Genomic DNA, 49,822 nt, shown 5'->3' on the forward strand with positions numbered 1-49,822 from the left:
GCCTTCTGAGCGAAATGGATGCAAAGGGGTTTAAAAGCTATGTTTTCAATTTTCGCTATCTGGCTAAAAAATGTCCCGGGATTGAAGAAGTTATTGGTTATTTGTTTTTGGGATCTCGTTCAGACAAAGAATTTATACCATAGTCAAAGGGATTGATGGTCTATGCCGAAAAAAATCTGTATGAGTCTCTTTACATCCTTGGATTCTTAGCGGTAAAAAATTCCATTATATCTTCTCCTCTTTTGGCAGTATTATTCATTTTCTACGGAAACCACTCAATCCTAAGGACCTATAGACTTCATCTTGACTCATTTCTCTTACTTCGCCCACTTGGAAGCCTTCGATACTTAACTTTTCCATAGACCATCTCACCAATCTCAAGGTAGGAAATCCAACTGTCGCAGTCATTTTTCTTACTTGTCTATTTTTACCTTCAATTAATGTTAAAGCAATCCAGGTATCCGGCACATTTTTGCGGTAACGAATCGGCGGATCTCTATCAGGCAAAGCTGGAATCTCATCGGGAATTTTAGCCAAAGCAGGCTTGGTATGATACATCTTCCCATCCACATTGATTTCTACTCCCTTTTCCAGTTGACGCAAGGATTCTGCATCGGGTATTCCTTCCACCTGAGCCAGATAGGTTCGTTGATGTGCAAATCGGGGGTTTAGCAATTGATGGTTAAGCTGCTTATCATCGGTAATTAGCAATAAACCCTCGCTATCCTTATCCAATCGACCTACAGGATAGACCGTTTTGGGAAAATGAAAAAGAGAGGCAAGTGTCTGCCCCTCTCCGCTAAATTGGCTCAAAACCCCAAAGGGCTTATAAATAATAAAGTATCGACTCAAAACTGATTAACTTCCGCAACCTACACAATCAATGTATTGACCACCCGGCTTGGTACCATTCAATACCATTTCCAGATTATGAATTTTGTCTCGAATCTCCATGTCTGCAAACATGTCACCAGTAAGCTTAGCTCTAAGAGCAGTGATTTGCTCTTCGATTTGTTTTTTTTCTATTTCGCTCATAAAAGTGTTTGGTTAAAGGTTGAAGTGATTGGATGAAAATAACAAGAAAGGAAGGTAAGTTCCCAACCGTTACTGAAAAAATTGAGACAAAAATGATTCCAATTGAAAATCAGGGGGATAAAAACTTTAATCATTAGAAAAGAAAGTCATTCTCAGTTGTGTCTTGAGCTTGAGGGAATGGTTATTTGTTATTAGTCAATAGGTATTGGGATCAAGCTCCAGAAAAATTGCTCGCAGCTTCAAGGAGATGTTGTCTCCCGCAAAGGATTAAGAAGTAAAGAGTAATTGTGTAATTGATTAATCGTGTAATGGAATAAGATCGCTGTTTGGTGTTCACTACCCTTCGTTATTCATCATTCGATGTTCGATGTTCGATATTTTTTGAGCTCCCGCAAAGAACAAAAGAGGCAAAGGGAGAGTGAAACTATGTTTTCTATCCTCTCTATGTGGTTTTTAAAAAGCTCGCTGCGGTACAGCGGCGCGGCGATAATGTCTCCCGCAAAGAATAGAAGAGGCAAAGAGATTTTAGAATGATTGATCAAATAGCACCCCTAGTGCTGTAAAAGGTTTTTTCATTGAAAGCCTCGGAGAGGCATTTTGATTGTAGATAGTTGAAGTGAAAGTTAACAAGAGCTTCGGAGAAGCGATTTGATAGTTAATTCATTTTGTCTCCCGCCAAGGATAGAAGAAGTGAAGAGAAATCGTGTAATGGAATAAGATCGCTGTTTGGTGTTGATGACACTTCAATATTCATCATTCGATGTTCGATGTTCGATATTTTTTGATCTCCCGCAAAGGATTCAAGAGGCAAAGAGATAATGTAATTGATTAATCGAGTAATTGAAGAATATCGCTGTTTGGTGTTCACTACCCTTCATTATTCGATGTTCGATATTTTTTGATCTCCCGCAAAGAATAGAAGAGGCAAAGTACGTATGAAGCTATGTTTTCTATCCTCCCTATGTGGTTTTAAAAAATGCTCGCGGCGACGCAGCGGCGCAATGATTTTATTCTCCCGCAAAGAATAGAAGAGGCAAAGAGATTTTAGGATGATTGATCAAATAGCACCCCTAGTGCTGTAAAAGGTTTTTTCATTGAAAGTGAAAGTTAACAAGAGCTTCGGAGAAGCGATTTGATAGTTAATTCAATTTGTCTCCCGCCAAGGATAGAAGAAGTGAAGAGAAATCGTGTAATTGATTAAGATCGCTGTTTGGCGTTGATGACACTTCATTATTCATCATTCGATGTTCGATGTTCGATATTTTTTGAGCTCCCGCAAAGAACAAAAGAGGCAAAGATTAATAGGTTGAAGCGAAAAAATCTAAGGCAAATAAAAAGGAGTCTATAGCTCAAAATAGTCTCAAAAGTCTCCCTCCCCTTAGTAAATTGTAATTCTTTAATCTAAAATAGCTTTTCTCAATATTCAAAGAATATTCGATAGATAAAATACCGCTTGCATATAAAGCAAAGACACCCAACTTTGTTCCCATGAATTCACTAATCCAACTTCGGCATACACTTCACCAACACCCAGAAATAGCAGGGGAAGAAAGCCAAACTGCCCAGAGAATTCTGGACTTTTTTAAGCCTTTGAATCCAGATGAGACAATTGAAGGCTTGGGAGGGACGGGCTTAGCTTTCATTTTCAAGGGTAAAAACCCAGGAAAACGCCTGCTCTTTCGTTGTGAATTGGACGCCTTACCTATCGAGGAAAAAGGAAATCCAAGCTACCAAAGCACTGTCTCCGGAAAGGCCCACCTTTGTGGGCATGACGGACACATGGCAATTATCTGTGGATTGGGAGAAAAGTTGGCTCAAGAGAGACCTGAAAGTGGAGAAGTGGTGCTTCTCTTTCAGCCTGCTGAGGAAACCGGAGAAGGAGCTCAGGCAATTCTAAACGACTCCCGCTTTGAGGAAATCAGACCCGATTACGCCTTTGCACTCCATAATTTACCCGGCTTTCCGCTTCATCAGGTGGTGCTGCGAAAAGGAACATTTGCCGCGGGAAGTACTGGAATGCGACTGCATTTCACCGGGAAAACCTCTCACTCTGCCCATCCCGATGCCGGAATCAACCCCGCTCAGGCCCTTGCTCAACTGATGCAGCAGCTACCCCAATTACCCAAGGAAATTCCCGGCTTTTCCTTGCTCACGCTCATCCATGCTGAACTCGGAAGTTTGGCCTTTGGAACGAGTGCAGGCAAGGGCAGCTTAGGTATGACCCTGAGAGCCTTTGATCAGGAAGATTTGGATTTGCTAATTGAAAAGGCACAAGCTTTGGCTAAAAAAATTGCAACTGAAGAGCGCTTAAAATTGGAGGTAGAATTTGTCGAGAAATTTGCCGTTTCGCACAATGATCAAGAATTGTATGAGGTCGTAAAAGTTGCTGCTGGGCAATTAGGGCTTAACGTTGTAGAAAAAGCCGAACCCTTCAATTGGTCGGAAGATTTTGGACTGTTTAGTCAGCATTGCCCTTCCTTTTTGTTTGGCCTAGGCTCAGGTGAGAATTGTCCTCAGCTCCATGAGCCGACCTATGATTTCCCAGATGAATTGATTGAGACGGGGGTGGGGGTTTTTGAAAAAATCCTTGAAATCAGTTCACCAGAAAATCAAATACAAAGCAAATACTAGCAAAATGTATGCAGGCAATATTCAACACCTGATCTACATCTGTTCTATCCTCAGTTAAGCGTTAACTGGCCTAGTAACAGGTAAAGAAAAAATCCAGTCCTGAATTTTCAAGACTGGATATCTATTTATTTATAAAACTGTTTTCTCAAACCATTTGGACCATACCATTCTTCGTCTGAGATATCGAGGGGTTTGAACTCGACGACTTTGTCCATTTTTTGTTTTTGGAGTTCACCTTTTAATTCCTCAGAAACAATCAGGTCAAATATTCCAAAACTTCGTAAGAATAAAAGTGGTCGTTCACAAGTCCTATTTATTTTTAAGCTTCTTGCAATCACATAGCTTAAATGATTTAGATTCTTTTCAAATTCCTCAAGCTCCTCAAGGTTTCTGAAAGAAACCTCACTCAATTTTCGATCAAATTCTGAAGGCCTACCACCTTCTTCTTTGGTTACCCTGCTTTCATATAGCTGAAACCTTGAATTTTTAAAGTCAACATCAAGATCATCAAAATTTATTACATCTGTAATCCAATACGAATCAATTATATCGGATACTTTCTGAATGGGACACTTTAAATAAATAAATCTTTCTTTACTGAAATCCTCAAAGAAACTTTTTACCCTCGAGGAAACTATTTTTCTTGGACCTAGGTCCGCCGAGGCGGAGCAGAAATCTTTCAAAGAAGAATTACCTAGCACTTTTTGAATGGGGGCTTTTCCTTTACTTGGTTTTCCGTCTAGATAAATGTATCCTAAGATATTTTCTTCTCCGGATATATACACCCGTTTGGTCTCATTCAATATTTTGATTTGAAAGTATCTTAATTACATATTACACTGTTTATTTTTCCATCTGAAGGAAGGTTTTGAATAGCAGCTTTTGCCTTTGAGATTTCTTGATTTATAAAGTTAAATTCCTTCACTGAATCCGCATTTGGATTCCTTCTATTGAAATCTTGTCGCTTTGAAAAAAGGATACTCTTTTAGACTCGGAAATTGATTTTCTGAAAAAATTCTCTTAATAGAAAAAGAATCAGCCCAAAATTAATTCGGGCTGGTCTTTAACTTATTTGTAAAACTGCTTTCTTAGCCCGTTGGAGCCATACCATTTTTGTCTTGGAATTTCCAAAGGTTTAAACTCAACTCCTGTTGTTAATCCTTTTGAAATTAGTTCTTTCTTTAAAGGTTCAGAAACGATTAAATTATAAATTCCAATATTTTTGAAGTTAATTATATGCAGGTCACATTCCTCCTTAATAACCATTTTTGATGGTATCACTGAAGCCATTAAATGATCTGCCTGGTCTGTGAATTTCAATAATTCTTCAACTCCTTTGAACCTGAGCTCAATTTCGTCTTCATTCTTGGCTTGCAACTTGCTAATTGCCGGATGAGGACCTCCTCTATACCTATATGTAGATTGAGAGAAATCTAAACACTCATCATCAAACATCAGCTTGTTGGTGATCCAGTATCCCTCTAATGACGTCTTTCCTTTTAGGATAGGACATGGAATAAACTGAAAACTTTCTTTTCGATATTTTTCGATTATTTCTTTTGCACTAGTAGAAAGAACCACCCTACCAGTTAAATCTGCAGAGGGCCTAAAAATTCCAATAGAATTTTTTATGACCCTTGCTAACTGGGTAGGGACCTTACAATCTGAAACATCTGATCTTTCATAAGACTGAGGACCCATAATCTCATCTGTATCACTGAATCGGTCTTTGAAGGACCTCTTCAAAGGATTTTGAATATCAACTTCGAAATAATTCATTAGTCTATGATTAGATCATGCATTTTTACAGTATGATTTGCATTGATAATTCCTCTAATTCTAGTCATTTCACCTTTCAGGAAATTATACACTTCTTCCGGGGTTTTATCAGCATATCCTCTTCCATTAAGATATCGGTCCAATATGGCCAAAACTTGATCATTATAAGCCGGATGCGTTGTATTTCTATCTGCAGCGATTTCTATTCCATTAGCTAATTCATTGATATGAAACGGATCACCATCGGCTCTTGCCGCCTTTTGTACTACGGGGTGATCAACCAACTCTTTGGGGAGTATATGATGCGCATGTTTGTTAGGATCTGTTATCCCCATGGCTATTCTAAGCCTTGTTCCTCCAAATTTAATTAGATTTCCGTCCTTAACCCAGGTTTGGGTGATCCTTATACTAGTGCCGGAAATTACTCCCTTTAGTCGTAATGCTCCCTTTACTGTGGTGGAAAAAAAGCCAATCACCGGAGTGGCGGCCACAAGGCTCAAATTGCCATTCACCCGATCCCCTTCCAGATAATATAAGCCGGCATTGAGCAGATCAGCGGGTGTGCCCAATCCTTCGATAAGACCTATTGCGTCCAGAGCAAGATGTATTGCTTCTTTAGAAGTTTCGTAAAAAAGCTTCTCTTTAGACCAACTCGGATAGTTTTGTCTTAATATGGCATACTTTGCATCAAAGTATTGTTGAAAAATTCGAAGAATACCGGGATCTGAAAAATCAGCAGATGATTCTATCATTAAATCTTCAATGGCAAAACCAAATTGTGAACTAAAATCACCTGTCAGCGCACCATTCATCTCCGCAGCAAGGGTAAATAAGGCAGCATCCACATCCACAGTCGCATCAGCTAGCAGTGCAGATCTAAACTCGTTGGCAAACGTGGGATTATTGCTTAAGTATTGAAGATGAAAATCAGTTAAAATCCCTCCCAAGTCACGGTTTATTGCAGTAGAAGTTTTAGTTGGAGTAAAGGAGGGGGTACCAAAATCGAAATCTGAAATTTCGCAGTCCATACACTGCATCATCCCGATATCCTGACTTGAATTTTTTCGCATATAAGGATCATCTCCACATGAAATGGTAACAGTTACATCATAGACGAGTTTCACATCTCTACTTTCTCCAACTACCCCCCTAGGAGTATAAGTAATAGTCCATGTACATGAAGTTCCACTACCGCCTCCTGATGATCCTCCAGTTCCAGAGGAAGACCCATCACCACCGCTAGATCCTCCTCCTGGTGTAATCCATACACCTCCACTTCCAGAACCACCGCCTCCACCGCCGGAACTGAAATCCAGCGTCACTTGATCACAAACCACAGGATCTCCATTCTCATCAGTAATTCCCTGACAGCGCTCCAGAAATAGCGGATTGGAATCATTAAAAAAACTCGAAAAAGAATATCGCTTGATCGTGGTACCCGCTTCTAAAATATCCCCATGCTCCACAAAATCCCGATACTGGGCACTGTCAATTTCATAGGCCAAAATATACTGATCCAAAAGCTGATCCAGGCTGTCTGTGACTATGACGAGATTATAGGTATTGTATCGATCCTCCTTACTCAAAAAAGGTACGGTATATGTCTTTCTGGCTGTACTGTCTTGAGTCAGCAAAGAAGCCTCCAGATCAAAAATAAAATCAGAAATCTCCCGGGACTGTGCCGACTTGATGATATTTATTCCCAGCCGTTTGTTCATTTTCAGACCTAGTTGCTGTAGATCTGACTTCTTAGCTTGCTGGACTTGATAAGGACCTGAAGCTTGTGACTTGATCTTGGGTTCCGATGTTTCCGGCTCAAGTATCTCCAACTGACAGCCGGCCAATAAAAAAATACTGATTGAAACGAGTAGACTTAGCGAAAATAACCTAATCAAAAATCTACTGTTTGTCTGTTTGTCTGTTTGTCTGTTTGTCTGTTTTCATAAAATTTAAATTTCTAACTCCTCAAACCTAGGGCTAAAAAAAGCCTTAAAAAATACCCTCTGCAGGGTATTTTTTGGGGATTTTCTTTCGGCTTTAAAGAAATTCTCTATCAATCTGAATCGTCTGATAGTGAGAAAAGTCCTTTTCCAGTGTCTTGGAAAAAGGTCAACTTTTGAAAAATCAAAAACCCTCCAAGTGATCCCGATAGGTATCGGGACTCTTGGAGGGTTAAGGTTTACTATCTGATTTAATTTTTACTTTTTCTTGCTCTGAGCTTTTTTCATAGGATTGTCACCTACAGAAGCTCCTCTGGCTCCACCTCGGCTTTTGTACAATTCAAATCGGGTTGGCTGATATTGTCTTGGCCAGTAATTGCTGGACTCATCGATATCCGCAGTCTCACGCATAGGATCCAATATAAACTGTACCACTTCTTTCTTCTTCGGGAAAACTTTGGTCACCTGAGTTTCATTGAGCTTCCAGATTTCAGCAGGAATTCTCTCGATTTCGGAAGTACCATCGGCATACTGGAACTCAATAATCAAAGGCATTACCAAGCCGCCTACATTTTCAAAGGTGATTTCATAGAAGTTCATATTGGAATTCAATAGCTCTTTTTCCTTTGGAGAAAGACTGGCCATAAACTTCTTATACTCTTCCTCGTCTTCAGGAGTCACAGTAAATGGATTGTAAGAATTATAAAAATCTCTGGTGGCAGGATCCGCCTCCACTACTGTTTGAGGCACATCAGCCTTGTTATAATTCTTAGACACATAGCTTTCTTCCAGATCAAATGCAGCTTTTTGATCAGCTTTTTTCTGAGCAGGAGTTCTGTTGTCCAGTTTAAACCACTTCACATCCTGAATAGCAATATCTACAGGTTCTGTTCCATAAAACCATCCTCTCCAGAACCAGTCCAGATCAACTGCAGAAGCATCTTCCATTGTTCTGAATAAGTCTTCAGGAGTTGGATGCTTAAACATCCATCTTCTAGCATATTCTCTGAAAGCAAAATCAAACAGTTCTCTGCCCATCACTGTCTCTCTCAAAATATTCAAAGCAGTAGCTGGCTTAGCGTAAGCATTTGGGCCAAACTGAATGATATTTTCTGAGTTAGTCATAATCGGCTCAAGCAAACTCTTTTCACTTCTCATATAAGGTACAATTTTATGTGCAGGTCCTCTTCTGGATGGATAATTTCTATCCCATTCCTGCTCTGCCATAAACTGCATGAAGGTATTCAAGCCTTCATCCATCCAAGTCCACTGTCTCTCGTCTGAGTTGACGATCATCGGGAAGAAATTATGACCTACTTCGTGAATGATCACTGAAATCATTCCATATTTCACAGCCTCTGAATAGGTTCCATCCTTGTCGGGTCTTCCGTAATTGAAACAGATCATTGGGTATTCCATACCATTACTTGCTTCCACAGAGATAGCAGTTGGATAGGGGTAGTCAAATGTATGTGCTGAATAAGATTTAATGGTATGGGCTACAACTCGTGTTGAGTATTGCTCCCATAAAGGATTGGCTTCTTTGGCATAGTAAGACATCGCCATGACATCTTTTCCACCCTGCTTCACTGCCATAGCATCCCAGATAAATTTTCTGGAAGAAGTCCAAGCAAAATCGCGGACATTCTCAGCTTTGAAAATCCAAGTTTTCTTGTCTTTGGATTTTCCTTTTTCCAATTTTTCAGCCTCTGCCTGAGTTCTGATAATTACAGGATTATCAAAGGTCTGCTTGGCTTTATTCCATCGCTGCAATTCCGTAGCAGATAGTACTTCTTCAGGATTTTGTAAAACTCCGGTAGCACCTACCATGTGATCAGCAGGCACAGTGATTCTTACTTCATAATCCCCAAAGGTCAAGGCAAATTCACCTCTTCCCAAAAACTGCTTATTCTGCCATCCTTCGAAATCAGAATAAACAGCCATTCTTGGAAACCACTCTGCCATGGTATAGATATAGTTACCATCTTCCGGGAAGAATTCATAACCAGGTCTACCGGAAATGTAAGACATTCTGTCTGTGATATTGAAGGACCAGTCTACAGCAAAAGTGAAGCTCTCACCCGCCTTTAAAGGCTTTGGAAGATCAATTCGCATCATGGTCTTGTTGACAGCCACAGAAAGCGGATTGCCCTGTGCATCCTTAACATTCAGCACTTTATAGCCATACTCTTCATTTTCCCAAAGGATTCCCTCCAAAGTCCGAAGAGTCATTCGGGAATTGATGCTGCTTTCAGCTACCAAAGGTGCTTCAGACTGAGGCCCTCTTTGGTTTTCTTCCAACTGAACCCAAAGGTAAGTCAGCTGATCAGGAGAGTTATTGATATAAGTGATGGTTTCCTTTCCCTTGACGGATTGATTATCGTCATTGAGTTCCACGTCGATCACATAATTGGCTTTTTGCTGCCAATACATATGTCCCGGAGCACCAGAGGCAGTCCTATAGACATTGGGAGATCGTAGCATGGTACCCAGCTGCTCAAATCGTTCGCCGTGGTTTTGCTCTGAACGACGAGCCTGCCCGAAAACCTGAGCAGTCATTAGGGCCAAGAGCATCCAAACTAGTCCTGTTTTTTTCATAGTTATATTTTATTTACCAAAATTTCGTTTCTAACATCATCATCAGGGAAATTCCCAAGACCATAGCTGCCATAACCAAGGTCCACTCCTTTCTGTTTACTCCAGCAATCCCTACCAAGATGGAGGTAACCAATAGATAGGCACCAACAATGATCAATTGCCCGGCTTCTAAGCCTAGATTAAAAGCAAGGAGAGGTTTCCAGATAACAGCTTCTTTTCCCAACAGCTCCCGCAGATAATTGGAAAAACCCAAACCATGGATCAAACCAAAAAACAGCGCGAGAAAATAATTCATTTGAATACCTTTGCCCGTAGAAGGTCTTGGCTTCAAGATAGTAGTAAAGGCAGTGATGGCGATGGTGACGGGAATCAGGAATTCGATAACATCGGATCGTACCTGAATCACTTTAAAAGTGGCCAAAGCAAGGGTAAGGGAGTGGCCAATGGTGAAAGCTGTCACCAAAATCACGATCTTTCGCCAGTCTCTGGCTATAAAAACAGCACAAAGCGCCAAGACAAATAAGATATGATCATAGCCTTGGATATCCAAAATATGCTTCAGGCCAAGACGGAAATACAGTTCAAATGAATTCATAAACTCAGAAAATACCTCGATTGAAGTAAATTGGGGCAATAATACAGGTTTATTCCCATAAAAGACAAGCAATCCCTTTCAAATGCAACAGTTTTACATTTCCTTGATTTCTCTGGGATGGATGGTACTCAGTCATCCTTATTTTATCTCTTTGACAGAAATCCGGCAAAATCCTGAAAGCCAACGGTTGGAAATCGCCCAAAAGATTTTTTGGGACGATTTGGAAGAAGCTTTGGGGGATTTTCATGGAGAAAAAGTGGATTTTTTGAATCCTGAGAATCCAGAAAAATTAAATGCTCAAATTCAGGGATACCTACTCCATCACAATAAAATATGGCTGGATGGAAGCCCTGCCACATTGAAATTTTTGGGCTATGAAATCGAAGAAGATGCTGCTTGGTTTTACATGGAGTCCCTTCCTCTTCCCTGGAAAGCTGAGATTCGGGTTCAAAACAGCATCTTGATCAAGAATTTTGCTTCACAGCAAAACATCATTCATGTGTATAAAAACAGCAAAAGTCCCAAAAGCTTGTTGTTGGGGAAAGGTCAAGAATCTGGAAGCATTAAATTTTAAATGATTGATTGTGATCCAATCCAAAGCTAAACATTCTTGAGTTTTTAGTTAAATGTCTTGACTTTAATCCGCAGTCTGATTGAAGTTTTAGCTGAGTCTGATTGAAGAAATAAGAGATAGATTTATTTCAAGAGAAAAAGACAACATCAAATTTTTTCAGGTATTTTGGATTTTTTAGTTTACCCCTTATCTTAGTACAAACTGTTTTCCATGAGGTTTCTATTTTTCACCATTTCTTTCTGCTTGATTTTTTGGAAGCTTCAAGGCCAAGAACTGAAGTATAAAAATTTTGATCTTCAAATTTCAACGGGGGTCAGTATTCCAACAGGGGCATTTGCCAAAACCTCCTATGAAGACCTCTTATTACCGCAAGACGGGCTCGATTATTCATTTTATATAGGAATAGAAAAAGCTGGACATGCCTATGCAAAGCCCGGTCGGTTCATGGGTTTAGGTTTAGCTTATCAATTGCAATCGGGAATCAAATTTTCTCTCAATTATCAGGATTATCTGAACCCATTAGAGGTCAACAAATTAGATCAGGTTATTCGAGAGGGAATTGCCCAACCCATTGAAAGAACTCAATTTTTGGAGCATAATGAATATGAACTTGAAAATTTCCTTTTCGGAGTATCTTATGTATGGTCAAAAGAAAGATTGACATATGAAGCAGGGTTTCTAACAGGAAAAGGCAGAATGCAATATCCCAATTATCAGTATTTCTACGATCCATTCTATATAGGTAATGATCGGCAGCATATTCCCATCAATTCCTTGGTGAAGGGATTAAATAGCTCAATTTCTTACTCCATTTTATCTTGGCTAAATGCAGGATTGCGATTTCAGTTTATCCAAGGTGACTTTCCTTATGAATATGAGCGCAGATTGATCCCTGGAGGGTCCAATGTTTCATTTTTAAATGATGAAATAAATTTTCGCTCTTTAAGCATTGGACTTCAACTTCAGATGCTATGGTAAGATTGAGTTTTACTATGCTTCTGTTATGCTCAAGCTTAGCTCTTTTTGCTCAGGAATTTCCGTTAGAAGTTTCCTTTTCAGCAGGTATGGCCAAACCCCAAGGAGCCTACAAGGAAATAGGACCAAATTGGCAAGAACCAGCTTACAGACGTACCTGGTTTGCTTATGATAATTTGGGAAAACGAAACCATGGCGCTGCTGAAAGTGGAAGCTACTTCAGCTTGGATATTACTTATCAATTAAAAGCTCCACTCGGAATATGGACTGGATATTTTTACTCCCAAAATTCATTTGATGAGCAAGGGTTTGCATCGAATATCAATGATAGAGATCAAGGCTTACTTTTTTCAAGAAATATCCCCGAGTCACCTTTTATCTTAAGTTCAGAGTTACGAGGAAGGCAGGCCACTTACTCCCATCCAGACTATCAGGTTCATTCATTTCTCGTAGGATATACCTTAGCCTATCAGTTAGCCGGCTTTTTGGAGTTAAGCTGGAAGCAGGGCTTAGGAATTGGAAGTATCGGAGGGTTAGAGTATGAGTTAACAATTCCTACGAGTCCAGCTAAAGGTTTTAGTCATACGCTAAATGGTAGTAATCCCAGTAGTCTCATGTTGTTTTTTGGAGGAAAATTAGGATTCAAAATAAGCAAACAGGCCGAGTTGGGTTTGAATACCTCATTTCTGTACGGAAATTTTCAATACAATCAAAAAATCACTTTTTCAGACCAAATCAATAGCACGAGTATTACTGACAGTATCAATTTCAGAAACTTGAATTTAGGAGTGAGCCTTTTAATCCGTATGAAAAGTTTACAAAAAAAGTCCGACTCCTGAGAGCCGGACTTGGATGATTTAAACAAATTGCTTTTCTCTATTAAGATGGGTTCTGCACCATTTTGTCATTTGCATTCAACTCTGCAATAGGAATTTTAAACTGCCAGTTTGGAGTACCAGCCGGCTCTTCAAATTTAGAGTTGATTACTGTCGCTACATGGTTTGCACCATTTCTATCCAATGGAAGGTTCAAGCGCTTCAGGTCATAGAATCGGAATCCTTCGCCCCAAAGTTCAATTCTTCTTTGAGTCATGATCTCTTCAATCAAAGCTGCACCAGTATTGGTTGAAAGTACATACTCAGGATCTCTTTGAGAAGCCAATTCGAATAGAACTTGAGCTGCCTGAGCACCGTTTCCGCTTCTTGCCAAAGCCTCAGCTTCAATCAAAATCATTTCAGAAGCTCTCATATAAGGAACATCACCTACAGAAGAAGCATTAGCCTGAGCGACAAACTTTCTGTTCATGAAGTTTCTTTTTGCGAAAGAACTCAAAGTCACCTCATCGATAAATGGATCTCTCAAAGCCGCTGTTCCTGCATTTGGATCCCACAAACCTTTTCTGGCATCAGTAGGAGAAATCTTAGCAAACAAAGAGCTATTGATCGCCTTAGGATTACCTCTGATATTGGTAGAGCTGAAGTTAACAGACATGTATGCGAAGAAAGATGCAAAGAACGTCTGCTGATCGTCGATTTGCTTACTTCCCCACATCCACTCAGGATTATCTACATTGTTGAATCCTTCATATAATTGAGAAGCAGACATCAAGTCAAAACCTTGACGGGCCTGATTTGCCAAAGTGGCCGCCTGGGCAAAGTTCCCTTGAGTCAAAGCAACTCTAGCTTTGATTCCTCTTGCTACATTGACATTGATATGGGATTTAGCATTTCGGCCTTCATCCAATAAAGCGATCGCTGCATCTAAATCAGCATTCACTTGAGTATACACTTCTTCGACAGTGTTTCTAGCACCGCCTTCAGTGATTGGCTCCAATACCAAAGGAACACCTAATTGACCGTTGTTTCCACCTGCCTGATAGCGCTCAGCAAATAGCTGTACCAAGTTGAAGTGAGCCCAAGCTCTGTAGGCCAATGCCTGTCCTTTGATCTCATCTTTTTCAGATTGAGGGCCCGCGGCATTGTCAATATTGGCGATAATCATATTTGCGTTACCGATGATTTTGTAATAAAATCTCCATGCAAAGCGAACATCACCACTGTTTTCGTTGACATGGTTTAACCATCTTGACATGGATACAAACCAACCATTAGCGATACCGGTCATTACCACATCTTCGCCCAAAACTTCGCGCATAATCATCACCCCACCTTCACCCGGCTGACCTTGGGAGTCGTAACGGATAAACATGGATCTGTGAATCCCGTTGAGGGCTGTCATCGCATTTTGCGTAGTCGTAAAGACTGCATTTTCGGACACCGCATCCGTAGGTAGGGTATCCAAATAGTCCTCAGCACATCCAAAACTTAGAATGGCGCCGAGTAAGAATATTTTACTTAATAATTTCTTCATGGTCTTTGGTAAATTACAGATTCACATTAAGTCCCAGCGTGAATGTTCTCGCTGGAGTGAAAGTATTAGAAGTAGTACCACTAAAGGTTCCAGATACATACATACCGCTTCTTGAAGACAACCAGCCTAAGTTTTCACCGGCTAGGTATACGGTAGCTCCTCTCATTTTCCATCTTTCCAATAAAGTTCTAGGAAGGGTGTAAGAGAGATTGATTGCACGTAAGTTGAGATAAGAAGCATCGGTTAGCCACCTGTCTGAAGCGACATTGGTTTGAGCAGCACCGGTTACATCCATCTTAGGAACTTCTGTAATATCTCCAGGCTGTCTCCATCTGTTCAGGATATCCACGTGAGCAGCTCCTCCATCAGGATCAGCACCCATCAAACCTGCATAGATTCCATCATAAATGTCTCCACCTACTGCAAAGCTTACTAGGACATTCAAAGATAATCCTTTGTAAGAGAAGGTATTGGACAATCCACCAAAGAAGTCTGGGATTGCATTTCCTGCAAAGTGGAATCTTGCATTTTGGAATCTGGTAGTAACTGTATCCTGCCCGATAATTCTAGTGGTTGGATCATTTTCAGCATACTCTTCAGCTCTATAAAGACCTTCACCAGTTTCTGGATCCACACCGTACCAGTCTCTCAACCAGAAATCAAAGATTGATCTACCAACCACATACTTTTTGGTACCTACAATTTGCTCCTCGAATGGAAGCTCTTTGAATTCATTTTTGAAAGTAGAAACGTTCACATTTGCATTCCATTTGAAAGCTCCCCTTCTCATCACATCTCCACCAATATTGAATTCAACCCCTTTATTCGACATGGTACCGATATTTTGGAATCTGTTCTCTAAACCGGTGGTCAAAGACAAAGGAACTTCGAAGAGTAAGTTGCTTGATTCTCTATTGAAGAACTCCAAAGTACCTGAGAATCTATTTCCAAATGCGAAATCCAAACCTAGATCATAGGTATTGTTGGATTCCCACTGTAGATCCAAAGCAGAAAGTGAAGCCTGCAAAATACCCGGCTCAGAAGCATTGTTGAAACCTAGGTCATACAATGCTTGCCAAGGATAAAATCCTCCCACATTGTTATTTCCAACCTCACCATAAGAAGCTCTTAATTTGAATAGCTGGAAGAAATTAGAATTGAAGAAATTTTCCTGATCAATAGACCAAGCCGCACCTACTGAGAAGAAAGTACCCCATCTTACATCTCTAAAGAATCTGGATGATCCATCTGTTCTCCAAGAAGCAGAGAATGAGTATTTATCGTCGTAGACATAGTTTACTCTGGAAAGGTAAGACTCGATTCTATCCACATCAGTTCTTCCAGAAGCAGAGTTGATAGTAACAAAGTTGTCAGGCTCGATATTTCCAGCCAAAATCTGATCCTGCTTAGAAATAAACTGTCTTGTTCTTCTGAAATCATAGTTTTCATGACCTACCAAAGCTTCCACGAAATGCTTGTCGTTGAAAGTTTTTGAATAAGTCAACAACTGGTTGAAGGTTAGAGAATTAATTCTGATATTCTCTCTTCTTGTACGTCCAGCCGGAGCACCATCACCTACTATAGTATTGTCATAACCGATATTTAGTAAAGAAGTGATATCAGTAGCAATATTGGTTCTGAAAGTAAAGTCTTTCAAGAATTTAGCCTCTACATAAGCTCTGGAAGAGATGACATCTCTGTCAAAACGATCGACGTTCAACAAAGTCTCCTGAACTACGTGACGTCCTGGGTAAGCACCAGCACCTCTTCTTGGAAGACCAAATTCTTCTAAGTCACCTAAATCGAAAATTTTGTTGCCAAATTCATCCAAGATGAATCCACCAGTTTGCATATTTTGAGCAAAAACCGGGTAAATAGGACCCATGGATCTAGCAGTAAAGAATGGGTTCACAAAGCTTGAGCTTCCTCCATCTCTTGCATTATTTCCCTCACTCATAGTTGCTGAAAGGTTGATACCAGTTTTCAACCAGCTAGTAGCTTGTGTATTTACATTCAAACGACCAGTGAAACGCTCAATGTCAGAGTTGATAATGAAACCTTTCTCATTCAAGTAGTTGAAAGAGGTATAAAAATCAGTTTTGTCAGAGCCACCAGAATAAGTCATGTTATATTCTTTTCTGTCCCCTGTTCTCTGCAATTCATCAAACCAATTCAGGCCAACAAAATTGTTAACAGCATTTGGGTTCAATCTACCGTCAGTTCCAACAATTTGATTATTTGGAACATTGTAGACATTGTAACCCAAAATATTGATGAGGTTATTGGATGCAAAAGTAGCTGCAGCATCTGGAGTAGCTCCATTGCCCAATTGGCTATTTCTCAATGATTCCCAAACTAAAGGGTAATACTGGTCAGCATTTACTCTGTCATATTCTGGTAAAGCTCTGCTGGATACACCCTGCTGAACTCTCACATTGAAGGTTGGCTTATTTTTCTGACCGGTTTTGGTGGTAATCATAATTACACCATTTGCCGCTCTAGAACCATACAATGCAGCTGAAGAGGCATCTTTCAAGATGGTCATGTCAGCTATATCTTCAGGGTTAAGGTTTGATAGGTCCCCATCATAAGGTACACCATCGACTACGTAAAGAGGTGCAGAAGAAGAGTTCACAGAACCAATACCTCTGATTCTTACAGCAGGAGTAGAACCTGGCTGGCCTGAAGCAGAAGTGGTGATTACACCCGGTGCCTGACCTTCAATGGCATTTACCACGTTATTGATAGGACGATTGGCTATCTGATCTCCTTTCAAGGCTATTGCCGAACCGGTAAAGTTTCCTTTATCAGCAGTACCTCCATAAGCAGTAATAATTACCTCTTGAAGATTTTGAGCATCTTCTCTCATGGTAACATTGATTTCAGATCTATTACCGATCTGCTCTTCCACACTGATATAACCGATATAGCTAAATACCAATGTTGATGCATTTGCAGGTACCAAAATGGAGTACCTACCATCCAGGTCAGTTACGACGCCAATGGTCGTTCCTTTCACCAAGACATTCACTCCGATCAAGCCTTCTGGCTCCTCAGGTGAAGTCACCCTACCGGTGATCGTTCTGTTTTGTGCCATGACCGAAACAGCTGTTAAGAGCATGATCACAAATCCCAGTAAAACTTTCTTCATAGGTTAAATTTTAATAGATGATTTGTTTTTCGAATCGGCTAATGAAAAAGCAAATAGCTAAAGGAGCAAATTTGGTAAAACTTAAAAAAGGTTAAGTTTTCAGAATAAAATTTTATTATTTTTTATTTTTTTAGAATTTTTTGAAAAAAATATTGTGTCCGAACAGTGTCCGCTGATATAGGATTTCTATTTTTATTAATTTTATAATAAAAAATTTTGCTATTTTGATTTTAAATTATTTAAAATTCCGTTTCTTAGTTTTATCCAAAAAATATTAAATTAAATATTTATCAATATTTTCAATATTTAATTCTGTTTTTGCCTAGTGTGCAATCGATTTCTAAAAATAAATTTTTGCAATGTCCGATTTTAAAATTTGAATCACAGAATTATAAAAACGAAAAATGAAATTATTCGAAATTTAATTTCTCCTTTAATTTTACTCCAATTAGCACAAAAGGATGATAATCGGTTGAAAAAATAATAAACTAAATATCAATTAAATTCTATTTTTATTATTATAGTACTACTAATTACCCTTGAATTGCAAGGATTTTCAGATAATTTATGCTGAACAAAATGATGTAAACACAAAAAAACCCGGTCATTCAACCGGGTTTTTTTGTATATCAAACCAAAATTAATAGCCTGGATTCTGCTCAATCGGAGCAGTGGAGTTAGTTTGAATTTCTTCCAATGGAATCGGCCATACAAACAAATTGCTAGTATACAGAATGGAGTGATCTGTCGGGATTGCTCTGTCTGTATTATAGAAATTAATATTTGTGATAGATCTTGAAGTTGCCTTGGCAGGAACACCATTCATAACTCCCGCTCCGGATAGTCTGTGAATGTCAGCCCATCTTTTACCTTCAGCCAAGAACTCAATTCGTCTTTCTTTATAGATAGCATCCAAGACACCTTCCTGACCACCTAATCCCGCAGCAGTAAATGCTGGAACCGTCGCAGGTAAAGCTCTGCTTCTAACTGAATTCAACAATGTAACGGCAACATCCAAGTTACCCAATTGTGCATTTGCCTCAGCAGCATTTAATACTACCTCTGCAAATCTCAATATTGGATTTGGATCAGAATAGGTTACTGCATCCGGATATTTTCCGGTATATACTCCAGTTCCGTTGGAGGTTGTCAGCAAGGTTCTTCTGGAATCTTCTGCCAACCAAAATTCGGATCTCCAAATCAGCGGGCTGATTTTAACCAAACCTCTGGCGCCTAAGTCTGGATTTCCAAACATAGAAGCTAATGCTCCGTTTACACCGGCATTAGATGCTTCCGTGTTGATGAAAGAAAACACGTTATCAGTGGTTGATCCTGAGAGGAAAGGAGCGGTTACTGAAGAGGTCACTGCATACTGACCAGTAATTTTTGCATGCTCTGCAATTACGCCAGCCCAGTCTTCCATATGCAATTTAACTCTGGATTTCAACCCAATCGCTGCACCCTTACTTGCTCTAGAAAAAGCCCCATTTGGCAATAAAGATTCAGCTTCATCCAAATCGGATAATAATTGCTGATAGTCTTCTCCAACAGTTCCTCTTCCAACAGCCTCACCATCTGGCACTTTTGGTACGTCATTGATGGCAAATGTTCTGTAAGGAACCCCAGGAGAAGCAGGATTATCAGAGTAAGGCCTTGCAAAATGAACCAAAAGTTCATGATGAGCCAATGCTCTTAAGAAAAGCATTTCACCTCTATATCGATCTCTTTGCGCCTGAGTTAAAACACCACTGCTTAATGCCTCATCCAGCCCTTCCAAAACAATGTTAGCTCTGTTGATCATTCTATATAGAGAGATCCACATCCCATTATTATTGGCTGTTTGTGGGTTATATGCACCTACATAAGTGATCTCGTAGAACAACTGATCATTATACATATCCTCCCCACGCATATCTCCTTGCTGCACATTGGCAGCTCCGAAAGGATATCCTCGTTGAACTGATCCCAAATAGAATCCACGTTGTGCTGATTCGTAGACACCCAGTACCGCAGATTCCACTCTAGCTGGAGTGGCAAATGCCTCCTGGTCAGGAATCAGGTTTGCCGGTGTCAAATCCACTACATCACAAGAGCTTACTGCTCCCATTAGGGCAGCGCCCGCTATAGCGAGTTTGAATTTATTTATTGAAAACTTAGTCATTTTTTCTTCTTTTGATTTTGAAATTAGAATCCAACATTAACACCCAAGGTGTAGGTTCTGATGATCGGTGCTACATTCCAATCAACACCAAATGATTGCTGTCCGGAAAACGTGTTAGACTCAGGATCTAAACCAGTATAATTGGTGAATATGAATGGGTTTTGTACCTGAGCAAAAACTCTTGCATTTGTAATCTTGCCAGCAAATGCCGACTGAAGCACGTTGCTAGGTAAAGTATAACCCAAAACGATATTCTGAATTCTAACGAAGTCACCTTTTTCAACAAATCGGCTGTTGGAAGCAGAAGTCTGCCACATATTGGCGTCTTGGCCAGAATACAATTTTGGCATATCTGTTACTTGACCACTTTCAGTCCATCTGTTCAAAATAGACGCATGGTTGTTGGAAAATCCTTGTCCCAAAAGACCTCTCAAGGACTCGTTCATGATGAAGTTACCACCAGAGAATCTTGTAAAGATTTCAGCATCAAAATTGCCATACTTGAAAGTATTGCTCCAGCCACCTTGCCATTTAGGAAGGGTATTTCCCAAAAATTCCTGAGTTGGACCTGAGGAGGTAGTTGATACATCGCCTGGATTAGAAGAATCATAGGCTCTCCAACCAATAGCACCTCTTTGAAGGTTATATTGAACGATTTCTTCACCTCTGTGGTACAAAGGATTTCCATTTGCCGGATTAACACCAGCCCATTTGAATCCATACAATTGAGCTACTGGACCACCAACTTCAGTTCTATTATAAGTACCAGTCAATGGCTGGATCAGATTGGTGACCTCATTATTCAAGAATGTGATATTGAAATCAGTATTCCAAGTGAATTTACCTCTGCTTAGTACAGTCGCCAAGGCCCTCAATTCCAAACCAGAGTTTCTCATTGCACCCACGTTTTGGTTGATGCTGTTACCTGGTACACCTAAAGATGGAGGGGTAGGAGCAGCCAAGATCAAACCGTCGATATTATTGATGAAGTAATCCGCCGTCAAAGAAACAGGGCCAATAGTCATATCGAAACCTACGTTGAACTTCTTAGAAGTTTCCCACTGCAAGCCTCCATTAGCAACTCGAGCATACCCGATACCAGCTCCTGCTCCTCCTAATACTGGAGAAAATCCACCGAATGCTGCAAATGAAGCTAATCCTACGTTTCCTACTTCAGCATAAGAACCTCTTACTTTCAAGTCAGATATCAAATTCGAGTTGAAGAATGCCTCATCAGAAACTCTCCATCCAACTGATCCACCGAAGAAAGTACCTCTCTTATTATCTCCGATCAAATCAGAAATTCCATCATTTCTAACTGTCAATGACAAGAGATATCTTCCGCCATAGTTGTAGTTGAATCTACCGAAGTAGGAATCAAATCCTTGCTCGCTGTAACCACCTCCAGAGAACTGGTTGTTATAGGATCCTGAAATCAGGTTTTGCTCACGGTAGAAATTATCGGAGATATCTGTTCCCCAACCTGCAAAATTGTAAAGTCTTGTAAACTGGTATTCCACACCACCTGTTACATTGATATTGTGGTTTTCACCGATTACAGTCTGATAGTTCAAGGTATTTTGCCAGTTCCAACGAATAGCTGGATTATAGGCCATATACACATAACCATTTGAACTTCTACCATCACCGTGTCTAGGGTCTAGAGACTGAAAATCATCAGCCAAAGTCAAATCTGTACCGATTTGTGTTCTTGCTGTCAAGCCAGTTGCTAAATCAGCTTCTCCATATACAGAGCCTAAAATTCTGTGTGCACGGCTTCTATAAAGGTTATTATCAATGACAAATCCGATGTTTGGAATGTTATTGTCCGGACCTGCCAAGTTTGCGCCAAAGCCAGTAGTTGCACCATTAGCAGTGACATTATAGCCATCAAACGCAATATTTTCAGGATCGTAAATCGGAACGTTTGGCAAGGCTCTGGTTGAATTATAGATCGCACCTGAAAGAGAGTTTGCTCCGTTATTCAAGCCAAAAATCTCTGTCAAAGAGTAGGAAAGAGAAGTTCCAATTCTAATTGCATCTGATATGCTGTGATCAATATTTGCTCTAAAAGAGTATCTCTTCAGGTCATTAGGTCTAATAGCAGACTCCTGATCTGTAAAACCTAAAGAGAAGAAATATTTGGTAGCAGCTGATCCGCCAGAAATCGAAATATTATGCTGCTGAGTAAAGCCTTTTCTATAAATCAAGTCCTGCCAATCAGTATTTACACCTGGATTAGCCAATGGAGATTGTCCAGCATTGCTTCTCTTTTCGTTGGCAATAGTAACAAACTGATCTCCATTTAAAAGTTGAAAACGTTCTACTTCCTCATTGAAACCCATGGAAGTATTGTAGCTCACTTTAGCTTTACCATCTGATCCTCTTTTGGTAGTGATCAAGATGACACCATTAGCCGCCCTTGAACCATAGATTGCAGTTGCAGAACCATCTTTCAATACTTCATAAGATTGAATATCTGCTGGGTTGATGTTTGCCAATGGGTTGGAAGCATTCACAGCTGACCTGTCATTATCTACAATCGGAACGCCATCGATAACGATTAATGGATCAGCGCTTGATGTCAAAGAGTTGACACCACGAATTCTTATGATAGGTCTTGCACCCAAAATACCATTTGGAGTGGTCACCTGAACACCAGGTGCGCGGCCAGCTAATTGAGAATCGAAGGATGGTGCCACTAAGTTGGCAATTGATTCATTGCTGATAGAACTCACTGAGCCGGTCACTTCTCTTCGCTCCTGAGTACCGTAGCCTACAACGACAACTTCATTGAGGACCTTTACATCTGTTTCCAACTGAACGTCGATCACAGATCTATTTTGAATATTCACTTCCTTGGTTAGATAACCAACAAAGCTGAACACCAAAGTAGTAGCATTTTCAGGAACATTGATTGAATAAGTGCCATCTATATCTGTGATGGCTCCAACCGTAGTTCCTTTTACTACTATACTTGCACCTGGTACTCCCTGCGGCTCTTCGGACGAGGTTACTTTACCAGTGATAGTTTTGGACTGCGCGAGAGCAGACATCACTGTCATCACTCCCAGCAGGATCCCGAGTAAAACTTTCTTCATTGGGTAAAAATTTAACGTGGGTTAATTTGATTTTGGGCTAAAGAAAAAATTTTAAAATAAAGAATCAAAATCTGTTAAATCTCCTTTAAATAGTATTTTTCAGAATATAATTCTTAAAAATAGATTTTTTTAAAATTTAATATAAGCAACTCTAAATTTTCAATATTCTATAAACGAAAGATGTATTTATAAATCAAAAGGAGTATTCTTTATTTTGCCTAACTCACATAAAACAAAATGTTATTCGTTTTCTTAAAAAAATTCTATAAATATTAATATTTATCAAAAACCCTTTTTCCCAAATTTTATTAATTCATTGAGGTCATGAAAGGGCTAAAAGCAAATAAAGTTCTAAGTGGAAAAAACAACATCATGAAGAAAATTGGAACTTCATTTCCCTATTAGACAAAACTCAAAATTAAATTTTTCTTTCTTTTTTTGTTAAAAGCGAGAAAAATCGAGCTAAGTGGTGTTAAAATGAAAATTTGGTTAATTCCTTAATAAAAAATTCATGTGAGGAGACCATTTGCCATCTATCCTTTTCAACAAAGTCAATTCCGAAACCTGGAATTCACTTTCAAGCTTCGCCTCCTTTACTTCCTGGAAAACTGATTCAAAATCCTGCCTCTTTAAGTCTTTAAAGGCTACAGTCATATGGGGGTGATAGTTTCTGTCACTCAATTCATCTGGAAGATGTACATGGGTTTTCAGAAACTTTTTTAGGTCTATTTGAAAAAAATATAAGTCTTGGTCCGCTTGTATATCCAAAAAAATCACCCTCTTCCCAAAAGTATCTACGCCTTTCACTTTCATCCCAAAAGTGCTTTTACTACTACAAAAATCCTGTAGCATGGAAGTAAACTTTTCCTCCTTATGCTCATCATATGAAAAAGGCATTTTCACCGTAACATGGGCAGGGGACTTTAAAGCATACTTTACATTGAATTTTTCACGCAGATGTAACTTTAGCTCCTCCACTTTTTCTAAAAACTCTTGAGGTGGGAGAATGGCTAGAAAATATTTCTGCATATTTTTCATAGAATCATATTTTTGGAATTGATGTAGTTTTAAGAAGTTTCTACAAAGTTTAAACCTCGAATCTACAGGGCATCAATCTTTATTCTTGTGTACAATTCATCTCATTCTGTTACCTTAGAGAGGATTCCTGAGGTAAAAACATAAAAACTGTTTAAATAACCCAAGCAATCTTTTAAATTAAGGCTATTAATCAATAAACGCCCTATGAAGTTTTTTTCCAAAGTAATGATCGGTCTCGATATGACCGAGATGGATGAGATTCTAATCCAAAAGACAGTAGTTTTTCTAAAGTTTTTGGGAGTAGAGAAATGCTATTTTGTTCACGTTTCAAAAAATTTGGCTATTCCGGATGAAATTCTATCTCAGTACCCAAATTTATTGGCTGCAGGAGACGAATCAGTTGAGGCGATCATGCAAAAGAAAATCGATGCCCAAAATTTCCCAAAGGATATAGAAGTAGAGGTATTTGCTGAGGAGGGAGATCATCCGCTCGAAACATTCCTGAGATGGGCAAAAATCAAGGATGTTGATTTGATCATCATGGGTAGAAAGGAAACATTGAAAGGATCAGGAGCCCTCGCCAATGGCGTAGCAAAAAAAGCACCTTGCTCAGTGATGCTTCTTCAGGAAAAGAGAGCTCCAGAACTACCTAAACAAATTATGATTCCTACCGATTTCTCGGATCATAATCACATGATCTATGATTTTGGAGAACGGATTGCTGATCAATTAAATGCCAAATTAATACCAGTTCATATCTTTCATGTACCACAGGGTTATTCCAAAACGGGGAAATCCTACGATGAATTTGTGGAGATCATGAAAGAAAATGCGCGTAAGGATTACAAAAACTTTGTATCCAAACATAATCACCCCGAACTGGAATGCGATTTTATTCTGGATGAAGGAGAAGATATTGGTGAAACTTTATTGAAGGAAGCCCATAAAATGGATGTAGACATGTTTATCATGGGTTCCCGTGGCAGAACCAAATCCGCTGCCATCCTTCTCGGTAGTACTGCTGAAAAGTTAATCAAAGTTAATAATGTGCTCCCCATGATCATTTTCAAGAAAAAGGGAGAAACCATGGGCTTTTTCGAAGCTTTATTCAGAATCTAATCTGCCTTCTTCAATAATAAGAGAGCTTGATCTCCACGGCCTTCCTGATTATACAGGAAGGCTTTTTTATGAAAATCACTCATCTCTTCTGATGAAAAAATCTCATTTTCATCTACCTCTAAGCTATGACCTTGCTCATATAAAGCTGTTCCCCAAAACTGAAAAGCAGTAGAATCAAACTCCATATGTGATAATTTCAGCCCCTGAGTTTTAGCCAAAGCCTTCAAACCGCTGATAGAAGGAATGACCAAATGTCGTGGAGCATCAAGCTGAACCCAATTAGCTCTTTTGTCTTTCCAGACTTGTCCATCTGTGATTGGAAGTCTGATCAAGAGGGTTCCTCCAGGGTTCATTCTTTCTTTACAGGCTTTTAGCACACTTTCGGGATTAGACATATGCTCGAAGGAATGATGCATCATAATCAGATCAAAGGTCTGATCTGAATCCAGAAAGTCCATTTTTTGGAGACTCAGGCCTTTCCCAAGCACTTGATCTTTTTCCAAATAAGGATCAAATCCCGTCAAATTCTTGAATCCCGAACAGTGTAACTCATATAATAACTGTCCATTTCCACAGCCCACATCTGCTATAGACTGATTGAATCCTTGGAATACATTTTTTAACCAATACCCATAAACTTTGGGGGCAAAAAAGCTCATCCCTAATTGGAGAAAAAGTTTTGCACGAAGAGCCTTGAAAGCTTTGGAGATCAAACTTGAAGACACGAGAGGAACAAAAGAATAATAAGATCCTGAATAGTAATCGGAAAGGTTATCAGGCACTTGTTCGATCTGAAGCGATAAGCAGTCCAAGCACTCTAAATAAGAGAAGCTATCTCCTGCTCCAAACATGCGTTCGTAAGCTTGAAACTTGGTAAGGTGGGTACTTTTACAGAATGGACATTGCCTGTCGATCACTAGTAGGCATTTTCACGGTTAAAAAGTAATTCATGGATTGTCTTGATCATTATGCCCATATCCAACAAAAATGACCAGTTGTTGATATAAAAAGAATCCAGTTTTACTCTTGAACGAATTTGATGTGGGTTCTCGATTTCACCCCTGTATCCTCTCACCTGAGCTAAGCCTGTAATTCCCGGACGGATTTTATGTCTTGAATTATATCGCTCTATTTGGGATTTGAATGTCTTATTCATCGGGATTGTATGAGGTCTTGGACCCACAATTGACATATCTCCCAGCAACACATTAATGAACTGAGGCATCTCGTCCAAAGAGGAGGTTCTCAAAAAAGAACCGATCCTGGTGACTCTTGGATCATTTTTTACAGCCTGATGTGTGTCCGAGTAATCGTTAGGAGTCATGGATCGGAATTTCAAACAATTGAACTCCCGATTATTTATCCCATTTCTTTTTTGGATAAAAAAGATCGGACCTCTTGATTCCAATTTGATCAGAATACCTACCAATGGAATCAGCCAAGAAAGGATAAAGACGATCACAAAACTGGCGAAAATGACATCAAAAGCACGCTTCATGATGCTGTTGATCGCATGATCCAGTGGAATTTCATTGACATTGATTACAAAGAAATCCCCGTATCTGGAGAAGCTTAGATTTTTCTCCAATTGTAAGCTACCTCCCGGAATCATTTTTACTTTGATATAATTCTCGTCAGCGTAGCCAATAATCTTCTTGACCAATTTGGGTTCTAAATGCTCGTGGATATAAATCAGATCCAGGTCCAATCCTGGAGCTTCGCTAAAGAAATCATCTATACCTCCACGAGTTTGGTTACAGTCTGCTTGATTGTCAAAATATCCGAGGAAGTTAATTCCAAAGTCTTTTCTAATCTTGAATACGTCTGCGAGTTTAGGGCTTGTCCCCCCTTTTCCGACTATAACTGCATTCCGATAATTATTTCCTTTTACTCTATACTGGCGAAGCAACATATGTACTCCAACCCGGAATATCCCCATGATCACCAGCATTCCTATTCCCAAAGCAAGAATTGGAATCACCTGTATGGAAGGAGTATTAAATGGAACCCAAAGAACTGCCGCTGCGCCTACAAACCAGAAAACAGTCCCAGTTAGATGGCGAAGTGTATGATCATATTCATCAGTTCGCCCGATTTTATAATCTTTTCTCAAAGCGGCAATTAAGAGCCACAGGACTGATAGCGGAAGTAATGCGTCTAAATCAGCACCGTTGAAAAGACCAATTTGGGTTAGAAAAAAATTACAAAGAAATAGAGAAACAAGAGAGGCAATAAAGTCACTGCTCACAAAAAGCCAGGGAAAATACTTATCGAATCTACGCTTCATAAAAATCTATAGCAAACAATCATATTTTATCAAAAATCAGGCTAAGCCGATCTTTTCTCTGGTTTTTCGGATTTCACTTCCAAAATTAAGAAAAGAATCGTCAAGCATGCTTACTTTTGAAGATAAATTATTATACAAACAGCCCTAAAGGCGCTCATGAATTTTATCTCAAATCTATTCGCTTCTTCGGAAAACCCAGCTTCTCTAGGGGCAAAATTCCGTCAAAAACGTTTAGCTGTATTTGAAAATCTTTTTTTTCAACACTTCCAAAAAGACCAAGCAATCAAGGTCTTAGATGTAGGAGGAACTGCCTATTTTTGGAAAGGAAGTCGTCTACTAAACCTTCCTCAAATTGAGATTGTTCTCCTCAATTTGAGCACTGAAGATACAAAGCACCCCAAACTTCAATCCATTGCGGGAGACGCTACTTCCCTCCTTCAATATAAGGATGATTATTTTGATCTGGTCTTTTCCAACTCAGTAATTGAGCATTTATATACTTTTGAAAACCAGGAAAAAATGGCCAAGGAAATTTTAAGAGTAGGTAAAAAACATTTCGTTCAGACCCCTAATAAATATTTCCCTGTCGAAGCTCATTATGCTTTACCTTTCGCTCAATACTTTCCAAAAAATTTACTTTTTTCTATTCTGACCAAAACAAAACTGAGTAGACTCAGAAAATGGTCAGAGTCAGAGGCCAAACAATACCTGGAAGAAATCAGGCTATTGGATGAAAAGGAAATGAAAAGTCTTTTCCCTAATTCTAAAATCTTCAAAGAAAAAGTGGCCGGACTGACAAAGTCAATCACGGCCCATAATTTTTATTAGTATGCAAGAGCTGCTTTTCTTTTAAGCAGTTCGTGGTGTATACCATCCCAAAGGATTTTTCTTGCCTCCAATGCATCTTTTCCTGCAACTGTTGCTTGGTCTAAATGCAAATCAGATTCCAATAGCATTTCTACCATTCTCCAAGCCAATGGTCCATGCACCTCCTCGTCCAGGTGAATATGTCTGTCAAAGTAATAAGCTAAAGTTTTTAATTCCTCAGGCTGATTTTTGATCAGCTCATGCACAATCTTTCGGAATAAATCCGGGATCAAATCTTCTCTGCCCAAAGTAAAGGAAGCGGCGATTTCATGGGCTTCTCCAAACAAAGCAGTTTGATAATTCACTCGCAAAAACTGCTGCACAAAATCCGGAACTTTAGCCACTTTCATGGCCTCATCCAATTTAGCTCCAGAGGAAAGAGACTCAATCAACTTCTCTATTCTTGAAGTAGAAGCTCCCGCCTCACTCATGGCTCTTAGATAAAGTTCAAAATGACTACAATAGCCACCTTCTCCATCCTCATCACTTTCTTCAGCTAATACGATATCATTGATCAATCGAGCAACCAATGGGTCCGATGCTGGCAACCAAGGAAGTGACATCCCGGTCAATCTATGCTGCAATGCCTTCAGCAGTGACATAAAGTCCCAAACCGCAAACACATGGTACTCCATGAATATCCTAAAATCATCCAACCCATTCAAATGCTGGTAAATTGGATGCTTCAACAACTCTTCTCTCTCTTTGGCCAAGGAGGCCACCAATATTTCCAGTGAATTATTCATACTCATTTCAGTTACGAAAGATAAACTATCCTTGGATGGTCAAATGTTCAGAAATTTTAATTGAAAATGCCTATGGCAGATACTTAGTTTTCGGCAAACTGAAGACGTACTAAATTCGCATAAAAGCCGTCCTCCTGCTCTAAAAGCTGCAAATGATTTCCCTGCTCAACAATTTTTCCTTCGCTTAGCACATATATTCTATCCACTTTTCTGATGGTCGCTAATCTATGAGCGATTATGATAGTGGTTCTGCCTTTCATCAACTCATCCAAAGCCTCTTGTACCAGGTGCTCAGACTCCGCATCCAGAGAAGAAGTTGCTTCATCTAAAATCAAGATAGAAGGGTCTTTTAAAATGGCTCTGGCAATCGCTACTCTTTGCCTCTGTCCACCTGAAAGCTTAACTCCCCGTTCCCCTACCAGGGTATCCAACCCTTCAGGAAACTGAGAAATGAATTGCCAGGCATTGGCTTTTTTGGCAGCCATAATTATTTCTTCCTCGCTGGCATTAGGCTTGGCATACGCAATATTCTCCCGAATGGACCCACCAAATAATAAAACCTCCTGAGGCACCATTCCGATATGGGAGCGCAATTGTTCCAGATTCCAGAGATTAAGATTCTGCCCATCAATTTTAATCTCCCCTTGGTGCACGTCATAAAACTTAAGCAAAAGTTGGATGATGGTAGACTTACCAGCTCCTGAATGTCCTGCCAAAGCAATTTTTTCACCTGGATTGACATAAAAGCTTAAATCCTTCAAAACCTGAAGCTCCGGTCTGGTAGGATAGGAAAAAACGACCTTTTCGAATTCGATTTTTCCCTCCAGCTTTTCCACCTGAAACTCGCTGCTTTCCTCAACTTTTTCATCCAAAATTTCCAAGACCCGCTCAGAACTTCCTATTGCTTTTTGGATCTGACTGTAAATATCACCCAAGCCCGCGATAGAGCCTCCTATAAAAGTGGTATACAAAACAAAGGATACTAATTCACCAATACTCATTTCGCCGGAAGCCACCAAGCTTGCGCCATACCACATGACCGCTACGATTCCTCCAAATAGTGCAAAAATGATAAATGATATGAATGCCCCTCTGAATTTGGCTGTCTTCAAGGCTACATGAACTACCCTGTTTAGACCTTTGGAATATCGACTAGATTCATACGCTTCCCCTACAAATGATTTGACTGTACTGATAGACTGCAAAGTTTCTTCTACAATCACATTGGCAGCAGCTAATTCGTCTTGAGTCTTTTTGGAAAGCCCGCGAATGAATCGACCGAAAACCATCGCAACCAATACCAAAATTGGGAAGGTCCCCAACATGAAAAAGGTCAATTTGGGGGTGGTGAAAAACAGAAAAGCAATCCCTGCAATCAGTGTAACTACCTGTCGGAATAATTCTGCCAGGGTCACTGAAAAGGTATCCTGGAGCAAACTGACATCGGAAGTTATTCTGGAGATCAATTCCCCTGTTCTTCTTTTGTCAAAAAAGGTCATCGGTAACCTCAAAAGCCTATTGTAAAGCGACTGCCGAATATCCCGCATGGACCTTTCAGAGACAAGTGCAAATAACCATACTCTGAAAAAGGAAAAAACACTTTGCACAGCTAGAATCCCCACCAACATCAATGCGATGGTATTGATATCAGAAACTATCCAGTCTTCTCCCTGGGCAGTATCTATCAGCTTTCCTGCAACAAAAGGAAAAGTCAATAAGGTTAAAGAAGACAGCAGGAGAAAAAACAAACCCGCAATAAAGGTCCATTTATAGGGCAATAAAAACCTGAAAATCCCACTTAATTTCTGAAAACTCTGCTTATTCAACTTCCGCTTTTCGTGCTCTTCCAAAGCAGTCCCTCTCTTCTTGGCCATAGTACTATTACTTCAATCTGCAAAAATAGACCTTTTACTCAGAAAAAAGGGAAAAGAGTCGGATTGTCTGAGGAATTAGGCCAAGCTGGCCAAAAGCTGCTGACTCATCTTCTCTCCAATAGCAGCAGAGTGCTTAAATCCATGACCGGAACATGCGGAAACCATCCAGGTCATAGAGGAATCAGGATGCTTACCTATCACAAATTTTGAATCCTCCCTCACCGTGTAAAAACAAACCTCAGATTTGAGAAACTCCTTTTTAAGCCCTTTGATTTTGCCCTTGATTTTTTGATTCCAAAATTCCTCCTGTTCGGTTTGGTTCACTGATCTATTCATAAAGTCCGGATGTGCTGAATCTATGAAAGATTCTGTGGCAACCTTGATCGACTCTCCATCCAAACTGGGAAAGCCATAGATAAAATCCTCAGCTTGGGGTCCAAAACCCCACATAAAAACGGGAAGATTACCAAAATCCAGAGACTGATCCTCAATTTTTATCCAATGCAAAACCTGTCTACAAATCTTGTATTGATTGGCGTGGTCCTCGGGCAGGAAATCCTTAATCCAGCCACCATTGCATAAAAGGACTCTTTGAGCCATGATCTTTTCTTCCTTGAGTTGAAGACAGACTCCTTGTTCGGTTTGTTCCAATTCAATCAAAGGCGAATGAACTCTCAGCTGCGCGCCTTGCTTCAGGGCCAAATCCAGTTGGGTTTCAATTATTTTTTCGGGAAAAAGATAGCCCGCACTAGGTTCAAAATAAACAGCCCCAGTTTTAGGTAAGTCAAATACCCTATACCGATTTTCCAATTCTTTGGAGTCTAACAATTCATGAGAAATGGAGCACTTTTTCGCGATACTTTTGGTTCGCTCAAAAAATCCCTCTCCTCCATGCTTGGACCATGGCTGAACTCCTGAGTCCAGTAAAATTCCTCCACTAGGTATAAAAAGCTGGTTTCCCGAATCTTGCTCCATTTGTCTCCATATATCCTGGGATCTTTGGGCAAAGTTCACATACTCTTCTCCTTCGCCTACTGCAAGCCGTGTAATTCTGGTTTCACCGTGAGAAGAGCCCATCGCATGAGGTGGGTCAAAGCGATCTAATCCTAGAACTGAAAAACCTGATTTTGATAAAAAGTACAAGGCAGCTGACCCAACAGCTCCCAGACCGACTACAGCTATATCGACTTGCTTCATGCTAATAACTTTGAACCAAAATAATCATTAGAAGCAGTTGAAGCACTTATGGACTACATTAATTCCGAAATCAAGGATAATTCTGCGATCAATCTTTCCCCATTTGGGCATCGATCAGTTCCCTTTTGAGTTTCCGCTCTCGCTCTAAGGTGTTTTTTCTATGCTGATCAAATTCTTCCTGAACCTCTTCCAAGTCCTTTTGGGCTTTACGAATCTTTCTGAAGCTCCTGAAATATTGAAAGGAAAAAAATGCCAATGCAAGTCCCAAACCTCCTACTAATAGCCACATCAGAGAGGAATAAACGGCCTTATGAATGGCTATTCCAAAAATTGAAAAATTATCCTTTGCTTCTATTGCTTCCTGCTTTTCGGCTTCAGTTTGATCCAAAACTTGATTTAAACTGGAAATACTATCATTTTTGGAAGTCAGCTGGGTTTTAAGCTCCACAACTTCCGCCCTCATGGTCCTCATTGAATCCAGCATATTGGATCTTAACTTATCCAGATTACTTTTCTTGACTACTTTATATTCCTGATAATTATTGGAAGCATCGTAGATGTATTCAAATTGGGAATCGATGGTACCGGAGTTCAATGAGTTTTGAGATTCTGAGGACTCCTGAGCCTGAATGTTGGCAGAAAAAAAAGAGAAAATGCCAACCACTAAGCTGAGGGTAATTTTTTTCATAAATTAGGTGTTTTACTATTTACTGAAAGCTGAGAAACCAATAAACGTGCCTCATTTTCTAAAATTATGGCCTTTTTTTGGAAAGGCCTGACCAAAAGTTGATTTTTGATCGTAAATCAATGGGATAAAATCTCCGGAATGACATCCCAAAAATGCTGTGGATTTTCTACATATTCCGAAAAAAATTACCTTGAAAAAAAATCTTGATGGTAAAATACGTGTTCATTTTCATTTTAATGTTTGGGTTGGGCATTAGGACCTTCGCCCAGGAAAATGATTTTGATTTAGGAATTCAGGCCTATAATGAGGGGGATTATGAGTCTGCTTTTCTCCTTTTTGACAACTGGTTGCGAGATAATCCACGAGACCCTGAAGGCTATTGGTACTTGGGTCAGGTTTACGAGCAATTTGATGGGATGAGTGATTTTTTGGCCTTGGAAAACTACAACCAAGCCTTGGCCCTCAACCCCGAAATGACTCCTGTCTATTTGCATAGGGGGCGCTTATTTCTTCGATTAAAAAGATTTGAAGAGGCTGAAGCTGATTTTAAAACCTACAGAAGATTACCTAAAGGAGAGACTACCCGAATTATCTATAAAACCTCCGGCACAGACAGTGGAGTTTCTTCTATTTTCACTGACCAATCCGAAAACCCTTCTCAGATTTTATATCTTTTATCTTTAAGTAAAGCTGGCCAAGGACAAGTTGAAACTGCCATTTCCCTATTGGACTCTGCTATATACTATAGTCCACTTGAGTCAGATTTCTATGCTGAAAAAGGCAAGCTACTCATGGATGAAAAGCAGGATCAGACAGCCTTGATTTCCTTGGAAAAAGCCTTGCAGATCAATCCGGATCATTATTTGGCTAAGCAGCGAGTCTTGAGCATCCGTCAGGGAGGGGACAGGGAGAAATTGGAAGAATTGACCAAAGCAATCTCTACCGATCCTGAAAACCCTCTGCCGTGGAAGATTAGAGGCTATTATAAATTTTCCCAATCAGACTTCAAAGGGGCATTGACAGACTTTTCAGAAGCTATTTCACTGCACCCAGAGGATGCGGAAAATTGGTTTTACCGAGCAAAAACATATGCCAAACTGAAAAACTGGATCAAAGCTGAACAGGATTTTACCGAAGCCATGTTTCTGACTGAGCAGGAGCCTGAGTTGCTTTTGGGGAGAGGACAAGCCCGATATTATCAAAACAAGACCGAATTGGCTTTGGCTGATTTCATCCAATTGATCAGCATTGATCCCAGCAATGCCAGCGGATATTATCACAGAGGGATCACTTTACACAGACTGAATCGGGGTTCGGAAGCCTGTAATGATCTGACCAAAGCAGTGCAACTCGGAATGGAAAATATAGGAGAGGTCAAGCAAAAAATCTGTAATTGATTTTTTAGAGCTCTTTGATGGTATCTACTCTGGAAGCAATAAAAGCTGGTCTCCAAGAAGCAAGCAATGTAATGGTGACGACTGCTAAACTGATCCAAACAAAATCTGAAAGTACAATCCGAACCGGATAAGCGTCGACCACAGCAGAGGCAATCCCCAAGGATACCAAACCAAAGGATTGCTGAGCGAGGCATATCAAGTAGCCCATCACCAAACCAATCAAGGCTCCGGTAAAAGCTATCAGAGCGCCTTGCTTCAAAAATATTTTTTGAATCAATCGATCTGGAGCTCCCATGGCTTTGAGAACAGCAATGTCCTTTTTCTTCTCAATGGCCAGCATACTCAGAGAAAAGAAAATATTAAAAGAGGCAATTGCCAAAATAAATGTGAGCGTAAGAAATACAAAAAGCTTTTCCAGTTTCACTGTTCTCAATAATCCAGCATGCTGTTCATCCGTATTTTTCACAGTGAAATCACTCCCTAAATGGGCTTTTAGTCTTTTTTGAACTTCCGCAATAGTACTTCCTTTTGATACTTTGATTTCCAGGGAAGTTCTTCGATTTCCGTAATTCAAAAGGTCGCGGGTAAAGTTTAAAGGAGCAATGACATATTCGTCATCGAATTGTCTTTCTACAGAGAAGAAAGCTACCGGATCCAAAACTGCAGAAGCATATAGCTGGCTAGGATCTAAGGTGGCAGCACTGCGGGGTGCTTTGGGATAAAAGACTTTTAAAGGAACATTCTGATCATCCAGATTGACTGAAAGAAAAAAGCCAACCCCTCTCCCCAGAATAGCCCCAGGTCTCAGGTCAGTACCCAGTGTGGTGTCTCCCCAAAAATATCCACGGGTAAATCGGTCTTGCTCCAGAAAATTATCCGATACACCCTTGATCGTACCGACCAACTGATTGCCTTTATAGTCTAATAAGGCATTGTCCTCGATCACTTCTGTTAATACCGCGACGCCCTCAATGGCTCTAATTCCTCCAAGCCATTCTTCATTCACCTCAAAACTTTTACCCAGGCTCGCTTCTACTTTTAATTCGGCATCAAAGCTGGCAAAAAGTCCGCGGATCAGGTCTTCCAAACCATTGAAAACAGACATGACAATGACCAATGCCATTGTTCCCACGGCAACTCCCACCATAGAAATGGTAGAAAGCACAGTGATGAAATTCCGCTTTTTTTTACTTCGGAAATACCGGGCCGCTATAAAATAACTGAGATTCAATCGCTGAAATTAATCTTCGTCTTCCTCTTCTTCTTCCTCAGGCGCAGGTGGAATATCCAGACCGGAAATGACTTTATCCATATGTTGAGCATACGAGGCTGATTCATCAGGGAAAAAGGCGAGCTCAGGGATAATACGAACAGATTTTCCGATTCTTTTGCTCAGATAAAGCCTGATTTCCTTTTTATGATCGTTGATCAACTCATAGGTAGATTTTGGATCTGCCAGCAAAAAGCTCAGATAAACCTTGGCCACACCCAGGTCAGGACTCACCAATACTCTGGTAATGGTAACCATGGCTTTGCCAACAAGATGTCTGGCCTCTTTTTGAAAAATTTCTCCTAGCTCCTTTTGCAGAAGTTTTGCGTGTTTTTGTTGTCTTTTACTTTCCATATAAAGTATTTGTGGTACAAATTTAGCGAAATACTTGGGCAAGCTTTAATTTCGGGGCAATCCTTAACGAATACCCAACACCTTGTATCAATTTTTCAAAGTAAACGATCCTTTCCGACTCATAGGAATATTGCTGTTCCTGGTGATTTGGAGCCTTATTTACATCCTATTTTCGGATTTTCCGATTACTGCTACACAGCTAAATTGGATGTTATTAGGAGAGCGCCTTGGCAATGGTGTTTTTCTTTACCAACACATTATTGATGATACCGGGCCATTATCAGCAGGATTATTTTCCATGTTAGACTTTCTTTTTGGGAGAAATTTACTGATGCTGGAAATTCTTGGAAGGATTTTGATTTTGTTTCAAGTTGTATTCTGGAACAACGTATTAATCAAATACCGGGTTTATGATGAAAACACCTATTTGCCGGCTATCATCATGTTGGCACTTTTCCATATCAGCTTTGATACCTTAAGTCTTTCACCTGCATTGTTGGGAAGTACATTCTTGGTTTTGGCCTTATCCCAACTTTTCTCCCAAACAGTACTCCAAAAAGACAGCACCGAATCAACTTTGTTGATCGGTATTTATGGAGGGCTTGCCACAGGATTTCATCCGATATACGTGGTTTTCCTTCCCTACATGGTTTTAGTGGGCGTTGCTATCAGTGGGTTTTCATTTAGGCAACTGATGCTATCCCTCATGGGGTACCTGTTGCCTATATTATTGATTTCTGTTTTCTACTATTGGAATAATGGATTAGATGAAGCTATAGAAATCTGGCCATTGATCTTTGTATCCGAAAAGTACCTATATCAACCCTATTTGAATTGGTTGATTTTGGGTGGGCTTCCGGTTTTACTTGCTTTGGTAGGATTGTTTTTCAGTTCAGTCTTTAAAGCATCCACCATCAATCAACAAAAACAAAGGCAATTGATGGTCATTTGGTTAATTTTTGCTGTGTTGAGTATTTTCTTTTCAAAAAGACAGGCAGGATTTCAATTGGTAATTTTACTTCCGGGACTTAGTTATTTGATTACACCATTTTTTCTTACTGTCAAAAAAAGCATTGCCACCATTGCCTTTTATCTTCTTATTATCGCTTTGCCTGCATTTAGCTGGTGGTGGATGTCTGAGGAAGTAAAAAAAGAATCCGACTACTTCATCAAAGAAAATCTCTCCTCCAAATATGAGGGAAAAGGAATGATGATTTTAGGTGATGATACCAGTCCATACCTGAATGGAAGCTTCGAAGGACCTTTTTTGAATTTCCATCTGAGCAAGCTATTCCTGGAAATGGATAGAAGCCTGCCGCAACGTGCCAAATTATTCCAGTTGATCCAAAGCCAAAGGCCTTCGCTTATTTTGGATCAGGAGGGAGTTTTTGAAAAGCTACTGAAAGATTATCCAGAATTGGCAAGAGAATATAGACTGGAAAGCAAAGGGATCTATAAACTGAAGTAAAGCGATTAATTATTTTTGTCGAGACCAGTTTCTTAAGCATTGAACTTCTATTCGAATCCTTAAAGCCTCTATAGAAGTTGTCTTTATTTTCTTATCAGTTTTAGTAATCCTTGCCGAATGCTTTTCAGAGAAAGTTTGCTGAATAAATACTTCCTGAAATGTTTATTCAATTGTACCCAAGCACTGGTCTCAAACCAACGGCATTAAAAAAGCCACTCCCTTCAGAAAGGAGTGGCTTTGCAATTAGGAAGTTAGAAAATTAGCTGACTTTCTTAGCTTCTTTTTCTTTCTCATTGTCGATCTCACGCTTCATCAAGTCTACTACAATAGGAGTAGCAATGTATACGGAAGAATAAGTACCTACCAGAATACCGATGAACAATGCGAAAGAGAATCCTCTCAACACTTCACCACCAAATATCAAGAGTACAATTACCACAATCAATGTTGTGAATGAAGTAATCAAAGTACGTCCTAATGTCTGATTGATGGCATCATTGAAGATTTTCACCAACTTACCCGTTCCTCTGTTCTCGATATTCTCTCTGATTCGGTCAAATACGATCACGGTATCGTTGATGGAGTAACCAATCACAGTCAATACTGCTGCAATAAATACTTGATCGATTTCGAAGGTTGCCCCAAATGCACTTGCAATAGCAAAGGCTGCAATCACAAATAAGGTATCGTGAATCAATGCGATGATGGAAGCCAAAGAGAATTGCCACTTACGGAATCTTACCAAGATATAAAGGAAGATAGCAATCAATGCAGCTAACATCGCCTCCACAGAGGAAGCTTTGATATCATCCGCAACTGTAGCTCCTACTTTGGATGAACCGGTGATAGCAAACTGTCCTGAAGAAAGGTTTTCAGCATCATCTGTGAAAGTCAATCCAGTTACTGTTGCAATTCCTGATTTTACTTTCTCCTCTACTTGTTTGTTTGAAGCATCATCATCTTCATTGATCAAGTAGGAAGTAGTAACTTTCAGTACATTGTTTGCACCGTATGTTTTTACCTCTACCGAACCATCAAACTCACCATCCAAACCGACTTTCAGTTCAGAAGGAACTACTGGCTCATCAAAAGCTACGATGTAAGATCTACCTCCTGTAAAATCAACACCGAATTTCAATCCATTAATAGCTGCAATCCCTAAACCAAGGATGATAATTCCTGAAGAGATCAAATAAGCCACTTTACGCTTTCCTAAGAAATCGAAGTTTAAGCTGCTCAATGTATTTTTTGCAATTGGAGAAGAGAAGCTGATAGAGCTCTTGTCTCCTTTTTTGCTCATCCAAGACACGATTACTCGAGTGATGAATACCGCTGAGAAGAAGGAAGAAGCAATACCGATCATCAATACAATGGCAAATCCTTTAACAGGACCCTGACCCAAGGCGTACAAAATAGCACCCGTCAAGAAAGTAGTGACGTTGGAGTCCAAAATAGCAGAGAATGCCTTATTGTAACCTGAGTTTATTGCCGCAATCAATCCTGCGCCGTTTCTAAGTTCCTCCTTAATACGCTCGAAAATCAGAACGTTCGCATCAATGGACATACCAATGGTTAACACGATACCTGCGATACCTGGCAATGTAAGTGCAGCACCTAACTGAGCTAGAATTCCTAGGATAAAGAAGATGTTGAACACCAATGCAGCAATTGCCACTAGTCCACCTTTAGAATAGTAAGCCAACATGAATAGCACTACGATCACCAAACCGGAAATCATAGAGAACACGCCTTGACTTTGAGCTTCTTTACCCAATGTTGGACCAATGATACTTTCTTCTACGATTTGAGTAGGCGCCGGAAGAGAACCTGACTTCAAGATATTAGCCAAATCCTGAGCTTCCTGAAGGCTGAAAGAACCTGAAATTTCTGATTGTCCTGTAGGAATTTCACCGTTTACTACCGGAGCTGTATATACATAATTGTCTAGTACAACTGCAATTCTTTTCCCAATATTAGCAGCGGTCAAGGATCTCCATTTTCTAGCTCCTTCAGCATTCATTTGCATGGAAACTGCTGGTCTGGAAGTTTGATCCAAAACCTGACGGGCATCTGTCACCACATCTCCTTCCAAAGGAGCTTCATCTGTTCCTCTTGGAGCCTTGATCGCGTAAAGTTCTAATACTTCGTCGCTGGTACCTTCTGGCTTAAATGGCTTTACTCCCCAAAGTAACTTGATATCTCTCGGCAAAAGAGAGTTGTAATCAGGGTTTTTCAAAATTCTGTTGATCACAAGGGTATCTCTCACCTGATAAGCCAAACCGTAATTTGGATACAACAAGCTGAAAATCGGAGAAACATCCGTGCTAGGGTTAAGCGGATCAATCTCTGCCAACTGCTTTTCCAAAGCATTTCTTAGAGAATCTTCCTCAGACATATTTTCTGTGGAAACCGTATCAGCTGCAGCAGTAGTGTTAGAAGATTTATTATCAGCAACCCAAGCCGCATTTACTGCTTCTAAAGAACCGCCTAAATCATTCAATTCAGCAACTTCCCAGAACTGAAGCTTAGCTACACCTTGAAGCAAGTTTCTTACTCTTTCCTGATTATCCACACCTGGAAGCTCGATTTGGATTCTTCCGGAACCTTGGATTCTCTGAATATTTGGCTGAGAAGTACCGAAACGGTCGATACGAGTTCTCAAAATGTTGAAAGAACGATCGATCGCATTTTCAACTTCTTTGTCGATGATATCCAAAATCTCAGAATCAGAAGACTCTAAAGAGATTCTTCCTCTGTTCGCAGCTGTTGCGAAAATGCTGCTTAATTTTCTGTTTGGATTATTAGACTGCCAAGCGGAATAGAATAGGTTTACAAATTTATCAGTAGAGGTTTTTGCTGCCTGTCTGGCATCTTCTACTGCTTTGTTAAAGCCTTCATCTTTAGGATTTCCTGCCAGACCTTTGACGATTTCCACTGGGGAAACTTCCAAAGTCACGTGCATACCACCTTGAAGATCCAGACCCAAACCTAGTTCGGTTTCTTTGATCTCCTGATAAGTAAAATCAGCACCTAGGAAATTGTAAACAGGCTCTCTCCAGATAGAATCCAGATAAGCTCTTCTTTTGGCAAAATCAACATTGCCGGAAGCATCAGTTGCATACTCGGATGCATTTTTCTGAATGCCATTAGATACAAATGTGAATGACAGATAGTACAGACAGAGGCCTGTAATAATCACTGTCAAAAACACAATGACACCTTTGTTTTGCATAGGGATTAGATATTAAATTATTATTTGTGAATACAGAATTAGGCAATGCTGCAGAGCAGCTTGCAGATTTAAATTAGAAAAAAGAGGATTTTAGGGTCCTTTAGTGGATATAATCCGCTCAAAAAGTATTTCAACCAGCTGATTGGGCTGAATAATGGAAACAGCTTCTGCTACAAAAGATCTGGGCTCGAAGCTTACTATTTCATAGATTAAGTAGAACACTGTGTGGGTCACTTGAACCGCAAATGGAACTACGGCATCCACTGCGACACTTAAAAAAGTCTGTTCTTGATCAGAATTGGTATGTTGCTCGGTTTGAACCGATTCATCCAATGCAGTATATTCTACTGAAGAGATGAAGAAACACAAAAGCAAAGCAAGCAAAACGGTGATCCGCTGCTTCAAAAGATTGCTATTTGTCTTCCTGCTATTCATGGGTTGCAAATATAGCCATATTTTGATTCCCAAGTAGTTTAGCTATGATTTTTTAGCTTATTTACCGGACTTGGCTCTCAAATAAGTACGGATCACTTCCAATGCTTTATCGAAACTATGATTGTTTGGAACGATCAGGTCCGCCTCATTTTTGAAAGGCTTGATATACTTCTCATAAGTAGGCATGACATGCATTTCATATCGATATAGCACATCATCCAGGTCATAGCCTCTTTCTACTTTATCCCGGATGATTCTTCTTTTGAGTTTGATATGATCTTTGGCATCGATAAAAATTTTCAAATCCAACAAATCTGCCAATTCGGGATAATAAAGAACAAATATTCCCTCCACTACCACTACTGGGGCTGAATTAAAAGTCAGCATTTTTGGCTTTTTAGCCGCATTATTAAAAGTGTATTCTTCCCTTTGTACAGTTTCTCCAGCCTGAATTTTACGGATATCAGAAGCATAGGCTTCAAAATCAATGCTAAAAGGAGTATCGAAATTATGCACCCCCTGAGCATCTACTGGCTGCAGGTGTCTGGGTTTGTAATAATTATCCTGAGAAATCAGACAAACCTCGCCGGTTTCAAAAGTACTCAATAAACGCTCTAAGAAAAGGGTCTTTCCTGAAGCAGAACCCCCAGTAATCCCGACGATAAATGGCTTTTGCATGGGCACAAAGTTAAATCATTTTCACCCTTTTATCAGAATTTTCTTTGGCTTAGAAATTTAATCAATTGATTTACTGCCTTTCCCCTGTGGGAAATTTGGTTTTTCTCATCCATACTCAATTCTGCAAAGGTCTTCTCATATCCTTCTGGCTGAAATACCGGATCGTATCCAAAACCTTTTTCACCAACCCGCTTATCAAGTATCCACCCTTCCGCTATTCCTTCGAATTGATGTTCTTTTCCATCCAAAATCAATGCTATGACAGTTCTAAACCTTGCTTTACGATTCGCTTTGCCTCGCAAATTCTCCAAAAGTTTATCAATATTCCGCTCATCTGACCGGGGTTCTCCTGAATACCTTCCAGAGTACACACCCGGAGCTCCATCCAAAGCCTCCACTTCCAAGCCGGTATCATCTGCAAAACAATCTACTCCATAATTCTCTTTGACATATCGGGCTTTTTGAAATGCGTTGTGCTCGAGCGTATTTCCAGTTTCTGGTAATTCTTCGTGGCATCCTATTTCCTGCAAAGAAACAATTTGAAATTTATCACCAAGAGCAGCTTTTACCTCTTCTATTTTCTTGGCATTATTGGTAGCAAAACAGATTTTCATAATTCAAAAATAGAAAATTATCTATGGGCTGACACGATTGAACTTGGGTATGCAGGATCAAAGCTCTAACTTCGAAAACAGATTTTAATAGTATGAAAAAAGTCACCATTTATTGCGGATCTAAAAAAGGAAATTCTTCTGTATTTGAATCTGCTGCAAGAGCTTTGGCTCATGAAATGATCAAAAGAGACCTTTCCTTAGTGTATGGAGCAGGAAGAGTGGGCTTGATGGGGGTAATAGCCGATGAGATGCTGGCAGGAAATAAAGAAGTCCTTGGGATAATTCCCCAAAAGCTCGTAGACCGGGAAGTCGCTCATACGGGCTGCACGGAGTTGATTGTGGTAGAAACGATGAGAGATAGGAAATGGCTGATGGCAGAAAGAGGAGATGGATTTATTGCCATGCCTGGCGGAATTGGAACCCTCGAAGAGCTTTTCGAAATCATGACGCTCAACCAGTTGCATTATATTCAAAAGCCCTTGGCCTTATACAATGTCAATGGTTATTATGACAAATTGATTGATTTCCTGAACCATGCGATGGATTCTGGATTCTTGTATCCCGAGCAGGAAGAGCTTCTGATAGTTTCTGATGACCCAGTGGATTTATTGGATCAAATGGCGGCATATCAAGCACGGAGACCCGCTGATTGGTAGTTTTTTCTTTTGCGGTGATTTTCAGACTAATATTTGTTTTTACACGTTAAAACTTCAAGCTTATTCCGAGACTTTCATCAGTTTTTTCTATTTTTGCTCAGTTATTCAAGGCTTTATGATCGAAAAACTCTTTCCGTTAGACAAAAACTATATCCTGAGACAGGCTCAGTTTGTGCTGGAGGAGGAACTTTTGGAGCAGATGATTTATGAGCTAAAACGCTCCTACACATACCTGTACAATCCATTGCAGCTAATGGATCAGACCTATGCTAGGATTCTTGACAGCTTTGAATTTCCGACAGATCGAATCCGAATGATTTACCGCCAGCTTTGTGGAATCTACCGATATAAGCATGGAGATAATCAATTGGAATTACTTTTTGACGGAAAGTCCCATTTCGAAAAATTTAAAGAGGATTGGGAAAATTCATTCATCAATTACGTGAAGGAGTTGGGTAATCACGAGCAATATGTCAAAACCATGCTTCGGATGACGGTCCTTTATGACACAGAATCCCGAGCCGAATGGGCTGAAAACAACTGCAAAGCTTTTATCAACCAGTATTTCGACCTAAAAATTGTCAAAAGACAGGGTGAGCTAAAGCTCAAGGTAGGATAAAAATTAACTATCTTCTTGGTAATTTCTTTTCCTTTCATTTTATTGAGTGGAAAATCTGTTTTTTTAATTGCCCATGAGAAAAATTGTCTATCTACTATTTTTTGTCTTTTCTATTACTGCTTGTGTTCAAGATAGTCTTAGTCCAGGCCTCAAGCAATTGCAGCCAGAAATCGTAGAAGCTAGAGAATGGTTACAGCAAAGTCAAGAAGCCTTGGATTTAGAGGCTTTGGACACCAAGTCAGACAGATTGGATCCCAAATTTCTGACCAGAGAATTTAATTGGGACAGGGCTTTGGTTTTGATTGACTCCAAAAACCGTACAGCCATTGAGGTTCCGGTACACTATCCAAATGGGATGATGTTTGGGGTCACTGGAAGTAGAAACCCTCCTAAATCTATTCGTACTTCTCTTGTTTTAGTAAAAAAACAAGAAAAATATTATACTACTATTTTTTTAAAGCTGTATTCCGATGACCCTGAGCATATTTTTTCAGCTAGTAATTTCCACCAGATAGGATACTTGAATATCCCCGATGATTTTTCTGGAGAGTTTAATTTTTACAGTTGGGATGAAAACTGGGTTGGGGCAACCGTATATAAAAACGGACAACCAGTCCGTTCTCGATTCCCAAAAGATCAAGCTATCGAATGAAAAAATTGATTGCTGTTTTCTTGTTTCATTTTGGTTTTTCGGGTATTCCAATTGGCTTTTCACAAGAATTCATACCTCGGGCTATAATTGGAAAATGGATAAGTGAGGAAGATCAAAAGCTCATTTGGGAGTTTTCTAACCCTTTCTTATTTCAAAGTGAATATGAGGGCCAAAACGAATCAAGTTCAGGGGTTTTTAACATTCTTGATTGGGAAAACACTTGTAGCGAATACAAGGAAACGGATTTGAAAGATCAGAAGTACCTCCAAATTAAAGATGAAGAGGGATTTGTTTTTTGTTATTATCTGGAAACATTAAACCATGAGCAATTAACTCTCATCTATATGCCTCGTGGAAATATTTTATCTTTTAGAAAATTGAAGCCTGATCAGAATTCTGCGATAATGTTTTAACCCGGATTATGCATTAGAATCTGTAGTGAGAGATCAAACCGCAATAAAATCAAGTATTTAGCGAATGAAGCATAGCACCGCTACGGTGATTAAGCTAAATACAGCAAAGCGATTGATTTTGAAGCGGTTTGGACTTGTAATAAGAAGTCTACTGCATATTTCGGGTTAACTTAAAATGTCAAAATACCCATCAGATTGGTGAAAATAGTGGATTTTATGCGCCCATAGAATCTGCGTTACCTTTTGGGAAATCTTTGAAAAACCTTGCTGTCACTTTTTTATTTTACGTACATAAAAGCATATTTTAACAGCATAAATAGGATAGAAAACAAAGCTTCATAATCGCTTTGCCTCTCTGCCACTTTGCGGGAGATATTTTCAAAGCGTCGCTGCGATCATTTTAAAACTTTAAACTCCTTCCTATCCCGCTCTTTCAGAGCTGCATTTCCTGTTTGGTTCAAATTGGCTTTCCTAAAATTTCTCGCTCCTTCTGAGCTATATAACAACCCTTAAAAATTTGCTCTAACTGTAAACTTTTTTTTTGCTTCTTAAATTCTTTGCGGGAGATAAATCTTTGAGCCTCTGAGAGATATTATTTCAGAAGTCGAAGCCGATTTTATTTCGAGGAGCGTATTCCCATTGTATTTCTTTATTTCAGAGACAAAACCTCCAAGTTCTTCCATACCTACGGCATGGTGATGATCTGTAAAGATACCCTTACTACCTAGCTCAAATCCCTATGGGATTTACTTTATTCACCAATAAATCTTTGCCTCTTTGCGGGAGACTAAGCCGCTGGGAGATATTTTTCACCACATAGGAACCACAATAGCCCACATAGCTTGAGTCAAAGTAGATCTTTAGTCCGAACGAAAACCAAACAACTAATAACCAATAACTATATCAATTCTGTCATGTTTTTCCACCATTAGAAGCTAGAAAACATAGCATCCAAATTTGCTTTGCCTTTTCTTCATTCCTTTGCGGGAGATCAAACGAGTAACCTAAGAAGATACCCTATTCAAATTTGAAAAAAATAACGAACATCGAACATCGAATAATAAATAATGAAGTGTCGACTATGCCAAACAGCGATATTCTTCAATTACTCGATTAATCAATTACACAATTACTCTTTACTTCTTCTATCCTTTGCGAGAGACATTATCACTGCGTCGCTGCGAGCATTTATTAAACCATCTCCAATAACCATTACCTTACTCCCCCCACTCGGTATGGAAAATTCCCTCTCTATCGATTCTTTCGTAGGTATGCGAGCCGAAATGATCTCGCTGAGCCTGGATCAAATTCAATGGTAACCTTCCTGAGGTGAATGCATCAAAATAGCTTAATGAAGAAAATAATCCCGGAATAGGGATTCCAAATTCAGCAGCATAAATCACTGTTTTTCTCACCGCTGGTAGACAGTCCTGCACCTGCTTGACAAAAGAAGGAGATAGCAACAAATTAGTAAGTTGAGGATCCGCCTCAAAGGCCTCAGCAATATCTGCCAACAAACCTGCACGAATAATGCACCCTGCTCTCCAAATTTTTGAAATCTGGGACAAATTCAGTTCATACCCGTATTCTCTGGATGCCTCTGCCAATTGATGTAAGCCTTGTGCATAAGAAACTATAAAAGAAAAATACAGTGCCTGCTCGGCCTGATGGATCAGTTGATCCTTATCCATTGCCACCAAAGCTGGTCTATGATATAGTTTATCTGCCTGGATTCGCTGATCTTTTAAAGCTGAGATCTCACGCATACTTACCGCCATATCAATGGTCGGAATAGGAATCCCCAAGTCCATCGCATTTTGAGAGGTCCACTTTCCTGTTCCCTTCTGTTTGGCTTTATCCAAAATCTGGTCTACCAATCTTCCATCAGAAAACTCATCTTTTTGAAGGAAGATTTCTGAAGTGATCTCAACCAAAAATGATTGTAGCCTGTGCTTATTCCAGGAGGAATAAACCTCATGAAGTTCGTCATTGGAAAGATTTCCAGCCTTTTTCAACAGGTCATAAATCTCAGAGGTTAGCTGCATAAGTGCATACTCTATTCCATTATGAACCATTTTCACATAATTGCCTGCGGACTTAGGGCCTAAATAGGCAACACAAGGTTCACCTTTGTATTTGGCAGCAACCGCTTCAAAAACAGGACGCACATGCTCATAGGCTTCCTTATTCCCGCCCGGCATAATGCTCGGCCCTTTTCTGGCACCTTCTGCCCCGCCGGAAACTCCCGACCCAAAAAAGTGAATCCCTTTCTCTTGCAAATAGGCATCTCTTCGATCCGTATCAGTGAAAAATGAATTACCTCCGTCAATGATAATATCTCCCTTGTCCAAATGAGGAATCAAATCCTCAATCACCTGGTCAACAATTTTTCCAGCAGGAACCAAGAGCATTATTTTACGTGGAGAAGAAAGCGAAGTAATAAATGTTTTCAAATCTGAGCTTGCGTTTACTCTTTCGGGATTACCGCCTTCTTCGATCAATGCTGAAACTTTCTCAGGATCCAAATCATAGCCAAAGGCTTTGAAATCATTGTCCGCCACGTTTAAAATAAAGTTTCGGCCCATCACGCCCAGGCCAATCAGTCCAAAATCAAATTGCTTTTGCTCCATCTTTTTTATGCTTTCTCGCTTTTTCCGGCTTAATCTTTTATTTGCTCGAAGTTTAAAATAAATAAGCCTTATTTTTACGATTCGAATTCAAAATTAACCTATCCGACGGAGCATGCCTGCTTTTTTTCAAAAAAGTATTGAGAAAGATTCAGGTTTTTGCTTCCTAAAACACACCCTAATCCCGCTGATTTGATGAAATCTAGCACGACGCAAGCGACACACACTGGCATGCCCCGATGTATCGGGGAACCTATGCGACCTGCCTGCCGCAGGCAGGGATTCCATCTGACCTCTAATAATCAAATTATAAACAGATGAAAAAAACCCTAAACCAAATGCTAATCATTTTTGGAGCTTCGGGTGATTTGACTGCCAGAAAATTAATTCCAGCCATTTACAACCTCTACAAAGGCCAGCATTTACCGGAAAACTTTGTGGTTTTAGGAGTGAGTAGAAGTAATATGGGTAGCGAGGAGTTTCGGTCCAAGGTCGTACTTGAAAGCGAATTTCTTCAGAAAAAAATAGCTAAGGAAGAAAAGGACTTTGTACAGAAGTTTGCCGATAAGCTTTACTATGAAGACCTAGGCACCGATTATGATGCTTCTTACGAAAAGTTAGCCAAAAGAATCAATCAGCTGGATGAGGAACATGGAACAGACGGAAATCTGATCTTTTATCTATCTACTCCTCCCAGCTTATATGAAACCATCGCCAAAAACCTTCATGATGCAGGATTGACCAAGGAAGAAAAAGGCTGGAGAAGATTGATCGTAGAAAAACCATTTGGATATGATCTGAAGTCTGCAAAAGCACTAAATGATGGGCTTCATTATTATTTTAACGAGGAGCAGGTATATAGAATTGATCATTATTTGGGAAAAGAGACGGTTCAGAATTTATTGGTGACCCGCTTTTCCAATTCCATATTTGAGCCACTTTGGAATAGACGCTACATCCATCATGTGGAAATCACCAATGCAGAAACGGTGGGGGTAGAGAAAAGGGGTGGATATTACGATAAGTCTGGGGCATTGAGAGACATGTTCCAAAGCCATTTGATGCAGATTGTATCTCTTATCGTAATGGAACCGCCCATCAGTTCTGATGCAGAAGAAATCCGTGATGAAAAGGTAAAAGCCCTAAAGTCATTGCGAATCATGAAAGATGAGGAGACAATTATTAAAAACACCCTAAGAGGCCAATATGTAGGATCCACAATTGGAGGAAAGAAAGTCAAAGGATACCGGGAAGAAGAAGGTGTAAATCCTGAATCTACTACAGAAACCTTTGCTGCCCTCAAGTTTTACGTGGATAACTGGCGATGGAAAGATGTGCCATTCTACGTTCGGACAGGGAAAGCCATGCCTACCAAGGTAACCGAAGTAGTAATTCACTTCAAGACCCCACATCACGAAGTTTTCAAAAGTCAGGATGTCTACAAAAAAGACAACAAAATGATCATCCGAATTCAGCCGGATGAAGGCATCTTATTAAAGTTTGGTGTAAAGGTTCCTGGTCTGGGATTTCATGTCGAGCAAGCCAACATGGACTTCTACTATTCAGATCTGGATTCAGCCCAGGTAATGGATGCGTATGAGCGTCTTTTGTTAGATGCCATGCAGGGAGACACCACTCTCTATGCAAGAGCAGATGAAGTAGAAGCAGCTTGGAGATTTGTAGATCCTATTCTGGAGTGCTGGGAAAACAATCCATCTGTCAATACTTATGGATATGCAGCTGGGACTTGGGGGCCTAAAAACTCAGATGAGTTGATAGAAGATAGCTTCGGTTGGAGAAACCCCGGCGACCTACTCACTGATGAGTCAGGCTTTTGTATTCTATGCTAATTTAAACCTTACAATAGAGCTATGGAAATTAAAATTCTCGAAAATAAAACAGCAGTAGCCCAATCTTTTTCGGCTTATTTTGCAGAATTGGTACAATCGCAAGACAAACTGTATGTGGCGCTGTCAGGAGGAAGTACTCCAAAAACTGTTTTCGATTATTTAGCTTCAGAATACGCAAATAAGATTGACTGGAACAAAGTTTTTTTCTTTTGGGGGGATGAAAGATGTGTTCCGCCTACTGATTCAGAAAGCAATTATAAAATGACCGTAGATCATCTGTTGTCTAAAATATCCATTCCAGAAGCCAATGTTTTTCGTGTTTTGGGAGAAAATGATCCTGAGGAAGAAGCCTTGAGATACGCGGAGCTTTTGGAGAACACGCTTCCTTTGGAAAAAGGAATCCCTCAATTTGATCTGGTCATTTTGGGCATGGGAGATGATGGGCATACTGCTTCCATTTTTCCAAACTCCATTTATCTCTGGGATTCATCCATAAATTGCAAAGTTGCTATTCATCCTGATTCAGGTCAAAAAAGAGTCACCATAACGGGTAGAGTGATCAATCAGGCCAAACATGTGGTTTTCTTGGTCACCGGTGCAAGCAAAAAAGAAAAAGTACGGGAGGTCATTCGTAGAGAGGGGGAATATAATAGTTACCCTGCCAGCATGGTCAATCCCAGCAGTGACTCTTTGGTCTGGTATCTGGACCAAGAAGCTGCTCAAGAAATAAAGTAATTGGAAAGAGGCTGTTTCATAAATAGCAGAGCATCAGCCTGAGTCTTAAATATTCTTCGAACATATAAAAAATGATATGACAGGGTCATCCAAAAT

At 39.8% G+C, this 49,822-nt stretch carries 39 protein-coding genes; 14 read left to right on the forward strand and 25 right to left on the reverse strand.

The genetic code is table 11. The features are described from left to right. Positions 1 to 255 precede the first annotated feature (255 nt). Together FL972_RS00290 and FL972_RS19345 are read right to left on the reverse strand one after the other, a co-directional pair. On the reverse strand, positions 256 to 852 hold the full coding sequence (locus tag FL972_RS00290; RefSeq protein WP_144602195.1) for a pseudouridine synthase: 597 nt from the start codon (positions 850 to 852) through the stop codon (positions 256 to 258). A 6-nt stretch (positions 853 to 858) separates the two neighbouring features. Next, positions 859 to 1,035 carry a hypothetical protein gene (locus tag FL972_RS19345; protein WP_175557884.1) on the reverse strand — a complete coding sequence of 59 codons (177 nt, stop codon included), beginning with the start codon at positions 1,033 to 1,035 and terminating at the stop codon, positions 859 to 861. Positions 1,036 to 2,523: 1,488 nt separating this feature from the next. On the opposite strand from FL972_RS19345, the gene FL972_RS00295 reads away from it, so the two are divergent. After that, positions 2,524 to 3,666, forward strand: a complete 1,143-nt coding sequence (locus FL972_RS00295; protein WP_144602196.1) for an amidohydrolase — start codon at positions 2,524 to 2,526, stop codon at positions 3,664 to 3,666. A 125-nt stretch (positions 3,667 to 3,791) separates the two neighbouring features. Here FL972_RS00295 and FL972_RS00300 read toward each other — a convergent pair whose 3' ends face one another. From FL972_RS00300 to FL972_RS00320, 5 genes are all read right to left on the reverse strand, one after another. Next, a complete protein-coding gene (locus FL972_RS00300; RefSeq protein WP_144602197.1) occupies positions 3,792 to 4,469 on the reverse strand; it encodes a hypothetical protein in 678 nt (225 codons plus the stop codon). Positions 4,470 to 4,734: 265 nt separating this feature from the next. Then, entirely contained in the window at positions 4,735 to 5,445 is a 711-nt protein-coding gene (locus FL972_RS00305) for a hypothetical protein (protein ID WP_144602198.1), read from the reverse strand. Further along, positions 5,445 to 7,163 carry an AHH domain-containing protein gene (locus FL972_RS00310; protein ID WP_144602200.1) on the reverse strand — a complete coding sequence of 573 codons (1,719 nt, stop codon included), beginning with the start codon at positions 7,161 to 7,163 and terminating at the stop codon, positions 5,445 to 5,447. The genes FL972_RS00305 and FL972_RS00310 overlap by 1 nt, the downstream gene beginning before the upstream one ends. 480 nt (positions 7,164 to 7,643) lie before the next feature. Continuing rightward, positions 7,644 to 9,959 (reverse strand): M1 family metallopeptidase, encoded by a 2,316-nt coding sequence (locus FL972_RS00315; protein WP_394344566.1) that lies wholly within the window; start codon positions 9,957 to 9,959, stop codon positions 7,644 to 7,646. Between the two features lie 37 nt (positions 9,960 to 9,996). Beyond that, complete coding sequence (locus tag FL972_RS00320; protein ID WP_144602203.1) at positions 9,997 to 10,578, reverse strand: HupE/UreJ family protein; 582 nt, start codon at positions 10,576 to 10,578, stop codon at positions 9,997 to 9,999. Between the two features lie 82 nt (positions 10,579 to 10,660). Here FL972_RS00320 and FL972_RS00325 point away from each other — a divergent pair, with 82 nt between their 5' ends. From FL972_RS00325 to FL972_RS00335, 3 genes are all read left to right on the forward strand, one after another. Beyond that, a complete protein-coding gene (locus FL972_RS00325) occupies positions 10,661 to 11,152 on the forward strand; it encodes a DUF6702 family protein (RefSeq protein WP_144602204.1) in 492 nt (163 codons plus the stop codon). Positions 11,153 to 11,362: 210 nt separating this feature from the next. Then, positions 11,363 to 12,130: a hypothetical protein gene (locus FL972_RS00330; protein ID WP_144602205.1), complete on the forward strand. Its 768-nt coding sequence runs from the start codon at positions 11,363 to 11,365 to the stop codon at positions 12,128 to 12,130. Beyond that, positions 12,124 to 12,966 carry a hypothetical protein gene (locus FL972_RS00335; protein WP_144602206.1) on the forward strand — a complete coding sequence of 281 codons (843 nt, stop codon included), beginning with the start codon at positions 12,124 to 12,126 and terminating at the stop codon, positions 12,964 to 12,966. Before FL972_RS00330 ends, FL972_RS00335 begins: the two co-directional genes overlap by 7 nt. Before the next feature lie 40 nt (positions 12,967 to 13,006). Here FL972_RS00335 and FL972_RS00340 read toward each other — a convergent pair whose 3' ends face one another. The 5 genes from FL972_RS00340 to FL972_RS00360 all read right to left on the reverse strand — a co-directional run bounded on the left by FL972_RS00340 (position 13,007) and on the right by FL972_RS00360 (position 23,948). Continuing rightward, positions 13,007 to 14,497 carry a RagB/SusD family nutrient uptake outer membrane protein gene (locus FL972_RS00340; protein ID WP_144602209.1) on the reverse strand — a complete coding sequence of 497 codons (1,491 nt, stop codon included), beginning with the start codon at positions 14,495 to 14,497 and terminating at the stop codon, positions 13,007 to 13,009. Between the two features lie 13 nt (positions 14,498 to 14,510). Beyond that, positions 14,511 to 17,648, reverse strand: a complete 3,138-nt coding sequence (locus FL972_RS00345; protein WP_144602211.1) for a SusC/RagA family TonB-linked outer membrane protein — start codon at positions 17,646 to 17,648, stop codon at positions 14,511 to 14,513. Positions 17,649 to 18,288: 640 nt separating this feature from the next. After that, the gene (locus FL972_RS00350) at positions 18,289 to 19,809 is read right to left on the reverse strand and encodes a RagB/SusD family nutrient uptake outer membrane protein (RefSeq protein WP_144602213.1); all 1,521 of its coding nucleotides are present in this window, start codon (positions 19,807 to 19,809) and stop codon (positions 18,289 to 18,291) included. A 23-nt stretch (positions 19,810 to 19,832) separates the two neighbouring features. Next, a complete protein-coding gene (locus FL972_RS00355) occupies positions 19,833 to 22,910 on the reverse strand; it encodes a SusC/RagA family TonB-linked outer membrane protein (RefSeq protein WP_144602215.1) in 3,078 nt (1,025 codons plus the stop codon). Positions 22,911 to 23,399: 489 nt separating this feature from the next. Continuing rightward, the gene (locus tag FL972_RS00360) at positions 23,400 to 23,948 is read right to left on the reverse strand and encodes a 2'-5' RNA ligase family protein (protein WP_144602217.1); all 549 of its coding nucleotides are present in this window, start codon (positions 23,946 to 23,948) and stop codon (positions 23,400 to 23,402) included. 204 nt (positions 23,949 to 24,152) lie between these two features. On the opposite strand from FL972_RS00360, the gene FL972_RS00365 reads away from it, so the two are divergent. Then, complete coding sequence (locus tag FL972_RS00365) at positions 24,153 to 25,067, forward strand: universal stress protein (protein ID WP_144602219.1); 915 nt, start codon at positions 24,153 to 24,155, stop codon at positions 25,065 to 25,067. Here FL972_RS00365 and FL972_RS00370 read toward each other — a convergent pair. Together FL972_RS00370 and FL972_RS00375 are read right to left on the reverse strand one after the other, a co-directional pair. After that, positions 25,064 to 25,984 carry a class I SAM-dependent methyltransferase gene (locus tag FL972_RS00370; RefSeq protein WP_144602222.1) on the reverse strand — a complete coding sequence of 307 codons (921 nt, stop codon included), beginning with the start codon at positions 25,982 to 25,984 and terminating at the stop codon, positions 25,064 to 25,066. The two genes, FL972_RS00365 and FL972_RS00370, sit on opposite strands and share 4 nt — an antisense overlap. Further along, positions 25,984 to 27,354, reverse strand: coding sequence for an exopolysaccharide biosynthesis polyprenyl glycosylphosphotransferase (locus tag FL972_RS00375; protein WP_144602224.1), 1,371 nt, complete (start codon positions 27,352 to 27,354; stop codon positions 25,984 to 25,986). The genes FL972_RS00370 and FL972_RS00375 overlap by 1 nt, the downstream gene beginning before the upstream one ends. Before the next feature lie 156 nt (positions 27,355 to 27,510). Here FL972_RS00375 and FL972_RS00380 point away from each other — a divergent pair, with 156 nt between their 5' ends. Then, complete coding sequence (locus tag FL972_RS00380) at positions 27,511 to 28,182, forward strand: class I SAM-dependent methyltransferase (RefSeq protein ID WP_144602226.1); 672 nt, start codon at positions 27,511 to 27,513, stop codon at positions 28,180 to 28,182. Here FL972_RS00380 and FL972_RS00385 read toward each other — a convergent pair. The 4 genes from FL972_RS00385 to FL972_RS00400 all read right to left on the reverse strand — a co-directional run bounded on the left by FL972_RS00385 (position 28,179) and on the right by FL972_RS00400 (position 32,726). Then, complete coding sequence (locus FL972_RS00385) at positions 28,179 to 28,967, reverse strand: DUF3050 domain-containing protein (RefSeq protein ID WP_144602228.1); 789 nt, start codon at positions 28,965 to 28,967, stop codon at positions 28,179 to 28,181. The two genes, FL972_RS00380 and FL972_RS00385, sit on opposite strands and share 4 nt — an antisense overlap. An 83-nt stretch (positions 28,968 to 29,050) precedes the next feature. Continuing rightward, positions 29,051 to 30,841: an ABC transporter ATP-binding protein gene (locus tag FL972_RS00390; protein ID WP_144602230.1), complete on the reverse strand. Its 1,791-nt coding sequence runs from the start codon at positions 30,839 to 30,841 to the stop codon at positions 29,051 to 29,053. Between the two features lie 75 nt (positions 30,842 to 30,916). Beyond that, positions 30,917 to 32,038 (reverse strand): N-methyl-L-tryptophan oxidase, encoded by a 1,122-nt coding sequence (gene solA / locus FL972_RS00395; protein ID WP_144602232.1) that lies wholly within the window; start codon positions 32,036 to 32,038, stop codon positions 30,917 to 30,919. Positions 32,039 to 32,126: 88 nt separating this feature from the next. Beyond that, complete coding sequence (locus tag FL972_RS00400) at positions 32,127 to 32,726, reverse strand: hypothetical protein (protein ID WP_144602234.1); 600 nt, start codon at positions 32,724 to 32,726, stop codon at positions 32,127 to 32,129. Positions 32,727 to 32,932: 206 nt separating this feature from the next. Here FL972_RS00400 and FL972_RS00405 point away from each other — a divergent pair, with 206 nt between their 5' ends. Next, entirely contained in the window at positions 32,933 to 34,123 is a 1,191-nt protein-coding gene (locus FL972_RS00405) for a tetratricopeptide repeat protein (protein WP_144602236.1), read from the forward strand. 4 nt (positions 34,124 to 34,127) lie between these two features. Here FL972_RS00405 and FL972_RS00410 read toward each other — a convergent pair whose 3' ends face one another. Next, positions 34,128 to 35,354, reverse strand: coding sequence for an FtsX-like permease family protein (locus tag FL972_RS00410; RefSeq protein ID WP_222115993.1), 1,227 nt, complete (start codon positions 35,352 to 35,354; stop codon positions 34,128 to 34,130). A 9-nt stretch (positions 35,355 to 35,363) separates the two neighbouring features. Further along, a complete protein-coding gene (gene rbfA / locus FL972_RS00415; protein WP_144602238.1) occupies positions 35,364 to 35,747 on the reverse strand; it encodes a 30S ribosome-binding factor RbfA in 384 nt (127 codons plus the stop codon). Positions 35,748 to 35,829: 82 nt separating this feature from the next. Here rbfA and FL972_RS00420 point away from each other — a divergent pair, with 82 nt between their 5' ends. Further along, positions 35,830 to 37,215 (forward strand): hypothetical protein, encoded by a 1,386-nt coding sequence (locus FL972_RS00420; RefSeq protein WP_144602240.1) that lies wholly within the window; start codon positions 35,830 to 35,832, stop codon positions 37,213 to 37,215. A 259-nt stretch (positions 37,216 to 37,474) separates the two neighbouring features. Here the strand turns inward: FL972_RS00420 and secDF are convergent, their stop codons facing one another. The 4 genes from secDF to FL972_RS00440 form a co-directional block, all read right to left on the reverse strand. After that, positions 37,475 to 40,447 (reverse strand): protein translocase subunit SecDF, encoded by a 2,973-nt coding sequence (gene secDF, locus FL972_RS00425; protein ID WP_144602242.1) that lies wholly within the window; start codon positions 40,445 to 40,447, stop codon positions 37,475 to 37,477. A gap of 90 nt (positions 40,448 to 40,537) precedes the next feature. Next, a complete protein-coding gene (locus tag FL972_RS00430) occupies positions 40,538 to 40,882 on the reverse strand; it encodes a hypothetical protein (protein WP_091653624.1) in 345 nt (114 codons plus the stop codon). A gap of 57 nt (positions 40,883 to 40,939) precedes the next feature. Next, a complete protein-coding gene (gene udk / locus FL972_RS00435) occupies positions 40,940 to 41,560 on the reverse strand; it encodes a uridine kinase (RefSeq protein ID WP_144602244.1) in 621 nt (206 codons plus the stop codon). A gap of 32 nt (positions 41,561 to 41,592) precedes the next feature. Further along, positions 41,593 to 42,174 (reverse strand): non-canonical purine NTP diphosphatase, encoded by a 582-nt coding sequence (locus tag FL972_RS00440; RefSeq protein WP_144602246.1) that lies wholly within the window; start codon positions 42,172 to 42,174, stop codon positions 41,593 to 41,595. Positions 42,175 to 42,266: 92 nt separating this feature from the next. Here FL972_RS00440 and FL972_RS00445 point away from each other — a divergent pair, with 92 nt between their 5' ends. The 4 genes from FL972_RS00445 to FL972_RS00460 all read left to right on the forward strand — a co-directional run bounded on the left by FL972_RS00445 (position 42,267) and on the right by FL972_RS00460 (position 44,514). Continuing rightward, the gene (locus FL972_RS00445) at positions 42,267 to 42,830 is read left to right on the forward strand and encodes an LOG family protein (protein ID WP_091653619.1); all 564 of its coding nucleotides are present in this window, start codon (positions 42,267 to 42,269) and stop codon (positions 42,828 to 42,830) included. A gap of 115 nt (positions 42,831 to 42,945) precedes the next feature. Beyond that, the gene (locus FL972_RS00450) at positions 42,946 to 43,449 is read left to right on the forward strand and encodes a hypothetical protein (protein WP_144602248.1); all 504 of its coding nucleotides are present in this window, start codon (positions 42,946 to 42,948) and stop codon (positions 43,447 to 43,449) included. A gap of 73 nt (positions 43,450 to 43,522) precedes the next feature. Next, positions 43,523 to 44,101 (forward strand): hypothetical protein, encoded by a 579-nt coding sequence (locus FL972_RS00455; RefSeq protein ID WP_144602250.1) that lies wholly within the window; start codon positions 43,523 to 43,525, stop codon positions 44,099 to 44,101. Beyond that, positions 44,098 to 44,514, forward strand: coding sequence for a hypothetical protein (locus FL972_RS00460; RefSeq protein WP_144602252.1), 417 nt, complete (start codon positions 44,098 to 44,100; stop codon positions 44,512 to 44,514). Before FL972_RS00455 ends, FL972_RS00460 begins: the two co-directional genes overlap by 4 nt. Before the next feature lie 1,217 nt (positions 44,515 to 45,731). Here the strand turns inward: FL972_RS00460 and gndA are convergent. Continuing rightward, the gene (gndA, locus tag FL972_RS00465) at positions 45,732 to 47,144 is read right to left on the reverse strand and encodes an NADP-dependent phosphogluconate dehydrogenase (RefSeq protein ID WP_144602254.1); all 1,413 of its coding nucleotides are present in this window, start codon (positions 47,142 to 47,144) and stop codon (positions 45,732 to 45,734) included. Between the two features lie 314 nt (positions 47,145 to 47,458). Here gndA and zwf point away from each other — a divergent pair, with 314 nt between their 5' ends. Both zwf and pgl read left to right on the forward strand, forming a co-directional pair. Next, positions 47,459 to 48,991, forward strand: coding sequence for a glucose-6-phosphate dehydrogenase (gene zwf, locus FL972_RS00470; RefSeq protein ID WP_144602256.1), 1,533 nt, complete (start codon positions 47,459 to 47,461; stop codon positions 48,989 to 48,991). 21 nt (positions 48,992 to 49,012) lie between these two features. Continuing rightward, positions 49,013 to 49,726, forward strand: coding sequence for a 6-phosphogluconolactonase (gene pgl / locus FL972_RS00475; RefSeq protein WP_144602258.1), 714 nt, complete (start codon positions 49,013 to 49,015; stop codon positions 49,724 to 49,726). Positions 49,727 to 49,822 lie beyond the last annotated feature (96 nt).

Origin of the sequence: Algoriphagus algorifonticola, assembly GCF_007655305.1 — a bacterium.
GTDB classification, from domain to species: domain Bacteria; phylum Bacteroidota; class Bacteroidia; order Cytophagales; family Cyclobacteriaceae; genus Algoriphagus; species Algoriphagus algorifonticola.

Coding starts and splice junctions, on each gene's coding strand:
- FL972_RS19345 (WP_175557884.1), bottom strand. CDS start 1,035: ATGAGCGAAATAGAAAAAAAACAAATCGAAGAGCAAATCACTGCTCTT.
- FL972_RS00295 (WP_144602196.1), top strand. CDS start 2,524: ATGAATTCACTAATCCAACTTCGGCATACACTTCACCAACACCCAGAA.
- FL972_RS00305 (WP_144602198.1), bottom strand. CDS start 5,445: ATGAATTATTTCGAAGTTGATATTCAAAATCCTTTGAAGAGGTCCTTC.
- FL972_RS00310 (WP_144602200.1), bottom strand. CDS start 7,163: ATGAACAAACGGCTGGGAATAAATATCATCAAGTCGGCACAGTCCCGG.
- FL972_RS00315 (WP_394344566.1), bottom strand. CDS start 9,959: ATGCTCTTGGCCCTAATGACTGCTCAGGTTTTCGGGCAGGCTCGTCGT.
- FL972_RS00320 (WP_144602203.1), bottom strand. CDS start 10,578: ATGAATTCATTTGAACTGTATTTCCGTCTTGGCCTGAAGCATATTTTG.
- FL972_RS00325 (WP_144602204.1), top strand. CDS start 10,661: ATGCAACAGTTTTACATTTCCTTGATTTCTCTGGGATGGATGGTACTC.
- FL972_RS00330 (WP_144602205.1), top strand. CDS start 11,363: ATGAGGTTTCTATTTTTCACCATTTCTTTCTGCTTGATTTTTTGGAAG.
- FL972_RS00335 (WP_144602206.1), top strand. CDS start 12,124: ATGGTAAGATTGAGTTTTACTATGCTTCTGTTATGCTCAAGCTTAGCT.
- FL972_RS00340 (WP_144602209.1), bottom strand. CDS start 14,497: ATGAAGAAATTATTAAGTAAAATATTCTTACTCGGCGCCATTCTAAGT.
- FL972_RS00345 (WP_144602211.1), bottom strand. CDS start 17,648: ATGAAGAAAGTTTTACTGGGATTTGTGATCATGCTCTTAACAGCTGTT.
- FL972_RS00350 (WP_144602213.1), bottom strand. CDS start 19,809: ATGACTAAGTTTTCAATAAATAAATTCAAACTCGCTATAGCGGGCGCT.
- FL972_RS00355 (WP_144602215.1), bottom strand. CDS start 22,910: ATGAAGAAAGTTTTACTCGGGATCCTGCTGGGAGTGATGACAGTGATG.
- FL972_RS00360 (WP_144602217.1), bottom strand. CDS start 23,948: ATGAAAAATATGCAGAAATATTTTCTAGCCATTCTCCCACCTCAAGAG.
- FL972_RS00365 (WP_144602219.1), top strand. CDS start 24,153: ATGAAGTTTTTTTCCAAAGTAATGATCGGTCTCGATATGACCGAGATG.
- FL972_RS00375 (WP_144602224.1), bottom strand. CDS start 27,354: ATGAAGCGTAGATTCGATAAGTATTTTCCCTGGCTTTTTGTGAGCAGT.
- FL972_RS00380 (WP_144602226.1), top strand. CDS start 27,511: ATGAATTTTATCTCAAATCTATTCGCTTCTTCGGAAAACCCAGCTTCT.
- FL972_RS00385 (WP_144602228.1), bottom strand. CDS start 28,967: ATGAATAATTCACTGGAAATATTGGTGGCCTCCTTGGCCAAAGAGAGA.
- FL972_RS00390 (WP_144602230.1), bottom strand. CDS start 30,841: ATGGCCAAGAAGAGAGGGACTGCTTTGGAAGAGCACGAAAAGCGGAAG.
- solA (WP_144602232.1), bottom strand. CDS start 32,038: ATGAAGCAAGTCGATATAGCTGTAGTCGGTCTGGGAGCTGTTGGGTCA.
- FL972_RS00400 (WP_144602234.1), bottom strand. CDS start 32,726: ATGAAAAAAATTACCCTCAGCTTAGTGGTTGGCATTTTCTCTTTTTTT.
- FL972_RS00405 (WP_144602236.1), top strand. CDS start 32,933: ATGGTAAAATACGTGTTCATTTTCATTTTAATGTTTGGGTTGGGCATT.
- rbfA (WP_144602238.1), bottom strand. CDS start 35,747: ATGGAAAGTAAAAGACAACAAAAACACGCAAAACTTCTGCAAAAGGAG.
- secDF (WP_144602242.1), bottom strand. CDS start 40,447: ATGCAAAACAAAGGTGTCATTGTGTTTTTGACAGTGATTATTACAGGC.
- FL972_RS00430 (WP_091653624.1), bottom strand. CDS start 40,882: ATGAATAGCAGGAAGACAAATAGCAATCTTTTGAAGCAGCGGATCACC.
- udk (WP_144602244.1), bottom strand. CDS start 41,560: ATGCAAAAGCCATTTATCGTCGGGATTACTGGGGGTTCTGCTTCAGGA.
- FL972_RS00440 (WP_144602246.1), bottom strand. CDS start 42,174: ATGAAAATCTGTTTTGCTACCAATAATGCCAAGAAAATAGAAGAGGTA.
- FL972_RS00445 (WP_091653619.1), top strand. CDS start 42,267: ATGAAAAAAGTCACCATTTATTGCGGATCTAAAAAAGGAAATTCTTCT.
- FL972_RS00450 (WP_144602248.1), top strand. CDS start 42,946: ATGATCGAAAAACTCTTTCCGTTAGACAAAAACTATATCCTGAGACAG.
- FL972_RS00455 (WP_144602250.1), top strand. CDS start 43,523: ATGAGAAAAATTGTCTATCTACTATTTTTTGTCTTTTCTATTACTGCT.
- FL972_RS00460 (WP_144602252.1), top strand. CDS start 44,098: ATGAAAAAATTGATTGCTGTTTTCTTGTTTCATTTTGGTTTTTCGGGT.
- gndA (WP_144602254.1), bottom strand. CDS start 47,144: ATGGAGCAAAAGCAATTTGATTTTGGACTGATTGGCCTGGGCGTGATG.
- zwf (WP_144602256.1), top strand. CDS start 47,459: ATGAAAAAAACCCTAAACCAAATGCTAATCATTTTTGGAGCTTCGGGT.
- pgl (WP_144602258.1), top strand. CDS start 49,013: ATGGAAATTAAAATTCTCGAAAATAAAACAGCAGTAGCCCAATCTTTT.